Consider the following 57,671-nt stretch of genomic DNA (forward strand, 5'->3'; position numbering starts at 1 on the left):
TCTGTAATGTACTCCTTTTGAGCCCATTTCAAGCTCTCGACTGGCGGCATAAAATAGCTTCTTGAATATTTTTCCACATTTTTCATTCAAATCCACCCTTTCCCTTGATCCGTTTTTTAACCCTTGTTCTTAGGCTATAAAAATAAAAAGCCCATCATCCCATAAGAGACGACAGACTTTAACCGACGTGGTACCACTCTTTTTGATCGTTCACTGAACCGATCCACTTTAAGGACTGATTACGGATGCCATCCGTTAAGACCTGCTTGTTGCTCAGTCTTACCACTCCTGGGTGAGTTGGGGCGATTATTGACTGTCTTGCACCAACCGACAGCTCTCTAAACAATAATAGAACCTTAGTACTCCCAATCATCGTGTTTAATCATTTTAAATTTTCACTTATTATATGGTGTTTTTTTAATGCAGTCAACCCCATTTTTTTGTGAAAATTAATCATGAAAGCGTTTTTTATTAATTCCTGTAACGCATTAAAGCTTGGAAATTATTTTATTTTTTTAAGAATTAAATCTATCCAAAAAAAGAGCCTGGGACAATACTAAACGAACTGACTTAACTTACAAATGAAAAACCGAACCCATCACGTTAATCTGTGATAAGATCGGTTTTTTTTCGATTCGTCAACTACGTCTGTCCCAGCCTCAGCAGATGACTTTTTTTGATCAATAGGCTCGCTTGAAGAACAAAATCGCTAATGCCGCGACTCCCTTCTTCCCAAGTATAGATTTGACCTATGAGTTTTTCTCGGACACTGTTTTTATGTTTAAACACTTAACAAAAATGGGTGGTTGTCTAACCAATGTGGAAAATCGTCCCGTTTTAACATAAGAAGCGTAACTAGGCTACGTTACTGGTCAACTTCCTGGGTAAAATGGGCCGTTCCAAGTTAAATAGAGAATGCTCGTTACGCCTAACGACTCAAATGGGCAATTGAGAGAGGGAATAGCGTATTCTCGTTACGCTCAAACGAAATAGGCGTAACGGCATTCTCTTATTTCGGCATTTCAGCCCAGTTTAACGGAGGTTAGCGTAGCCTTGTTACGCTCAATCAAAATAGGCGTAACGGCATTCTCTTATTTCGGCATTTCAGCCCAGTTTAACGGAGGTTAGCGTAGCCTCGTTACGCTCAATCAAAATAGGCGTAACGGCAGTCCTTTATTTCCGCATTTCAGCCCAGTTTAGCGGACGATAGCGAATCCTTGTTACGCTCAATCAAAATAGGCGTAACGGCAGTCTCTTATTTCGGCATTTCAGCCCCGTTTAGCGGAGGTTAGCGTATTCTCGTTACGCTCATCTGATTTAGGCGTAACCTCAGTCCTTTATTTCGGCATTCCGGCCCATTTCGCGGAGGTTAGCGTAGCCTCGTTACGCTCAATCGAAATAGACGTAACGGCATTCTCTTATTTCGGCATTTCAGCCCCGTTTAGCGGAGGATAGCGTATTCTCGTTACGTTCAACCGAAATAGGCGTAACGGCAGTCCTTTATTTCGGCTTTCTGACCCATTTGGAGGCGGATAGCGTATTCTCGTTTCGCTCAACCGAAATAGGCGTAACACCATTCTCTTATTTCGGCATTTCAGCCCAGTTTAGCGGACGATAGCGTAGCCTCGTTACGCTCTACCGAAATAGGCGTAACGCCATTCTCTTATTTCGGCATTTCAGCCCAATTGCAGGCGGATAACGTATTCTGGTTACGCCTAATCGTTTTACGTGTACGACGATTGCCTCGCTTTGCGCGGACGTATTGCCGCGCCCGCGCAAAGCGAGGTTATTTTCGCACAAAAAACGACGTTTCAATGTCGATGTATCCACAAGTCAAGAATTTTATAATTTCCTAAACAACAAGAAGAACTTCATTAATTCAATGAAGCCTTTCCTTTGGCTTGAGCCCTCACTTAAAACAGAAGCAAACGTTAAGTTAGAAGGGTTTCGTTAACATAAGAATAATAATAAGAGTGAATAAGCCATTGAGCACCCATTCTCCCCTAAGAACGGCCTTATGCTGTTCATAGTACTCTTCTGGAATCTCAGGTCCTTTAGCATCCTTCAACAAAGCATGGATCGGCTTTACCTTAGGAGATAAGTAAAAGGGGCCTAATGCGAGTGCGGCTAGATAAATAATGAGACTTGTCACATACCAACCCTGATGAAACAAGGCGTGGTTAAAACTTCCCATAAGAAGCCCTGTAAGGAGAAGTAGAAAACCGCCAATCATAACAAATCGATGGAGCAGGCCGTTTGCCGCATACGCAAAGCGCAGCTGCTCGAGTGTTTTCGCCGATTGCTTAATCGGAATAAAGGCAAAACCCGGTCCGAGCCCAAAGATTGCTGATGCCACATGAATGAGAAGCAATAATTTAAATAACATAAATGAAACTCCTTAAACTTTGTTTCTACTATTATATCTAAATCATTAAGTTAAAACTGTGAGGAATCTCATAAAAGCATTAAGAAAAATAGATTTTAGTGCGCACCCCCAAGCGGTGTCACGCCATTGAAACACTTAAGAGGGGCCAATATATAGCGTCGACCATTAATCACTTTATAAATCGGGGCCTATCACTTATGATAAATGGAAGTAAAGGAAGGTGTCCGCATGTCGAATTGGCCATTATCAAGAACAGCAAGCTCATTTAAAACACTTATTTTTAGCGAGCTCGCTGACTATAAAGGAAAAAAAAGTCAAGAAGGCGCCTCACTGATTGATTTGAGTATCGGCAGTCCAGATCAGGGACCACCGCCTTTCTTGATGGAAACGTTGTCTAAGGCTTCATTGGATCCCGCTCAATACGGCTATACGCTTTCCGGAAGCCAAGAATTTAATGAAGCCGTTGCCGCCTACTACAAGAAATTCAATGTTGAATTGGATCCAAAGTCTGAAATACTGCAAGTTATGGGGTCTCAAGACGGTCTTGTCCACCTTCCTATGATCTATGCTGAGGAAGGGGATATCATCCTAGTCCCAGACCCCGGCTATACCGCTTATGAAGCAGGAGTCAAACTATCCGGCGCTGACTTGTACCCGCTACCTTTACAAGAACAAAATGGCTTTTTGCCCGATTTATCGACTATTCCAGAAGAGGTGGCTCAAAAGGCGAAGCTCATGATCCTTAACTTTCCTGGAAATCCTGTACCAGCTCTCGCTACAAAGGCCTTTTTTAAAGAAGCAGTCTCGTTTGCCAAGAACTATGAGCTAATTGTTGTCCATGATTTCGCATACTGTGAGCTCATTTTTGATGGGCACAAGCCAATCAGTTTCATGAGTGTTGAAGGAGCAAAAGAGGTAGGCGTTGAGTTCAATTCACTTTCCAAAAGCTTCAATTTGGCGGGAACACGGATTGGTTACGCAGTGGGGAATTCAGAAATCATTCAGGAACTTGAACGATTAAAATCCAATCTTGATTATGGTATTTTCTCTCCTATTCAGAGAACAGCCATTCAAGCTTTATTACATGGTGAAACGTTTACGAAAGCCAATCGACTGCTCTATGAAAAAAGACGTGACGTCTTAATCACCGGCCTAAATGAGGCGGGATGGAACGTAACATCACCTCCCGCCGCCATGTTTGTTTGGGCGAAGCTTCCAGCGGGTTATACGTCCGAATCCTTTACATATGAGTTAATCGATCGTACCGGTGTCGTTGTGACTCCTGGCAATGCCTTTGGAAAACAAGGAGAAGGGTATGTTCGGATGGCACTTGTACAGCCTGAAGCACTATTAAAAGAAGCAGCAGAGCGAATAAAAGACATGCTTCAATCTTAAAGCCTAGAGAGGCCGGGACAGACGTATCCTGACGAATCGAAAAAACCGAACTTATTCACAGATTAACGTGATAGGTTCGGTTTTTCATTTGTAAGTTAAGTCAGTTTGTTTAGTTTTGTCCGAGCCTCTTTATTTAACGCCTCCTTTTCAATCCAAAACTTTAAATTGTTACAAAACCTCACATCAACCTTTTCATTCCCCAAACTATTACGTTAAGTTTTATAACACGAATACAAAAAGTCACCTCAAACGTGTCTATTTCACTCTATATTCTTACAAAATATGTAAAAACACAACAAAATAAGTGTGTTAAACCCTTAATTTATTTGTGTGTTAACTTTTTTAACATAATTTTTCTGAAACGTATTGACTATTTCCCCTATTCCGCTTATTATACGTGTAACATGTTATAAAAACTTACATTAGGAGTGATTAAATGAAACCTGCAGAACTATCCTTCTCGCTAGATTCCCTTTGGGTCCTCTTAGCAGCCGTTCTTGTTATCTTCATGCAAGCAGGATTTGCTCTTCTGGAGGCCGGGTCGACTCGGATGAAGAACTCTGGCCACGTGGCTGGGAAGCAAATACTCAGCTTCGCGATCTCTTCCATTGCCTTTTGGGCATTTGGTTTTGCCATTACTTTTGGAGAAGGGAACAGCCTCTTCGGAACCCACGGCTGGTTCTTGAATAACCCCTCTCCCTCAACGTTCGATTCCCTTTCTTGGGCGAATGTTCCGGTCTCATTAAAATTCTTATTCCAACTCGCATTTGCAGGCGTCTCACTCGCTATTGCCTGGGGAGGATTTGCAGAACGCGCGAAGCTTTCCGTCTACTTTATATTCGGCACTCTTTTTACCATTCTAGTTTATCCTGTTATCGGTCACTGGGTTTGGGGTGGTGGCTGGCTCGCACAAATGGGAATGCAAGACTTTGCCGGGTCCACAGTCGTTCACTTACAAGGCGCTGTTGCAGCATTAGTTGGTACTCTGCTTCTTGGACCTCGTATCGGTAAGTTCAACGCCAACAAAACTCCTAATGCCATTCCGGGTCATAACCAAGTTTACTCTGTAATAGGCTGTATCATTTTATGGATTGGTTGGTTTGGCTTCAATCCAGGGAGTACAATGGGGACATCAGGTGCTTTCTTCGGTTATGTCGCTTTAACTACGAACCTAGCTGCAGCGGCTGGAGCTATTGCTGCCATTCTAACCGCTCAATTGTTAGTTGGAAAAGCAGATATTTCAGCAATGGTTAACGGTGTTCTCGCTGCGTTAGTTGCCATTACAGCTGCATGCGCGTTCGTCGAGCCATGGGCAGCTGTCGTTGTCGGTGCAGTTGCAGGTGCGGTTACATTCTGGACTTCCGTTTACTTTGAGAAAAAAGGACTGGATGATCCGATCTACGCATTTTCCGTACACGGTATTGCCGGGATCATCGGAACCGTTTCCACAGGATTCTTTGCTTCTCCAAGACTCGTCAAAATCACCGGTGTTGGTCAGCCGGGGCTATTCTATGGCGGCGGTTTCCACCAGCTCGGCGTTCAAATACTTGGAGTACTAGGTGCATTCGTCTACGTTGCGGCAGTTTCCTTCATCATTCTTTTCATTCTTAAGAAAACAATCGGTCTTCGCGTTACAGCTGAGCAAGAAGTCAGCGGTCTTGATATTAGTGAACATGGCGCTTACGGCTATCCTGAACACCTTGATCCGAAATACAAAGGACAGTCAGAAATGAGCTCAAGCGCAAATTAATGAAGAAGGAAAGGCTCTCCTTTTCTTCTTCATTTTGAAAGGAGACCTAACCACATGAACCTTCAGGCTGCCTTAAACAAGCTCAAAGCGTCAGAAAAATGGCCATCCTTGGAAGAATTGAAAGCTCTGCATGACGAGATGTTGAAACATGTCCTATCGATCGGTCCCAGTCATTATCCTGAACTCTTGGTTGATCCATTACTCAATCAGCTTCATGATGAAGTGATGAAACAGACATGGGCATTAGCTGAACAAGAGACTCTGCGCCAAGCTATTGGAGTGAGACCGAAGAAGATTTGTTGGGTTTTATTTGGGAGCGGAGCACGCATGGAACAAACCATTTGTACGGATCAAGATAATGGCGTTCTATACGAATGTCTTCCGAGTGAGAAAGAAGCTTGTCTCACCTTTATCAAGACGGCAGCTGAATTGGGTACGTACTATTTAAACGAAATTGGCTATCCCTTTTGCCCCGGAAATGTGATGGCGACAAATAAAAGGTGGTCAAACGATACAGATTCGTGGTTAGAAGCAATGGCTAGACATATAAAACGGGGACAGCCAGACGACATTAAATATTTGTTTATTGCTTCTGACATAAGAGGTTTTTATGGGGATTTGAGCTTGGCGCAAGAGACAAAGAGCCGCCTGATTCAAACCCTGCAGGCCTCTCCCTTTATTTTAAAAAGGATGCATGAGCACATCCGTGAGCCCAAAGTGTCATTGGGCTGGTTTGGTCATGTGTATACCGAACGTTTTGGTAAACAAAGCGGAAAAGTGAACATTAAAGTGGGTTTTTATGTCCCAATAGTCAATGCTCTTAAATTCTTAGCAATCAAGCACGGCATTTTCGCTCCTTCTTCTTTGGATCGTCTAGAAGCCCTCGAGCACCTTGGAGTTATCGTTAAAGAAGAAGCTGTGATTCTCAAACAAGCGCTACAGATTTGCTTATATTTTAGAGGCCTCGCCTCCTTGAACCCTTCTTCCCAAGAGCGTGACTATTTGGATTTAACTACTTTGTCAGAAAGCGATGTCGAACGATTAAAGGCAAGTCTTAAAGAGATCAAAGCCTTTCATTCTCATGTTATAAGGAAAGGTGGATCATTATGAGTGACGCACAGGACCGTTCGTGGATCACTCGCTTTTTATCAATAGGATTAAGACCCGATCAACTGTTTGGGACTGTTCGATCAGGCTCTTTGCAGCAGGAAGCTTACGTCAGACAATTGCTTAAAGAAACCCACCAAAAACGGTTGGCTCTCGAAACGCCACTTCAAAACGTCACCTTCATCCTACTCGATACTGAAACAACAGGCTTTAATGCTGATAGTGATGACATTTTTGCCTTCTCAGCCACCAAAACCAAAATGGGTAAACCTTATGAGTCTTATTCTACGCTTATAAAACCGAGTCAACCTATCCCGGACGCCATTCAAGCTCTGACAGGAATTAACCAAGAGGATGTTCGTTTCGCGCCTTCCATGGAAGACATCCTACCCAAGCTATTACAATTCTTAACGGACGGCATTATTCTTGGGTATCATATCGCTTTCGATCTCACTTTTTTAAATGCTTATCTCAAGGCGAATAACCAACGAAGGCTGCCCCATCAATCTTTCGAACTTAGGCAATTGATCGAAAAACTTTATCAACAATCCTTCCCGACTCTCGATGACGCTCTGGCCTTTTTCAACATCCCGTGTGAGAAAAGGCATACAGCTGAAGGAGATGTCAAGGCTATGGCTGATCTATGGAGCAAGCTCTATGATCGTTTTCAGGAACTCCATCTTGCCACTCTATATGACCTTTATGCTCTTGTTGGAAGATAAAAAAGGCGCTCACACGAGGGGTTTTCCGATCACGTGGAAAAACTCTAAACTCGCAGTATTGACTAATACTATAATGAGCAGACAAAAGCTTGGGATTTCTCCCAAGCTTTTGTCTTTAATCGTTTTTTCAAATTCATTAAACGCTGATGGGCAAACGTGTCTTGCCCACCATTTTTCTGGCCGCGGCCTCCGTTTTCGTGGGAAAGCTTGGCATGGACTCCACTCATGCCTCGTTTTGGCGAATTGGAGCCCCCATCCCATTACCTGGCTTTCGTAAAAAAACAACCTTGCAACTGGCATACCTGGTAACTCCGAACGGTAACACCAAACTATTTTTTGGACAAAATCCCCTTCTGATGAGCAACAGTATTGACTTCTTCTTCTTCTCCCTACAAAATAAAAATAGTTCTGATAATTATGAGTGATTAACCCACTTACCTAATTCCAAATTAAAAATAAGTTTTTTTAATTCAAGAATGATTTGCGTGACATTTACCTCAATGTAGCCGTGATGGCTTCCAACTCTGGCCTCCCAAACGGTCGGTTGATCCGTTGGGGAGACACGAATCGTGAACCGTGACAGCTTTGCGAGCTCTTTTTCAACTTGCCCGATTACATGAGCTAAGAGATCTCTGTAAACAAAGACAAACTGCAAGTCGCAGGAACCTAGCCTGTTATAATCTTTTTTCAATCCTTTTAACAAGCTTCTCCAGATAATATAAGCTTTCGACCATTCCACTTCTTTTTGTGTTAAAGGATATCCCATTGCGATCACCATTAATATTATACACAAACATTTGTTCGCAATCCATTTTTTTATTGTGACGCTTTTATGGTCATATTATAAGGTTTGAAAGCGGAACTTCTGTCTGCTAACCTGAAAACTAAGACCCATTTTCCTTCATCTGGCGCTAGCGCTGTAAAACGCGCAATGAGTGGCTGTCATGTCGTTCGATCGTTCAACTCGTGTATTAAAAAATTTATATAGTTGAGGTGTTAGGGTATGAAAATGAGGCATTTAGGAACAAATGGTCCAGAGGTATCAGCAATAGGTCTTGGCTGTATGGGTATGTCAGATTTTTACAGCGGTCGAGATGATGAGGAATCCATTCGCACGATACATGACGCTTTAGATTTAGGCATTAACTTTTTAGACACAGCAGATATGTATGGCGTAGGTGAGAATGAAAGACTTGTTGGAAAAGCTATAAAAGACCGTCGCGATCACGTTTTTTTGGCGACAAAATTTGGAAACGTCCGATCACCAGAAGGCGCTTTTCTTGGAATTAACGGACGCCCTGAATACGTTAAAGAAGCCGTAGATAAAAGTTTAAAAAATCTTGGAGTCGATCACATTGATCTCTATTACCAGCATCGTGTAGATCCGAATACGCCCATTGAAGAAACGGTAGGAGCCATGTCGGACCTGGTTAAAGCAGGAAAGGTGCGTTACCTTGGTCTTTCGGAAGCCGCCTCTGAAACGATTCGGCGTGCACACAAAGTTCATCCTATTACAGCACTCCAAACCGAATACTCTCTATGGAGCCGCGATGTGGAGGATGGGATCCTGGATACCGTTCGTGAACTCGGGATTGGTTTTGTTCCTTATAGCCCGCTCGGACGGGGATTCTTAACAGGCGCCTTTAAGACCATTGAGGATCTCCCAGCTGACGATTTCAGACGCACTGGCCCTCGTTTCCAAGGCGAAAACTTCCAAAAAAATCTTGACTTAGTGGATAAAATTAAAGCCCTCGCTAAGGTAAAAGAGTGCACACCTTCACAACTGGCGCTTGCCTGGCTGCTTGCGCAAGGCGAGGATATCGTTCCTATCCCTGGAACTAAACGACGAACCTATCTGAAAGAAAATGTCGCCTCCCTTGAAGTTACACTGACTGAAACCGAGTTAAAAGAAATTGATGAAATCGCGCCAAAAGGAATTGCAAGCGGAAATCGCTATCCCGATATGAGCAGCGTTAACCGTTAGACCGATAATTTCACGCATCGTCTACCTAAATCAAAACCACCCGTGATAACGGGTGGTTTGTTCTACGGCTGAAAGCCTCTGTTACTGGCCAGCCCTTCAAAGGGTACTGAAAGATTCCCCAACCGCACTACTTCTCCAGCTACCCTAAAGGGCTTCTTTTATTTTTTCTTGTTTTTATTCTTAATCTCTTCTCCTGTGAATGGATCTATATATTCAAACATGCTTAATTGTTCTGCAACTACGTCCTCTTGTAACTGGTTTCGAATGTATTCTTCAATTACTTTCTTATTTCTTCCTACTGTATCAACATAAAATCCTTTACACCAAAATTTTCGATTCCCATACCGATATTTTAAATTGGCATGTCGGTCAAAAATCATTAAACTACTTTTTCCTTTCAAATATCCAACAAAAGATGAAACACTTATTTTAGGTGGAATACTTACAAGCATATGTATGTGATCTTTACATGCTTCGGCTTCAATAATTTCTACACCTTTTCTTTCACATAATTGTCTTAAGATCATTCCTATATCCTTTTTAAGTTTCCCATATATAATTTGTCTTCTATACTTTGGTGCAAAAACAATGTGATACTTACAATTCCATTTGGTGTGTGCTAAACTGTTAACATCAGGTTTTGACATAAAGAGTCTCTCCTAGTTCGATAAATTTGGTTGGGGAACCAAAATTTATTGTAACACTAAGAGAGGCTTTTTTTGATACCTCGCTGAAAGCTTTTCTGAACCCTAGGCATAGCCTAGGGTTTTCTTTTTACAAAAAAAACAGCATGGAGCCATGTCCCCATGCTGTTTTTGCTGTTCTATATTTTTTTCCTTTGTTTCTCTTCATACATTCTAGCGTCTGCCTTCTCCAAGGCTTCAGTGAGGTCATCGGCAGGATGAATCTCTGTCATACCGAAGCTAGCTGTAACAGGCAGGCCTTGACTGGACCAATCTCTATTTAATTGGTACAGTGTATTCCGAATTTGTTCTTGAATAAAAACCTTTTGTTCAGTTGGATGGGGAATAAAAAGGACAAACTCATCTCCCCCATATCGAAACAGGCGATGACTTGAAGGAATCCGCACTTTTATCTCGCCGACAAATTTTTTGAGAACGTCATCCCCCTTTGTATGGCCATAGTTATCATTCACCTCTTTAAAATCATCAAGGTCAATCATAACAAGAGTCCCGGATTGATCATTTTCTTTCAATTCATCCTTATAAATCTCCCAGCCCGCGCGATTTTCTGCTTGAGTTAATCCATCGAAAAAGACGGTTTTGGCGATCATTCGGTATTTCTGATAATAGCTTACCGATTTAAATAAAGAGAAAAGCACAACGAGTGCCACGAGGATGCCAATATAACTATAGACTTCATTTACCATCACTAGTATTAAAGACAAACTGTATATACATAAATAAGACCAATTGATGTCTAGAACAACCGCTTTCAAATTAGTTAGAAAAGCATTATTTTTTCGATAAGTCAAAATAACAGTACTTAAGAGACGATTGATTACAAAGTGAAGGATAAGGGCCATTGTCATGGCTAAAAGGGCTCCGTCTGAGTGAAAATGGTAGGATTTTAAAGCATAATGAAGCAGTAAGGAACCAGATGTAATTCCTGATGATAGATGGCCAATTGTGATGAAAAAATCCCAGATAACCCTATTTTTTCGTAATGAGGAAAAGAGAATTCCCGGAATCACGACAACAAGTGAAAGCGAAATGGGAAAGCTCAACATACTGAAGAGCACAAATACAATAGACGGCTTCCATTTGGCACCGCTTGGCAAGGTAACCGACCAATCATATGTAATGAGAAAGAGTGCTAAATAAAAAAGAACCTTGAAAAGAATGTTTTTTTCGGTATAAGTGTTCACATGAAGCGTTAGATCACTAATTAAATAAATGATTGAAGCTATACCAATTATACCAACCAAATAAAACAGCACTTCTGTGACTAATCCTTTAGTCTGAATACTGATCCTGATTCGTTTCACTTCAATCTCCCTTTCTCTCCCAATTCTATCATAAATTAATAGAAAGAGGCTCGTAAAGAAAGTGATTTTCTATATACTATCAGAAAGTATAAAAGTTCGCTAAAGCGATTATGGATGATAGCATAAGAAAAACTTCGACTTTCGCCATTAAGACTCGGCGATAAGCCGAGTTTCTCTAAAAATATCACACCATGCAATAAAACAACAAAAGACCAAGGCAGGTCCCTTAGTCTTTTTATATTACCATTATTCTTTATTTTTAATAACCCGAATGGCCACGATCGGCCGCAAGTTTTACTTTCAATAAAATCGCGACATTTCCGAGAACCACACTTATGCCAACTGCAATCAAAAGAAGTGTATTCGAGAATGCCACAAAACAATGGGCAATAAAGGCGACTGCTAAAAGTAACAAAGCTAATTGAATGAAGAGAGCCGGTTTCATATTGCCACCACCCTGCTAAAAGTTAAAGGTTCACAACCTTCTGTACTATTAGTTTAGCACGTGGCATGCTAAGGTTAATCTCCTAATTGTCACACCTTGGTGACAATTTTCTTAATAAAATTTGACAACATCTAATAAATTGCAGATGACGGGTTGGCGCGCCCTTTTACTTTTTATTTGAAGCAAACCGAAGCGGCAAATTAAGAATGGTCTGTGCCTCCTCCTGAGTAATAACTCCCATCTCCACCATGTTCATGACAACCACTTTCTGCCTCTTTATGGAAAGCTTCAAATTCTTAAAAGGGTCATAATTATTTGGCGAATTTGGAATCCCTGCCAATAAAGCCAATTCTCCTGCATTCAATTGGTCAGGTGTTTTATCAAAGTATGTTTTTGATGCATTATACAACCCATAGGCACCATGCCCGAAATAAATAATATTCGTATACATAGTGAAAACTTTAGTTTTTGATACGGTATCATAAATGCCTATCGCATAAAGACTCTGCTTCAATTTGTAATCAAATGATTTGGAGCGCTTTAAAAAAGTATTATCGACCAATTGTTGCGTGATGGTTGAACCACCTTGAACCAATTGATGCTTTGTTAGATCAACTTGAACTGAGCGAAGGATCCCAATTGGGTCAATCCCTGGATCCCAGGCAAAACGCCTGTCTTCAGTCGCAATGACCGCTTTTTTGTACATTTCCGGGATTTGATCATTTTTTAAAGGATGGTCGACATTTAACGCCTTTTCCACCTCTGCAACCTTTGCTTCTAGCTGAGGCTTTATAGGATGAACGTGTGTGAAATAGAGTTTAATCCCATAAAAGAATAACCCTAGAACGATCAAGAACCCGATTCCCCATCTTATGAGCTTCCTTCTTATCTTCTTCATAACACGGCCACCGTTCCTAAGAGACTGCCTTTTCACAATTACTTTCAAATAAGGTTTCGTTGTTTCGATTTTAATCCATTAAATACAGACATACATTTTATGGGCAAAAAGGCTTATTTTTTTCCCCGCTCCATTATAGCATATCCTACAAATTCAGCTGAAAACAGTCTAAAAACCCTTTTGTTAGACACTTGGAGGCCCGCTGCGATCGATCTTTTTTTAGGCTGTTTTCGTAACCTTTGTTGTTTTTTTAGGCTCCAACAAGCTCGCTTTCCGAGGGCAATCCGAGCCTCCTCGGCAAAATACGTCTGCGGGGTCTCACCTGGCTTGCTATTCCCGCAGGAGTCTCACCTATTTCCACCTATTTTTTATCAACTAGCAACAATCTTTTAGAAAAGAGCCTTTTTTTAAAAAGAAGCCAGACATTCGAACTATTTTCGTCACACACCTCTCAGACAGTTAATACATTAAATTAAACTGACAATCTCGGGAGGTGGACAACATCATGAAACTCCCCTTTTTATTATCGGGTCCCATTCTCCGTCGTGCTTATTCTAAGAGTGTCGTCATTTGGCTCGCAATGAGTGAAGCGGTCACCATACAAGCGGCTCTTTTCCCTATTCAACCGAGTACACACCGCCAGTCAAAACCTAAGCAGGTCGAGGAACAGATTAGCTATGAACCGCTTTCTATTAATACGACCCAGCATACTTGCCGCCTTGGCGATCACCTCTATATCTATTTAATTGAGCTCACTCCTAACCGAGGAGAGTCGTTTCCAGTAGACTGTTTTCTTGGCTATAATTTATCTTTTATCCGAAATTCAGAAACCGTTGATTTAGGTGACCTTGGTTTGTTAACCCCTGACAATCCTGATTCCATTGTTTATGAACCTTTTTCTTTTCCAACTTTTATTTTAAAAGAGAAGGAGACAACTAATTTTTTGTATGGCTCCTGTCGGAAATTTCATGGGAAAGGACAGGACCTCCTGCCAAAATCAGATGACCTTATGGCCAAGAAGGCTGCCAACTTAGAAGAACGGCCTCATACTTTGTTTCTCTTAGGTGACCAAATCTATGCCGATGATGTCGCAAGCGCTATTTTGCCCTTTCTATCAGAGCTAGGTACAGCCCTTCATGGAGGAAAACAAGAGGATTTATCTAAACTCGACCAGCGCCTATTAATTCACCCTTTTCCAAAGGCGCTCAAACAAGCCAAAGGCCGTCAATTCATCATGAATGAGTTTGCAGGCTTTACTTCTACGCATGCCGCTAACCATCTCATGACATTTGGCGAATACGCGGCTATGTATCTAATGAATTGGAGCCCGACATTATGGAAAGTGCTAACTGATCAAGGAGGCCTTCCCTCTTTTAAAGATTTAATTGATAAGGGTTTATTTTACCAGAAATTCCCTGACAAAGACCCTGCCTTTAGAAAACAACATAAGACTGAACTTAAACAAGCGGCCAAAGACTATCGGGCTGAGCGTGAACTCGTCTCACAATTTGCAAGCGGGCTGCCTGCTGTTCGCCGGTTATTAGCCAATATCCCAACCTATATGATCTTCGATGACCACGACATCACAGATGATTGGAATCTCTCGCATTCTTGGAAAACCCATGTTTCTGAATCCGCTCTAGGCTCACATATTATTGGTAATGCTTTAACCGCTTATTGGGCCTTTCAGGGCTGGGGAAATGAGCCTGAAGCGTTTTCCCCAGCATTTATTGAAACGATCGAACAGTACTTAACTACCTTAAAGCTGAAAAGTTATGAGCATGACAAGTGGCTGAAATCTATTATGACTTTTAATAAGTGGTCCTATGTTTCGCCCACTCATCCAAAAGCTCTATTTCTCGATACACGGACGATGAGAGGCTATGACCCGGTCCCTCAACCTGTACAAATTGGCAGAACCGTAAGAGAGACACCCATGAGTTCTGAGCTGATAAGTCAAAAAGGCTTGGCACACACCGAACAAATCCTGAAAGAAAGCGGGTGGAAAAAAGAAACGCCGCTTCTCATCATTTCGGCCACACCGCTTTACGGGATTCAGCTCATTGAGAATTTCGTCTTAAAATATATTTATCCATTTCGGTCATTTGGACTGCCGGTCGATGATTCTTTTGATATTGAAGCATGGAAAGATAACGGAAAGGGCTTTACTCAATTTATCAATCATCTCAAAAAGTGGGAGCCGAGCCCTTGCATTATTTTATCAGGAGATGTTCACTATGGCTTTCAGGCCGAATCTAAAATTCGCTTCCAATCAGAGAAATCCAAAGAACAAACGATTTATCAATTGACAAGCAGTCCTATTAACAACATGAGTTTTTATGGATGGGTCGGCCTTCTACTAAGATGTGTGACACGTCTCCATGCCCCGTTAAAGAAGCGAAAGGAAATCCACCATTACTGTGATAAGAGCTATCGGCTTATCGCCAAGAAACAACTGATTAATGATCCAACCACCATTAATTGGCATGAAAAAATCTATTATAACCGTAATCAAAAAGGGCAAATCATGGAGACTCACAACAATATCGGCCTTTTAACCATCAAGACCATTAAGCTTGAGGATAAGGACGGGGGCCATCACTTACAATGGACCAATCAGCTTTTATCTGAATAATTTTTCAGCGTACAGGAAAAAGCCGGCTCACAAACGAACCCGTGAGCCGGCTTTCATACCTTCTAAGGTAAATGTCTAAATGAACCTGGCACGCTTTCAAAGAGCAATAAACTTACTCCTCCGAGGAAGACTCCCTCTTATGAGTCAACCACTGATCAATGTGTGCTTCTGTTCGTGATATTATTTTTTGCTTCGTTTCTTCATTGATCTTTCCATCTTTAACAGCCTGAGTCAATCGGGCCTTTTGAGCCTCTAATAATTTCGCTTTTAGATCAGCTTGACTCATTCCCTTTTCTTTGGCAATATCAGCAAGGGACTGGCCTGAGCGCAGCTTTTCAATTAATGTCTTTTTGTCCACATTTAGGATTTTAGATGCTTCATCCAACCAGAAACCACCATGTTTTCCATGCCAGTGAGGCAATCCTTTATGCTGAATCCATTCATCCATATGCTGACTCGCTTTTAGAAGGATTGCATCTCGCTGCTGGGTAGTAAGTCTACCTGCTTTTACCGCTTCTTCAAGACGGCTGCTCAAAGCGCTCTGTAAACCACTCTTCAGCTTCTGATTAGAAATCCCCTTTTCTTTGGCAATATCCGCTAATGATTTGCCGGACTTTAGCTCATTAAACAAGGTTGTTTTGTCCATATTAAGAACTTGTGCGGCATCCTCTAGCCACACCATATGATGATGGCCATCACCTTTTTGTTGGTGCAGCATCTCTTGACCATTTTCACTTTTGACTGCAGACGATGGAACTTGTTCTTGGGCGGCCGAAGCAGCATGTGCGATAGACCCAAGCCCAATCGAAGCCATAAATACGGCTGCTGCCATGACTTTCATGACTTTCAAGTGTAACGCCTCCTTAAAATTTTGAACTTACCTGTTTTTGAACAACAGTTTTAATATGTACAGATTTCCAAAAAACCCATCAAATATGAAAAACTTTTTAAAAATGAATGTGCCGGTGTAAAAAAAACACCCCCTTCTGACGAGGTCAGAAGGGGGTGTTAATGATCAATTTGGCCCGGCGCGAAAGGACGCCAAGAGCCCAAGGCGCTCAAGAAGCTTAAGATAAAGTCCGATAACAAGGCGGGCGAATAAAAGGGATAAAGGAAAGTAAAAGAAAGTCCAATCCCCATTCTGCCAAACCAGTTTCATACCAAGAGCTTGCATAAAGATACTTCGGATAATCGTATAAAGAAAGGCTGCAAGCCACGGTACGACCAAAGCGAAACACACACTGCTGAACCAAATAACCTTGCTGCTAAGAACTCTCTGACGTACTAAAACATGACCAGCCGCCGGAATGGCTAGACAACATGGCACCAGGATCGCGATAAATAGATACAGTGAGACGATGACAGAGTGGACCTCTCCTCGTCCCCATTGAATAAGTAAAGTGATCCCCCAACTAATGAGGGCAAGGCTGATGCCATATATAAGACTAATCACAAATGCTTTGAATTTTTCCATATCTGCCGCCTTCTATGTTGATTCAAAAGGGGCTCTAATTCACCCCTAAAAGATCCATTAATTCATAAGTAAGAATCGTCTTTTCCTGTTCCCAAGTTAATTTACAAATTCGGGCGTGCGCATAAGGCGTTCCCTCTTTTGTCGTCCTCACTTCAATTGGGATATCTATTGGATATAACCGATACCCCTCTTTAACAAGCTCATACACATTTTCCGTTTCCGTCTTAATTTCCTTCTGTTTTGTGACAATCATCGTATTTAATTCAAGTGGCATTCCCATTGTTAACGCCCCTCCCTCCGAGTTTTTATCCTATTATCAGTATAACGCTTTACAGAGCTTTCATCATCTTTAACCGTAGAAAGAAAGCGCTCATTTTTTGTTTAAATACTTTTTAGTCTCTCATTTGTACAAGTTGCGCTATAATTAAACCATTATTTTTTATTTTAGTTTAAACAATGGTTCTGAGCTAGACTTTGAATAGAGAAGCTCAGGGGGAAACCTCTCTCGACTATCCCATATCAATAAAAGGAGCATGATCATTTGAAGCTAATTTCATGGAATGTAAATGGCATTCGAGCCTGTGTCAATAAAGGATTCTTAGACTATTTTCAAAAGATGGATGCTGATCTCTTCTGCATTCAAGAAACTAAATGTCAAAAAGGGCAAATTGAACTCGAATTAGAAGGCTACTATCAATACTGGAATGACGCGGAGCGCAAAGGCTATTCGGGAACCGCCATTTTCACAAAACAAAAGCCGGTTTCAGTAAGCTATGGATTAGGTGATTTATTTGAAGACCGTGAAGGACGTGTCATCACACTAGAATTCCAAGATTATTTTATGGTCACGGTCTATACGCCAAATGCTAAGCGCGACTTATCCCGTTTAGAAGAACGATTAGTTTGGGAAGACCAATTTTTAAACTATCTGCAAGCACTCGATAGCAAAAAGCCCGTTATCGTATGCGGTGACTTAAATGTGGCTCACCAGGAAATTGACCTAAAAAACGCCAAGACAAATGTAGGTAATTCAGGTTTTACCGATGAAGAACGCAGCAAGATGACCACACTGCTCTCAGCAGGCTTTGTCGATTCTTTCCGTCATCTTTACCCCGACAGAACCGATGTTTATAGCTGGTGGTCTTATATGAATAAGGTCAGAGAGCGGAACATCGGGTGGCGGATCGACTACTTCTTAGTTTCCGAAAGAGTTAGCCCTTATATTAAAGAAGCAGAAATCCATTGCAACGTGCTAGGCAGTGATCATTGTCCCATCCAGTTAGAAATGGATTTCCAATCATATTTAACAAGTTTTTCACAAAAATGATACAAATACAGATTGAATTTTCGAAACATTTTATTTATACTTAGATAATTATCTCCTAGTCATTCTCTTTTTTTAAGCAGGCCTGTATCCGATTGATCGACCTGACTTAAGTGATTATTTTTTAATTGATATCTAGGAAAAAAGAAAAATTAGAGGTGTTGAAAATGGATCACTCCATTCAATTTGTTGAAGCAACGTCATTAAAGCAAAAACCTTCTTCTGAGGAATTAGGCTTTGGCAGATTTTTTAGCGACTATATGTTTGAGATGGATTATTCCGCAGAGGCCGGTTGGCATGACCCGCGGATTGTCCCTTATCATCCTCTAACATTAGAGCCCTCCTCTATGGTCTTCCATTATGGGCAAGCCATCTTTGAAGGTCTGAAAGCTTATAAAACGAAGGATGGGCACATTCAATTATTCCGCCCTACCAAAAATATAACTCGTCTCAATAAATCCTGTGAGCGCTTATGCATTCCAAAAGTAGATGAGGAACTGATGCTAAAAGCATTCAAGGAGCTTATCTCCATTGAAAAGGATTGGGTGCCTAACGGTGATGGAACCTCCCTCTACCTCCGTCCTTTTATTATTGCAACAGAGCCTTATCTTGGTGTCAGACCGGCCAGGGAGTACAAATTACTTATCATCCTGTCACCAGTCGGGGCTTACTATGGGGATCAACTAGCACCTGTCAAAATCTATGTTGAAGAGCATTATGTCAGAGCCGTCCTTGGCGGTGTTGGACATGTTAAAACGGCGGGAAACTATGCGGCCAGCTTAAAAGCTCAGGAAGACGCAAGCGCTAAAGGGTATGCTCAAATCCTTTGGCTCGATGCCAAAGAAAACAAATACGTTGAAGAAGTCGGCAGCATGAATATCTTCTTTAAGATTAACGGGGAAGTCGTCACCCCTCAATTAAATGGAAGTATTTTAGATGGCGTGACACGGGATTCTGTCATTGATTTGCTAAAGCATTGGAACGTACCCGTACGTGAGACACGCATTTCGATCAAAGAAGTTTTCGAAGCTCATGCTCGCGGTGAATTGGAGGAGGTTTTCGGTTCCGGGACCGCTGCTGTCATCTCTCCTGTGGGTGAATTGAATTGGAACGGGGACATTATTACGGTAGGTGACCAGAAAATTGGCCCGCTCTCCCAGCGCTTATATGATGCGATTACAGGGATTCAAACAGGTAAAGTTGCCGACCCATTTGATTGGACATTAGACGTTACGAGCGTAAAGGTTTATTAAGCCAATCCAAACATGCAGGTGTCCAAAGAGACACCTGCACTTTTTAAATTCTTTTAATTGAATAGCCTTTTTAACTGTTCAGGGACTGGACGGCTTTTTCGCGTCGCTTCATCCATTGTCACACTTGTTACAAGGGCATCCGCACAAAGTTCGTCAGCCTGATTCCAAATCTCTTGACGAAGGACATAGCTTGTACAGCCCACTTTTTCAGGAATCGTCGTCACCACGAGAACATCCCCTTGCCGGCATTCCTTCCTATAATTGATGTTAATATTAACAGTAACCGTCTGGATTCCCATTTCAAGGAAGGTTTGGTAGGACAAACCTGCTTTCTCATACCACTCTTCTCTTCCCCACTCAAGATATTCAAGATATTTAGCATTGTTAACATGGCCGTTCACATCGATCTCTGTGGATCTAACAATGAGTTCCAGTGAGACTTTCATTCTTCCTCTCCTCTCTATTTAGAAAAATCAAAACACTTGAAGCCAACATTTTTTTAGTTTAAAGTTAAAAAGTAAATGATTAGAGGACTTTCTATTATCCATCTGATTTTATTCTACTATAAATGAACTTAAGAAAGGCGGGAGTAAAATGACCCATTCCAATACAGCGAACAGCCTTATTAGAACGATTGCGCCATTTCGCGCTGACCAAGTTGGAAGTTTGCTTCGTCCGCAGGCTATTAAAGAAGCACGCTTAAAGAAGGCATCAGGCGAGATCTCTCTTCAAGACCTTCGTGAGATTGAAAATCGTGAAATTAAACGCGTTATTGAAAAACAAAAAGAGATTGGTTTAAAAGCGGTGACAGACGGTGAATTTCGCCGTGCCTATTGGCATTTTGATTTTCTTGAAAATTTAGTCGGCTGTGAGGGTTATGAGCCGGATGAAGGCCTCAAATTTCACGGAACCGAAAGCAAGCCTCACGGAGTTAAGATTACCGGCAAGCTTGATTTTGGCAACCATCCGATGCTTGATGATTTCCGCTTTGTTCAGGATCATGCAGGTGAGCATACAGCCAAAATGACGATTCCAAGCCCTAATATGCTTCACGCACGAGCTAAAATAGAATATGAGCCTTACCAAGATACTGCCCTCTTATTAAACGACTTGGCCATTGCCTATCAAAAAGGTATACAAGCCTTTTATGAGGCAGGCTGCCGCTATCTCCAATTAGATGACACTTCCTGGGCGATTTTCTTCTCAGAGAGTGGACTTGAGAAAATCCGTTCAATGGGACAAGAACCAGCTGAGCTCCGTGCTCTCTACGCAAAAGCAATCAATGACGCAATCGCTAAGAAGCCGGATGACATGGTTATAACCATGCACATCTGCCGCGGGAATTTCCAATCGACCTTTATGAGCTCAGGCGGTTACGAAGGGGCAAGTGAAACAATTTTTAGTGAGCTTAATGTTGACGGCTTATTCCTTGAATTTGATGATGAGCGCTCAGGTGGTTTTGAACCACTTCGCTTTGTCAATCGCCCAAGTCTTCAGGTTGTTCTCGGCCTGATTACGTCTAAGTTCGGTGAGTTAGAGAACCCTGACGACATTAAGCGTCGTATTGAAGCCGCCTCTAAATATGTGGGTCTTGACCAGCTCTGTCTCAGCCCTCAATGCGGTTTTGCCTCAACAGAAGAAGGAAACCGTCTAACCGAAGAGCAACAGTGGGCTAAGCTAAGCCACGTTATCAACATTGCTCAAGACGTTTGGAAATAATCAAAAGTCTCTAGCAAAAAAGACTGAACCTTAATGGCTCAGTCTTTTTTTACTCGTATTAAACTTAATAGGGCCTTCAGCTACCCGATTACGATTACACAGGTATCCAGTTATTTTTAAGTGCCATAACAGCCGCACTTGTGCGATCTTTTACTTGCAGTTTTGTTAAAATACTGCTCACATGATTTTTTACCGTCTTATCCGTTATGTATAGACGTGATGCAATCTCATGATTACTGCAACCCTGAGAGATCAGCTCTAATACATCCCACTCTCTTAAAGTAAGGACGTCCACCGGTTTATCGGTTTCGCAGCCGATCAAGCCTACATAACTGTTAAGGAGAATCTCACCAATGGTTGGACTGATATAAATGCCATCGTTCTTCAGAATGACTTCTAAAGCGTATAATAATTCTTCTTTGTCCATTCCATTATAGAAATAGCCACTTAATTTCTTCTTAAACGCTTCTCTTAATAACTCATTCTGTCGATTGGCTGCCCAAACAACGGCTTTGACATTAAAGTTTTTACACATATTTAATATCTCAAGGATATCGACATGTGTCTGCAAATCAACGATAACTAGACTAGCATGAATAATTCGCTCAGACAGTATCACATGCCTCTGACTGGAACTGTGCGTCACAACAGTATAACCAGCATCTTCAAGAGTCCCGACAATACCATCCGTTAATATACTTTCTTCTTTCACCAATACAATATGCTTTTTCATCTTCATCACCCGAATATAAGAATTTGGCAACCCGGCTACCATAACTTCTGTTTTAGGCCCGTGGTTTTGCGTCCTTGTCTTTCGATCAAGTTTGCTATTTACAAATTATTCGTGACAATTTAACTTTAACTTATTCGTTAACTTAATTCAAGCAAACTCTTACAATTGTAATAAAATAACTCGTTTTTGTAAACTTTTGATCTTATCAAATTCCTATATAACATTGGTCGAAAAAGCAACCATCCAGCAGGAAACCTCTTAAAAGTTAAAACTCTTTACTTTATACCCTAATATTACTAAGACAAAACCTTCTTTTTCTATAAAAGTAGGTTTTTTTCTATAAATTTAATGATAGCTATTAGTAGGCATGACTCGCAACTATTTTGGCTCGATTTTGTTGCCATTTTGAAATCTTATTGTAACTCTTCTACCCCTATGTTGAGAAAACGAGAAACGAATACTATTAATAGACAATAGAGACAGAAGGAGTACTCAATGATTACAGCACACATAAAACCAATAATTGATGAAGACTTAAAAGAAAATCCATTATTCCATACACTTGAAATCCACATGCAGCGTCTAGGCTTTCTGGTTCCTTTTCGCGAGCAGTTAAATTGGACAAAACCCATCGATTCGATTGAATTAGGTGAGGAAAAAGACCTAAAAGGGTTAAAAAAATTAGCGGCAAAAAATGACGGCTCACTCCCTTTTATTCTTAAATTCACGAAAAAAACAACCTTTCAGCAGCTCATCTTACATCCTAATATCAACGGCTTGTATCTTCCATTTCGCTTTGACGAACCTTTTATGATCCAAGCCAATCATCAAACCTTATGGATTGGCTCCTTGATCAGGCTTGCCGATGAGTTAAAGTGGTTGGAGATCTCTATAAATAAAGACAGTTCTCCAGAAGTCAAAGACTATTGGCTGCGATTTCGAGAAACATGTGAAGCCGCGAAGGAAGCGTTTAGCCCTTTCATTTTATCCAATCAAACGAGTTCGCCAAGCCCTGACAAGACGACCTGATCATTCGTCCCTATCGAAGTTCTTAAGGGGCTTCCAACTGTCAAATTAGAGGATGGAATTCTAACCATAAGTCGTTCCGATAATGTGAGAGAAAATCTATAATTAACAGACAAAAGCTTGGGATTTTTCCCAAGCTTTTGTCTTTAATAGGAGACGCTAAAGCGGAGTTGATAAACGAGTGGAAAAATTTCCCCTTAATTAGGAAATTGCACTAAAATAGCTTAAAAGTGGGGAGTGAGTCTGCGATTTTCGGCTGCCCTTTTGTAATTTTTGGACCAACCTTCTCGGATTTCGCGCTCCTGCATGAGGCCGGGGTGGGAGCTTCTCGGATTTTTGGTAGACCTTTTAGGATTTTTGACAAACCTTCTTGGATTTTTTTGCGACCTTCTCGGATATATGGGCAACCTTCTCGGATTTTGCGCTCCTGCATGAGGCCGGGGTGGGAGCTTCTCAGATTTTTGGTAGACCTTTTAGGATTTTTGACAAACCTTCTTGGATTTTTTTGCGACCTTCTCGGATAAATGGGCAACCTTCTCGGATTTCGCGCTCCTGCATGAGGCCGGGGTGGGAGCTTCTCAGATTTTTGGTAGACCTTTTAGGATTTTTGACAAACCTTCTTGGATTTTTTTTCGACCTTCTGGGATAAATGGGCGACCTTCTCGGATTTTGCGCTCCTGCATGAGGCCGGGGTGGGAGCTTCTCAGATTTTTGGTAGACCTTTTAGGATTTTTGACAAACCTTCTTGGATTTTTTTTCGACCTTCTAGGATATATGGGCAACCTTCTCGGATTTTGCGCTCCTGCATGAGGCCGGGGTGGGAGCTTCTCAGATTTTTGGTAAACCTTTTAGGATTTTTGACAAACCTTCTTGGATTTTTTTGCGACCTTCTCGGATAAATGGGCAACCTTCTCGGATTTCACGCTCCTGCTTGAGTCGGGGTGGGAGCTTCTCGGATTTTTGGTAGACCTTTTAGGATTTTTGACAAACCTTCTTGGATTTTTTTGCGACCTTCTGGGATAAATGGGCAACCTTCTCGGATTTCACGCTCCTGCTTGAGTCGGGGTGGGAGCTTCTCAGATTTTTTTGCGACCTTCTGGGATAAATGGGCGAGCTTCCTCGAGACAAGCCAGCACGGAGTCGGTCAAAGAGGTAAAATCACGTGGTTGATTCAAGCTGTAGGCTGGCAAATTTCCGAACCTCTAATAAGAACTTTTTACTGAAGCTTCAGGTAAAGCACGTTACTTAATTTCCATTTATTTCTTATCCATTATGGATATTACCTTTGGAAGTAACGGCTATGATTTAGTAACAGGTATTGGCAGCCTGCAAGCTAAAACCCTTGTTTCAACTCTCGCAACGAAATAAGCCAACAACCAAAAGCGCGCCCCATATAGAGCGCGCTCTTTTAACAATTTAAATGTTTAACTATTAGTCTGTACATTTCCCTGACCTTTGGCACCCTTTTTACTAGGGGTATGGGTTTCGAACAAGAAGCTGACCTTTCCGTTTTCGAGCTGCAAACACGCATCAAAAGTTTTAGATTTGCTCTTAAACCCTTTAATTTTCCCAGTTTTGCCATTGGTAAGAAGCAGCTCAATCTGCTTAGGTGTTAATCGTTTACCTAAGATCGTTTTCGGAAGGGTAAAAGGACAATTGGTTTTCTTAAAATTGGCACAGCCGTAGAGCTTGCCTTTATCGACCAGATCACCGCCGCAGAGCGTGCAATGCCCCACCTTCTTACCCAATGTAAACTTAGATCGTTCCCGTTGAATCGTCTCTGTTTTCAGACCCGAAAAATCCCAATCCGAGACTTGACCTTGTGTTTCTTGTACAAGTTTTGTCACCAGTTTCTTCGTTTGCTCCATAAAATAGGCAGCAGAGGCCGTCCCTTCCCCTACTTGGGCAAGGCGTTCTTCCCATTTTGCCGTTAGCTCAGGTGAAGCAAGCAGCGCATCGCCGACTGCTTCAATCAATACCTTTCCTTTATCGGTGGCATAAACTTGATTCTTCTTAACCTCTATATACTGACGATCCTTAAGCATCGTAATAATACCAGCCCGCGTTGCCTCTGTTCCTAAGCCCTCCACTTTATTCAGCACTTTTTCTAACTCTTCGTTCTCCAAAAATTTCCCCGCTGTCTTCATTAGAGTAATGAGCTGTCCTTCTGTATACCGCTTTGGTGCCTGCGTCTTTCCTTCCTTGACGCGAACCTCCACCACCTTCCCCTTTTCTCCTTCATGAACAACTGGAAGAATCGTGTCGTTATCGTGCTCCTCTTGAAAGATAACTCGGCGCCAGCCCTCTTGAATAAGTTGTTTTCCCTTTGAACGAAACTGCGCTCTTCCATCAACAAGAGTGGTTAAAGTTGTGTAATCAAAAATGGCGGGATCGTGATGAGCCGTCTCACGACTAGGTCATAGAGCTTCCGTTCATCAGCAGGCAATCGCTCAGGGTCCGTCACTTGCTCGGTCGGAATAATCGCATAGTGATCACTGACTTTGCTTTCATTCACAAATCTTTTATTTTGATGCAAAGAGGTATGGACGAGCGGAAAGAACGCCTTGTAAGCTTCAAACTGACTGAGCTTCTTCAAAATCTCAGGAAATTGATCCGCCTCTCCTTTTGTTACATAATTCGAATCCGATCGAGGATAGGAGAGAAATCCTTTTTGATATAGGGATTGAGCGAGATCCAAAGTCTTTTTGGGAGAGAATTGAAAAAGTTTATTAGCAGTTGCCTGCAACGAGGAAAGATTAAAAAGAAGCGGTGGAGGATATACCTTTCGCTCTGTTTTGAGATTCATAATTTCGGAGGGTTTCCCTTTACAAAAATCAGCTATCTTACGGGCTAATTCAGGATCATTAAGACGCGTTTCGTCGTCCTTCAGCCAAGTTCCCTCATACTCTCTTCCATCAAAATTAAAACGGGCGATAACCTCCCAAAAAGGTTCAGGCTTAAAGGCTTCAATTTCCTTCTCTCTTTTTACAATAAGGGCGAGTGTTGGGGTTTGAACCCGTCCTACTGAGAAGACATCATTGATCCCCTTCTTCTTTAACAAGAGTGTATAAAGCCTTGAAGCATTCATGCCAACCAGCCAATCCGAGCAAGCTCTAGTATAAGCTTCATAATACAAGTTGATTTTTTCAGAGGCATCGCGGATTTCTTTAAATCCCTCATAGATCGCTTTTTTAGTCAAAGATGAGATCCACAAACGCTTCATCGGCTTTCTGGAACCGCAGAGATTGACAATATTACGAATGATTAACTCCCCTTCTCGCCCTGCGTCTCCAGCATGGATGATCTCGGTGACGTCTTCACGCTTTATGAGGCTCTTGACAAGATTGAACTGCTTGGCCTTAGACCTTGTGACTTCATAATGAAAGTGATCAGGAATCATGGGAAGGGTCTTAAGGGACCAGCGTTTCCATTCCCCCTGATAAAATTCGGGGCTAGACAATTCCGTGAGATGCCCCACTGCCCAGGTACAGTAGGCGCCACCTGGGAAAAGCTCATTCGGAGAAATATCTAAGTAACCACTCTGCTTTCGGAACTTAAAAGGCGCCGCAAGCGACAGCCCTTGATCCGGCTTTTCAGCTATGATTAAGACACGGCCCATTCTTTCAAATCCTCTCAAACAAATTAATCCAGTCATAAATGGCTTTAATCCAAGTGTAGACGAACGTGCGTTCCGGGTCAATCGCGAATTGCTTTTTTTTACGATTTTTATAACCAATGTCCTAATAGAAAAAGCTGACTCCAAAGAGAAATTTCCCCTTCAGAATCAGCCTCATTTCTTATACGCATTTACGTTCTATAAGTGGAACCTTGTCGAGGAACACTCTCGTTGCATGTCATCTCTCATTATGCGGCTATTTGGTTTTCCTTTACCTTTTTTGTAAAAGAACTGACGACAAAGGTTACCACGAGATTAAGAATCATCGCCACAATGCCGCTGTTGAGATCTTGGATTGGCTGCGGCATGAATGGCAAGAGAGTCCCTGTCGTTTGGTTGGTTACTGTCACATAAGCCACGACTAACTCACCTACTAGAATACCAGCAAAAGCCCCTGCTTTGGAGATCGGATTTCTTTTCATAAAACTGAAGACAATGGCTGGGAAGAATTGGGTCACCATGCTGTAACCCATTAATAAAAGGGCAACAATGGTCTGTCCGCCATTGAATGTAAAGTACAAGGCGATTAAAGAGACAACCGGAACCAGATACTTGGCAACCGACGCAACTTGTGACTCGCTTGCAGAAGGTTTGAATACTTTGAACAAGTTTTTGGAAATCATTGTTGAAGCGGTCATTAACAACATAGAGCCCGGCACTAGCGCACACAACAGACCGGCGGCGCCTATGAAACCAACAAACCAGTGAGGAAAAGTTTGTACGGAAAGAACGAGAAGCGCATTATCCCCATCTGAACCTTCCAATGCCGGTTTGACGGTCAATATGGCAGCAAAGCCAGCAAAGAAAACAAACAAAAGAATCAATTGATATAAAGGAAAAATGACGGCATTGCGGCGGAAAACTTTTTCATTTTTAGCCGTATAGACAGCACCAAATGAATGCGGCCACGTGTAGAAACCAAGGGCAGTGAGAATAACGGTTGAAATAAACCAATAGACACTCATCCCTTTATTAGGTAAGGCTAAAAAGCCTGGTTTGGCTTGGTCGATCGAATGAAACATATTGCTGAAACTTCCATAGTAATGAAGCGGAAAATAAATTCCTAGAATCACAACGATAACTAATACTAAAGCATCTTTCATCACGGATGTCCAAGCTGTCCCATGAACCCCTGAAATCGTGACATAAATCGTGATCGCAATGACCCCGATCCAAATTGCAGCAGTTGAAGAGATCGAGCCGTATGAAGCAATGCTCACAATGCTTCCGAGCCCCTTCAATTGTAAGACGAGGTAAGGAATCATCGCAACGATCCCAATAATTGAGACAAGGATTCCAAGAGCTGGGCTATCATATTTTTTTATAAAAAAGTCCGATTGAGATAATAGCTTATGTTTGTTAGAAAAACGCCAGATAGCCGGTAATAACCAATAAGAAATAACGTAAGCCAAGGCACCGTACCAAAGAATGTATAACGTCGGTCCCCCTTTTCCATAGGCCCAGCCGCTTCCGCCAAGAAAGGTGAAAGTGGTATAGATTTCCCCTGCGCTTAATAAGAAGACAAACAAGGTTCCAAAGCTGCGACCGCCTGTTGTCCACTGTTCAAGATCCATCTGCTTGCCTCTGCGTGCTTGAATGCCAAGGTATAAGGCAATTAACAAGAAGAATAGAATGATTAATAAGGCACTGTTCATTCTGAATCACCACCTTGATTGACGGGATCTGTCTTATACACAATCCACATGATAACAGTCGTTAAGACAACCCATAGAACGGTCCAAAACATAATGAATGGCATGCCAAGGACATAAGGCTCTGTTCGATTCACAAAAAACATTCCGATAATTAGTGCAAGAAACGGTAAAGCGGGTAAAATCAATTTCATGTCTGGTCCCCCTTTTTAAATAATGAGTATAAGATGACGTCCAAATCATCGGCTTGCGAGTATTAACTCGACGAAAGAACACCTCCTAACGCCAACCAAATCGCAATAATAAACTATATTCAGATTTTTCTATTTAATTAATCCCGTTAATCAAAAAACATCCACTTTACAAACAACTTTTTTCTCGCTGCAATCCGAGTCCCCGATCGACCTACATCCCTTTTTCAGGCTTAGGTTATGATGAAGTTCATGACACTTTCACGATTTCTGTTAAGTGTAACGATCTAACTCGATTGACTGTTACCGTGATCCCTTGAGCAATCGGGTCACTCAGCATTTAATTTGAAAACGGCTTGAACAAAGGCTTTGACGCCGATTGGAAGTGACTCCTCATCAATGGTAAAGCGCGGATGATGGTGGGGGTAAACAATCCCTTTTTCCTCATTCCCTGCCCCTACCATAAAGAAGGATCCTGGTGCTTTTTGTTGAAATCCCGAAAAATCCTCCCCGCCCATTGTAGGGACTCCGTCTTTAATTGCCTCTTCGCCAAACGTCTCTACGAATGCCTCACGGAGTTTCGTTGTGACTTCTTTATCATTGATCACAGGGCGATATCCTTTTTGATAACTAAATTCATAAGAGGCTCCATGCGCTTCCGTTACCCCTTTAACAATTCGTTCCATTAAAGCAGGCACTTCTTCTCTTAATTCTGGCTTGAAAGAACGCACGGTCCCATTGAGATAAACGGACCCCGGAATAACATTATGAGCAGTCCCCGCAATAAATTGAGTCACAGATAGAACAAGCGGATCCAGTGGATCAATATTCCTCGAGACAATATGTTGGAGATTGGTCACAACCTGTGCCCCTATAGCGATGCTGTCAATCGTGAAATGAGGCTGTGCCGCATGTCCCCCTTTTCCTTTTATCGTAATATGAAACTCGTCTGGGGAAGCCATCATGGGTCCTGAAACAACTTCAATTTTCCCAATTTCTATTGGCGCCCATAAATGAAGACCGATTACTTGATCCACACCGTCCATCACACCCGCTTGGACCATTTCTTCCGCTCCGCCCGGTGACAGTTCTTCGGCATGCTGAAAAATAAAATGAATGTCACCCGGAACCTCTTCTTTTAACTGCGATAAAATTTTCGCTGTCCCGAGCAAAATGCTGGTATGACCGTCATGACCACACGCATGCATGACCCCATCATTTTTTGAAACAAAATCGAACTGATTTTCTTCTTTAATCGGCAGGGCATCCATATCCGCCCGAATTGCTAAAGTGCGCCCTTTACGACTGCCTTTTAACTTTGCTACAACACTCGTTTTGGTCGGTCTTGACAACTCCAAACCGCCGAACGATTCAAGCGTGTCATAAATAAATTGGGAAGTTTGTTCCTCTTGAAAGGATAATTCAGGATGCTGATGCAAATATCTCCTCCACTTCACTATATCCTCTTTGACGCTCTCAACAAGTTCATTTACCTTATCCAAACTATTAATCAGATCTGACATAAAAATGGCCCCTCTCTTCTCTTACCTGCTAGTTTCTGTTCGTTTTTTTCTTCTGAATGGATTCCTTCTAAGCTTAGCTTCTTTCGGCGATCTTAAGGATGGCGTTGTACAATGCCTCAGCAGCAAGTCCACAATCCTCAAGGGAAGTGTACTCATCAGGGTGGTGACTAATGCCGTTCTTTGATCGAACAAAAATCATCCCAACTGGACATAAATCCTTGAACTGCATCCCATCATGACCTGCCCCGCTTATAAGCTCGATAGGCTCAAGCCCCATTTCGTTGAACACTTGCATCATGAATTGCTGGATGCTTTCATCGCATTTAACAGGCGCAATTCTTTGCAGGACATCCACTTGGCAGTGAACCCCTCGTTCTTTACAAATCTGCTCTGCCTGATTCAAAATACGTTTTTCAACTTCATCCCTTATTGTTTCATCGACATCTCGCAAATCGAGCGTGAATTCCACTTCTCCTGGAATGATGTTGACACCGCCCGGCTTTAGGCTCAATTGGCCGACCGTTCCAACTGTCCGCGGTTTTTGGGCAGCCTCTTCTTCTATAGCTTGGATGATGGCGGAAGCAGCCGTCAAAGCATCTCTTCGTAAATTCATTGGGGTGCTCCCTGCATGTCCGGCCTCTCCTGTGATCGTAAACTTCAGCCACAGTGGTCCAGCAATTCCGCTTACAATCCCAATTGGCAGATTCTTTGACTCAAGAATTTTACCTTGTTCAATATGTACCTCTAGATAGGCTTTGACGCTCCCCTGAGAACGCGCGGCCTCATGGAATCGATCAGGACTAAGCCCATACGCTTTCATGGCCTGCTCAACGCTGACCCCATCCTGATCAACATAGTGTAAATCCGATTTTTCAAGCGTGCCAGCAAGCCCTCGACTGCCAATCATCCCGAAACGAAACCGTGCCCCTTCTTCATCTGTAAAAGCAATCACTTCTACTGGAGACTTTAATTTTATTTGCTTTTCTCCCAAGGTCTGCAAGGCTTCCACCGCAGCAAGAACACCTAATGGGCCATCAAAGTCCCCGCCATGCGGAACCGAATCCAAATGCGAACCTACCAGTAAAACAGGGGAATCAGGATTCATTCCCTCGAGTCGGCCAATTAAATTTCCTACCGCATCTTCGCGGACAGAAAGCCCTGCTTCACGCATGAAAGCCGCAACCCTGTCCTTGGCCTCTCGTTCTTCTTTTGTAAACGATAAGCGTGTAACGCCACCGCTTCCGTCCGAGTGATGGCCAATAGAGCTCAGGCTCATCAAACGGTTCCAGAGTCGTTCTTGTTGTACATTCATAGATTCTATAAAACCCTCCTTCGTAATATTTCAACAATATTAAAATTTTGTGTTAGTATAACATTAATCTTTATTGTGTTGCTAGAGTTAATTTTTTGAAAATGCTTCCATTTACAAGACAGTTAAACCATGATAAACGGTTTCAGTCTATTGTTTAGAGCGCGCACGCCTTCGCTTTAGCTCAAGTAATACGAAAATTAATAGGACAACAAGAGGACACGCCATAAGCATTCTTATCATCGATTTCCCAATAACGCTAAACTCTATTAAAAAGGTAACCGCCTCCAAATAGAAGGGGTCACCTTAATTCATGATCATTAGGTCTTTTCCTCAATTTCACTTAAATAAGTTCCATACCACTTGTCCACCCCATAGTATAATCATGTAACATCACAAGGGGGTGTTTACAGATGGGTAACGGATTTGCTTTAATCGTTGTGCTGTTTATCCTTCTTATTATTGTCGGTACCGCATATGTTTACTAAGAAGTAACTAATAAATAAAGGACTGAGCCTCTGCTCAGTCCTTTTAATTCCTTAGAATAGGGACAACCCCTATTCACCAACCATAAGCTTACTTAAATGGAATCGATTTTAAATGTGGTCATGCAGGTGATCATTTCTCCAGGCTTTAAACTGTTCATACCCGTTTCTTCCTCAGGTAATGAAAGATTAGGGGCATTCGTTACCCAAGTATAAGGTTCAATGGCAACAAAGTCGGATTCGCCATCTGACGTAAAGACCACCCATTGAGTGAACGGGCCGTCCGCTGTGTACTTAATCTCAAGTCCGTTATCAGGAATAGACAAGGTTGCTGTTTTATTGTTCGTCATTTTATAAATATTGTCTAACACTTTTCCAAATAAACGAGCCCCTTTCTTTAGCTCATCCGCAAAAAGATCCTTGATGAATCGTTCGGTTGGCATATGGCGGTCATTCAGCTCCCACTGATCACCAAGCTCGATTTGAAGAGTTGATGATTGAATCGGAAAATGGAAGGTTGTATGGTAACCAAGACCGACAGGCATAGCTAAATCGCCTCTATTTTTGATCACCAAAGATTGCGTGACTTCGTTTTCCGATAATTGAATCGTCATTTGCATAATAAACTCATGCGGAAATTGCTTCATGATAGAAGGATGATCCTCTGATCTTAATTCAAGGACTAGACAGTTATGAGCTGGATCAATATTTTTGACTTGCCAAGGCTTATCATTAACAAATCCGTGAATATGGCAATCTTCTTTAGCACGGTTCATTTCAAGGTGATAAGTCCGTCCATCAAATTCAAATTGAGCGTGATCAATTCGGTTAGGCGGAAACAAAACAGGCGTGCCATAAAGCGTTTTTCTGGCATCCCTTTCTTCTTTCGATGACGGCGTCCGCAAAATTTCAACATTCTTTCCTTTATGATAAATGGATATAAGATTAGCGCCCTCAGAAGGCATAACGATAACAGATAACCAATCATTTTCAATTTTATAGGCCTGTTCTTCCAAAAATGTCATCTTTTTAATACTCATCCAAAAAACTCCTTTAATAATCAGTAGGGACAAACCCTTTCGAGAAGTTAGTCTTTCATTAGTGGGGGACAGACCTCTTCAAGCAGTCATTCTTTCAGTTGAGGTCTGTCCCCCAAAAAAAGAGGATCTAATTCTTTGTGTGAATTAGTATCCCTTTTTAGTCGTTATTTAGTTAAACCCCGCGCTTATTGCCCCAAATGAGAGTATGGACCTGTGGCAGCACCCTTACGTCCTTAAGCTCGGTGCTTTGAATCGCTTTTTCAATCAGCCATTCATATTTGCCTAGAAGGTGATGGATTAACCCCTCTTTATCTCCGGTCTCAATATCGTCATTGCCGACCTGTAAGAAGAAAGCAACATCTGGGTAACGCTCACGTACCTTTACCGCATATTCAAAATCAGCCTCATCAAAAATAACAATTTTTAAACTGACCTGCTGTGTGGCCTTTGGCGATTGACGAAGCGAACCCAAAATATCATCAAGTACGTTAAAATTAGTTTTCATTCCCGAGCTTGGCGGCTTAGGGGATATCGTTAAATCATTAATTTTGTGCATCCACGGCTGCCATTTGGAGCCCTGTGTCTCAAGAGCAACGGCTATGCCCTTTTCCTGAAGCAGATCAATTAAAGCATCTAAAGAAGCAAGAAGCGCTGGGTTCCCGCCTGAAATCGTGACATGATCAAAGCGCTCTCCGCCTAGGGACACGAGCTCTTCCCAGATCGACTCTGGGGTCATTTGCACAATATCGGCCTTTGCACTGCCATCCCATGTAAATGGAGAGTCACACCAACTGCAGCGATAGTCACAGCCTGCCGTTCGGACAAACATCGTTTTACGGCCAACAACCATGCCTTCTCCTTGTATGGTCGGTCCAAAAATCTCTAATACAGGGATGGTTGTTTTTTTCTTTGATTCATTCATCACCGTTTGAGTCACGCCATCCACTCCCTTTTGGCTTCAGCATAGCTCGTTGGTGTTTCATAAAGACGAACAAATTCCATGCGCAGACTGCGTTCTGCCCAATCCTTCTGCCCACCTAACTGAGCCGCAAATGTCTCATAGATCCATACGACCATGTTTTCAGCCGTTGTATTCATCTTAGGCAAGGTTTCATTTAAATAACGATGGTCTAAATAAACGTCAACATGAGTTTTCCAGATCGCTTTAATGTCCGCAAAATCCATAACTAGACCCGTATCATCTGTATACCCGCTGATTCCAATAATCACTTTATACGTATGACCATGGAGATTTTTGCACTTTCCTTCATAGCAATGCAAGTGATGGGAAGCATCGAAGGTAAATTCTTTGCTGATTAAGACCCGTTTCGCGTGATATTTAAGCTCCTCACGCTTAATATCACGATCAAACTTTTGCAGGCCTTCGACAATGCGGAATTCCATCAACGACCGCCTCCTTGTTTACGAGAAAGGTAGGTATCAAGCCCTGCTTGACGCAGCTTGCAGGACGGACATTCCCCGCACCCATCCCCGATCACACCATTATAACAAGTCAATGTTTTTTCACGAATATAATCCAATTTCCCTAATTGGTCGGCAAGCTCCCATGTTTCAGCCTTATCAATCCACATGAGAGGTGTGTGAATAGCAAAGGTATCATCCATCGAGAGATTCAGCGTCACATTCAACGACTTTACAAACATGTCACGGCAATCCGGATATCCGCTAAAATCCGTCTCACAAACACCCGTTATGATGTGCTTGGCACCAATTTGCTTGGCAAGAATACCTGCAAAGGAGAGAAAGATTAAATTGCGTCCGGGAACAAATGTGTTAGGAAGTCCTCCTTCTTCGCCTGACTGCACCTCTACATCACTTCTCGTTAAAGCGCTTGGTGCAAGTTGATTAAGTAAGGACATATTTAAGACATGATGACGGACACCCGCCTCTTTAGCTATTGCCTCTGCACATTCTATTTCAAGGCGGTGACGCTGATTATAATCAAAGGTCACAGCCTCTACTTCTTCAAAACGATCAAGCGCCCAGAATAGGCAAGTGGTACTATCTTGACCGCCGCTAAACACGACAAGTGCTTTATCTTTTTTCATCATTAACACTCCTAATTAATAAGAAAAGGCACCACACCTAAGAAAAGGCATGCTGCATTTTCCTAGTTTTTTAAAGAGGGTAGCTAGAACCTCTGCCGCCTAATGCGGACTTCTCAATTCAAATCACTATTTTTTATCATAACATGTTCTTGCTAAAACTAAAAGAAAAAAACTTGCCATTCACAACCATCCCTGAATAGTTGTGAGGTCTCTAGCGGATACTTTAAAAAAATGGAAAAGTTGGAGGGCAAGGCTTTGAGCGATCAAGATAAATCATTACACCCGTTACCCTTTAAAACGGAATCGCTATGGCGTGACGAGATGACAGTTCCCAAGTTTGATGCCTTAAAAGAGGACCTAAATGTCGATGTCTGCATTGTCGGTGGAGGGATTGTCGGTATTACGGCCGCTTATCTTTTGGCTAAAGAGGACGTGAGCGTTGCTTTAATTGAAGCAAGCCGCCTGCTCGGCGGAACCACCGGACATACGACCGCCAAGCTGACCACCCAGCACGGCTTGATCTACGATGAATTAATTGAGCATATAGGACTGACCAACACACGCTTATATTTAGAGGCCAATATTGAAGCTATCTCATTTATAAGAGAAAAAATCAACCAATATAAAATTGATTGTGATTTAAGTGAAGAAGACGCCTATCTTTACAGCACGTCAGATCACTATGCCAAAAAGTTAGAAAAAGAATTCAAAGCCTATCAAAAGCTAGATATTCGCAGTGACTTACTTGACGACATTCCACTTGGCATTAAGGTACATAATGCTCTAAAATGGCCGCACCAATATCAATTTCATCCACTACGTTATCTAAAGACTCTTTTAGATGAGTTTATAAAGGATGGCGGGAAGGTTTTCGAGGAAACAACCGCTGTGGATATAAAAGAAGGGAAAACCAAAACCGAAGTCCTAACACGAAATGGCGTAAGCATTCACTGCCAATCGGTGCTTTGCTGTTCCCATTTTCCTTTTTATGAAGGCAGAGGGTTCTATTTCTCCCGCCTGCATGCCGACCGTACCTATCTCATGGCAGTGACAACGGACTATCACTATCCAGGCGGGCATTACTTGAATGTCGATCCGCCTAAGCGTACGATTCGTTCTGCTCAGCATAACGGTAGGCCTATCCTCATCATAGGCGGGGAGTCCCATAAAACAGGGCAAGGGAAAAACACCATTGAACACTATAAAGCCATCGAAGCCTTCGGGAAAGAACATTTCAATATTAAGGACATTTTGTTCAGATGGTCAGCTCAGGATTTGACCTCTCTTGATAAAATTCCTTACATAGGCTCAATCACCAAGGGACAGCGCCATATTTTAGTGGCCACCGGTTTTCGCAAATGGGGGATGTCCAATGGAACAGCCGCCGCTCTCCTGCTCAAAGACTTGGTGCTGAAAAAGGACAATCGATTCAAGGACGTTTTTACGCCATCAAGATTTTATGCCGACCCAAGTCTCAAAAAATTCCTTATCCAAAACGCTGATGTAGCCAAACACCTTATAAAAGGAAAAATGGGCACCCCGAGCATGCAGCTTGAAGACCTTTCTAAGGATGAAGGCGGAGTTGTGACAGTAAATGGAAAACGAAGAGGGGCCTACCGAGATAAGGAAGGAAACGTCTACATTGTTGATACAACCTGCACACATATGGGCTGCGAATGCAATTGGAATCAAGGCGACCGCACCTGGGACTGCCCTTGCCACGGCTCACGCTACTCCTACAAAGGAGAGGTTATCGAAGGCCCTGCAGAAAAACCATTAAAACAGGATGAAGACTTTACAATCGGAGACGTCCTCACCTCCGACGACTCCGGCTACTAACCGACACCAAAGTCCGTTAGACCTTGCCGGGGACTGGTACTCGAGTGTAACGGACACAAACGCAAAAAGGAGAACTGCTTAATCGCAATTCTCCTTTTTTCAGTTGCCCGGCGGCGTTCTACTCTTGCAAATCTACTCGCTTGGAATACTTCGTGGGTCCCCTTCTTCGATTGACGCCTTGTTGATTTGCGCATGACCTCATTCTTTTAAACCAAGGTTAGGCGCAGGGGCCCGGCCACTATCAATAATTAATGATCCAATGTAAAAAAGGAATCGTCATTTAAACGATTCCTTTATCGATTGCCCGGCGACGTTCTACTCTTGCAAATCTACTCGCTTGGAATACTTCGTGGGTCCCCTCTTCGATTGACACCTTGTTGATTTGCGCATGACCTCATTCTTTTAATCCAAGGTTAGGCGCAGGGGCACAGCCACTATCAATAATTAATGATCTTATGTAAAAAAGGAATCGTCATTTAAACGATTCCTTTATCGATTGCCCGGCGGCGTTCTACTCTTGCAGGGGGAAGCCCCCAACTACCATCGACGCTGAAGAGCTTAACGGCCGTGTTCGGGATGGGAACGGGTGTGACCTCTTCGCCATAACCACCGGACAAAGTATTCAATTGAAGGATCATACCTTCAAAACTAGATAGGAAGTCAAACAAACACTAATTTAAGGTTAAGCCCTCGATCGATTAGTATCCGTCAGCTCCATGCGTTGCCGCACTTCCACCTCGGACCTATCTACCTCATCATCTCTAAGGGATCTTACTGACTTAAAGTCATGGGAAATCTCATCTTGAGGGGGGCTTCATGCTTAGATGCTTTCAGCACTTATCCCGTCCACACATAGCTACCCAGCGGTGCTCCTGGCGGAACAACTGGGACACCAGCGGTGTGTCCATCCCGGTCCTCTCGTACTAAGGACAGCTCCTCTCAAATTTCCAACGCCCGCGACGGATAGGGACCGAACTGTCTCACGACGTTCTGAACCCAGCTCGCGTACCGCTTTAATGGGCGAACAGCCCAACCCTTGGGACCCACTTCAGCCCCAGGATGCGATGAGCCGACATCGAGGTGCCAAACCTCCCCGTCGATGTGGACTCTTGGGGGAGATAAGCCTGTTATCCCCAGGGTAGCTTTTATCCGTTGAGCGATGGCCCTTCCATGCGGCGCCACCGGATCACTAAGCCCGACTTTCGTCCCTGCTCGACTTGTAGGTCTCGCAGTCAAGCTCCCTTGTGCCTTTACACTCTGCGAATGATTTCCAACCATTCTGAGGGAACCTTTGGGCGCCTCCGTTACTCTTTAGGAGGCGACCGCCCCAGTCAAACTGCCCACCTGACACTGTCTCCGAACCGGATTACGGTCCCGGGTTAGAATGTCCATACCGAAAGGGTAGTATTCCACCGACGCCTCCACTGAACCTGGCGGTCCGGCTTCAAAGGCTCCTACCTATCCTATACAATCGATACAGACATCCAATATCAAGCTGCAGTAAAGCTCCATGGGGTCTTTCCGTCCTGTCGCGGGTAACCTGCATCTTCACAGGTACTATAATTTCACCGGGTCTCTCGTTGAGACAGTATCCAAGTCGTTGCACCTTTCGTGCGGGTCGGAACTTACCCGACAAGGAATTTCGCTACCTTAGGACCGTTATAGTTACGGCCGCCGTTTACTGGGGCTTCAATTCAGAGCTTCTCCTAAAAGGATAACCCCTCCTCTTAACCTTCCAGCACCGGGCAGGTGTCAGCCCCTATACATCACCTTTCGGTTTAGCAGAGACCTGTGTTTTTGCTAAACAGTCGCTTGGATCTTTTCACTGCGGCTCAGCAGGGCTATTCACCCCGCCAAGCACCCCTTCTCCCGAAGTTACGGGGTCATTTTGCCGAGTTCCTTAACGAGAGTTCTCCCGAGCGTCTTAGGATTCTCTCCTCGCCTACCTGTGTCGGTTTGGGGTACGGGCACCTTGAGACTCGCTAGAGGCTTTTCTTGGCAGTGTAAGCACGGGCACTTCGGTACTAAAATTCCCTCCCCATCACAGCTCAGCCTTATGAAGGCGGGATTTGCCTCACCTTCAGCCTTACTGCTTGGACGCGCATATCCATCAGCGCGCTTGCCTTGCCTTCCTGCGTCCCCCCATTGCTCAAACGTCTCCTGGTGGTACAGGAATATCAACCTGTTGTCCATCGCCTACGCCTTCCGGCCTCGGCTTAGGTCCCGACTAACCCTGAGCGGACGAACCTTCCTCAGGAACCCTTAGGCTTTCGACGGAGGGGATTCTCACCCCTCTTTTCGTTACTCATACCGGCATTCTCACTTCTAAGCGCTCCAGCAAACCTTCCAGTTTACCTTCTCTGCCCTTAGAACGCTCCCCTACCATCCCATTGGGATCCATAGCTTCGGTGATACGTTTAGCCCCGTTACATTTTCGGCGCAGCGCCACTCGACCAGTGAGCTATTACGCACTCTTTAAATGGTGGCTGCTTCTAAGCCAACATCCTGGTTGTCTGGGCAACGCCACATCCTTTGCCACTTAACGTATACTTGGGGACCTTAGCTGATGGTCTGGGCTGTTTCCCTCTCGACGACGGATCTTATCACTCGCCGTCTGACTCCCGAGGATGAGTCCTTGGCATTCGGAGTTTGACTGAACTCGGTAACCCTGTGGGGGCCCCTCACTCAATCAGTGCTCTACCTCCAAGTCTCTTCCCTCGAGGCTAGCCCTAAAGCTATTTCGGGGAGAACCAGCTATCTCCGAGTTCGATTGGCATTTCACCCCTACCCACACCTCATCCCCGCACTTTTCAACGTGCGTGGGTTCGGGCCTCCATTCAGTGTTACCTGAACTTCACCCTGGACATGGGTAGATCACACGGTTTCGGGTCTACAACCTTAAACTATCGCCCTATTCAGACTCGCTTTCGCTCTGGCTCCGTCTCTTCAACTTAACCTTGCTTAAGATCGTAACTCGCCGGTCCATTCTACAAAAGGTACGCCGTCATCCCCCCGGGTCCCCGCAAAAGCCTGCTTTTGTGGGTGGGGAGGACTTCGACTACTTGTAAGCACACGGTTTCAGGATCTCTTTCACTCCCCTTCCGGGGTGCTTTTCACCTTTCCCTCACGGTACTGGTTCACTATCGGTCACTAGGGAGTATTTAGCCTTGGGAGATGGTCCTCCCGGATTCCGACGGGGTTTCACGTGTCCCGCCGTACTCAGGATCCACTCAGGTTGGGGGTCTGTTTCGACTACAGGGCTGTTACCTTCTCTGGCCGGCCTTTCCAAACCGGTTCGTCTACAGCTCCCCTTCCGGGATGAGTGTCCTACAACCCCAAGAGGCAAGCCTCTTGGTTTGGGCTGTTCCCGTTTCGCTCGCCACTACTAAGGGAATCGCATTTGCTTTCTCTTCCTCTGGGTACTTAGATGTTTCAGTTCCCCAGGTCTGCCTTCCATACCCTATGTATTCAGGTAAGGATACTGCCCGTTCAGGGCAGTGGGTTTCCCCATTCGGAAATCTCCGGATCAAAGCCTACTTACAGCTCCCCGAAGCATATCGGTGTTCGTTCCGTCCTTCATCGGCTCCTAGTGCCAAGGCATCCACCGTGCGCTCTTATTCGCTTAACCTTGTTACAATTAATGTCTTGTTTGCACTTCATTATCCAGTTTTCAAGGGGCGATTTCGAGTGTTCACACACTCAAAACCAAACAAATAACCAAAAGCACCTAACGCTAAGAATCGTTTCCTTAGAAAGGAGGTGATCCAGCCGCACCTTCCGATACGGCTACCTTGTTACGACTTCACCCCAATCATCTGTCCCACCTTCGGCGGCTGGTTCCTTACGGTTACCTCACCGACTTCGGGTGTTACAAACTCTCGTGGTGTGACGGGCGGTGTGTACAAGGCCCGGGAACGTATTCACCGCGGCATGCTGATCCGCGATTACTAGCAATTCCGGCTTCATGCAGGCGAGTTGCAGCCTGCAATCCGAACTGAGAGTGGCTTTATGGGATTCGCTCGACCTCGCGGTTTCGCTGCCCTTTGTACCACCCATTGTAGCACGTGTGTAGCCCAGGTCATAAGGGGCATGATGATTTGACGTCATCCCCACCTTCCTCCGGTTTGTCACCGGCAGTCACCTTAGAGTGCCCAACTGAATGCTGGCAACTAAGATCAAGGGTTGCGCTCGTTGCGGGACTTAACCCAACATCTCACGACACGAGCTGACGACAACCATGCACCACCTGTCACTCTGTCCCCCGAAGGGGAAAGCCCTATCTCTAGGGTGGTCAGAGGATGTCAAGACCTGGTAAGGTTCTTCGCGTTGCTTCGAATTAAACCACATGCTCCACTGCTTGTGCGGGCCCCCGTCAATTCCTTTGAGTTTCAGCCTTGCGGCCGTACTCCCCAGGCGGAGTGCTTAATGTGTTAACGTCAGCACTGAAGGGTGGCCCCTCCAACACCTAGCACTCATCGTTTACGGCGTGGACTACCAGGGTATCTAATCCTGTTTGCTCCCCACGCTTTCGCGCCTCAGCGTCAGTTACAGACCAGAGAGCCGCTTTCGCCACTGGTGTTCCTCCACATATCTACGCATTTCACCGCTACACGTGGAATTCCACTCTCCTCTTCTGCACTCAAGCTCCCCAGTTTCCAATGACCCTCCACGGTTGAGCCGTGGGCTTTCACATCAGACTTAAGAAGCCGCCTGCGCGCGCTTTACGCCCAATAATTCCGGACAACGCTTGCCCCCTACGTATTACCGCGGCTGCTGGCACGTAGTTAGCCGGGGCTTTCTGGTCAGATACCGTCAAGGCGATAGCATTTCCTCTATCACTTGTTCTTCTCTGACAACAGAGCTTTACGATCCGAAGACCTTCATCGCTCACGCGGCGTTGCTCGGTCAGACTTTCGTCCATTGCCGAAGATTCCCTACTGCTGCCTCCCGTAGGAGTCTGGGCCGTGTCTCAGTCCCAGTGTGGCCGATCACCCTCTCAGGTCGGCTACGCATCGTCGCCTTGGTAGGCTATTACCCCACCAACTAGCTAATGCGCCGCGGGCCCATCTGTAAGTGATGGCAGAACCATCTTTTACATTGACACCATGCAGTGTCAATGATTATCCGGTATTAGCTCCGGTTTCCCGAAGTTATCCCAGTCTTACAGGCAGGTTGCCCACGTGTTACTCACCCGTCCGCCGCTCGATCCACAACCATCACCCCGAAGGGATCTGGAAGTTTCACGCGCTCGACTTGCATGTATTAGGCACGCCGCCAGCGTTCGTCCTGAGCCAGGATCAAACTCTCAAAATAGTGCAGTTAAAGCACTGCTGGCTTTTGCCGAGAACAGATCTCTTCTAAATAAAAAGAGGTCTGTTCTCCTTAAAAAAATATGTTCGTTTGATTCCTAGCGTTAAACTCAAAGTATGACTTTGACTGGCGCTTTTGGTTTTTGTTTAGTTTTCAATGTACGAAACAATCTACTAATCTTTCACTATCAATCGCCGTCTCTCAGAGGCGACTTTATTATCTTATCACGCCAACAAGATGAAGTCAACAAGTTATTTCTTTGTTAAAACCATCCGTCAGAAGCGACGTTTAATAATATATCATCTTAAACGAATTGCGTCAACACTTTATTCTAATTAATTCATGTTCACTCTATAATAGCTTATACCTTCCTATACATTTAGTAATTCAGCACTATCAATAGATCTATCAAATAAGCTACTCTATGCGGCCGAACACTTGATAAAAGATCCTATCGTTTCACATCATTGGGACAATGTACTAGGCTTCTCAGCCGAACTTGTCTTGCCTATTCCATGGTTAAGGCTGTCATTCTCGGGTCTATGCAAAACTAAAGGATAATGCACCTACCTTTATTTTTAGGGATTTTAGACAAGCCAACACGGAGAATGTCATCGGGGTAAATTCATGACGTTCTTCAAGCAGAAGACTCCTTGCCTCTACGAAGAATGTCTGCCTTGTTTATTCATGTTCTATTTTTAAGAGCTTGTTATTGTTCTTGCGTCTATAAGTACACACTTTGTAGTTGGCTTCCTCAGGCACTAACCAATACGAAAAATTTCACCGAAGTAAATTCTTGAGGGGACTTCAAGAAAGAGGTTTGTTCGTCACCATCTTAGTTTTATGTAAACTCAATCGGTTATTTACTTTTACCTCTTAATAATGACGAAAAGGTTTGGGAAACATAAAAACACCCCCTATTACGATAAAAGGAGCTACACCCATGTCCTTTTTTATCTACTTATTGGCCTTTTTGTTTCTTAGCCCCTTTCCGAGTGCTTGGGCGGCATATAGAACAGAACCTATTTTTATTGCTTATCAAACGGTTCGTTGGATTCTTGGAATCATTTATTTATATCTAGTCAGCTATGTTTTCCTTATCGACTTAACAGCAGGAGGGATTATTTCTGCTTTTCTCCCTATGTTCCTTATCGGAGTCATAATAGACGGTTTCGTTCTGAGGCGATGGGTCGTTGAAGCATGGCGAGGCATAATCGGCGGGGCTATTCTTTTAATTGGTTATGGGGGCTTTCTGTGTATTTATCAAACAACCCTTGCCTCTGATAAATATAAAATGGCAAATGCTGTTCGTTCAAATACAGTGGCAGCACCCATAAATATAAATCACATACCCGTTGTCCCAGAGGCTTACGCCCGTTATAAGAGTGAGAAGCTGCTTGGCCATATTCCAAACTACGCTTACTATCAGCTTGGTGATTCAACGATTCAAACAATCAATAATCAACTGTATTGGGTTACTCCGATCGAATACACCGGATATGTGGCTTTTACAAAAGCTGGGGTGATTCCAGGCTATATTAAAATGAGTGCTGAGGATGAAAATGCGGAGCCAAGTTTTATCAAAGCACCTATGACCATTGTTCCTTCTGCCTATTTTTCTCAAAAATTGCAACGGCAAATTCGGCGCACCTTTCCACATCTTATATTACTAGGCACTTCTTTTGAGCCGGACGACCAGGGCAGGCCTTTTTATGTCGTGAGTATTGGTCATTATACACATTACCGTTCCGTTCCTCAGGTGGATGGCATTCTTCTCTTCGACCCCAAGACAGGTCTGATAAAAAGATACGGGATACACCAGCTGCCTACCTTCGTGGATCAAGTCATTCCTAAATCAATAGCAATAGAACGGAATAAATGGTTTGGCAAATTTCGTTATGGATGGTTAAACAGTCTAATAGGAAGAAACGATGTGCACGAGCCCACTCAGAAGGATGAAAATAATGAAGTCATTGCGATTTTTGACCAAAAACTACAAATGAATTGGTTTACAGACCATACCATTAATGCCGACTCAGGTTCTATGGTTGGTTATACCTTAATGGACGCAAGGACCGGAAAGCTCACCTTTTACACCAAAGCAAATGGTTTAATAAACAGTCGGGCGGCACTAAATAGTGTCAATAAGATGTTCAAAATCCAAGGTTTTAAAGGAACGTCCCCCGTTCTCTACAATCTTTATGGACAGTATTCATGGGTAGTACCCGTAGTAGATGGAAATGGTGTGTTTCGAGATCTCGCTATCGCTAATGCTCAAAATGAAAAAATGGTTGGTTATAACGAGTCCAAGCATGTTGCTTTTGATGACTATAAAACTAAATTGGCTCTAAGCTTGGCCGATACTGCTGCACCAAGCCAAATCACGGACCAAACAAAACTTTCAGGTACTGTGACTCATGTTTTCAAAGCAATGGACCCCAATCATCTCGTCACCGTTGAATTTATGCTGAGCGGAAGTCATCATATCTTCACAGTCAGCTCAGCGACTGATCCTTATGCCCCCTTTATTGAAACAGGGCACCGCCTCACCATTTCCTATATTGAGACTAATCAAGTCCGAGCCTCCGCCCTTTCCATCACTGATAGCTCGATAAATAAGTTAAAAGCCCCCCCTCTCAGGGGAATTCATGAGAGGGGGTAGCCGTATTTTAAAAGTATCGAATTTTAAGAAACCCCCACCGCTTCTTTTACAAAAGGGAGAGCAGCAGTTGGGAACGCCCGATCAAGAACAAGAATCTCCCATGTGGTGTTACTTGCTTCCTTTAGAACACCTATTAGACTCATCGAATCATGCATCAGTTCTGAAAGATGCGGAGAAAGGGCGATGACATATTCATTTCTCGTCAATAAGTGATGCGCAGTAATGGCTGACTCTGTTTTATCCTTTAGAACAAAGACACCTTCTGAGATCGGCGACCCAACCTCTTGCAATAAAGCTTCTCGTTCAATCTCAGCTATGCCCGTTGCAAAAGGCTGTTCAACTTTCTGATGATAACTGTCGAGCAATCTCACCGCATCAAGAACATCATTCTCTACCTTTTCGATAAAGTCTTCCACCAACCTATGCAGATCACGGCTATTTTGGTTATCTAAATAAACCGTGAATTGGCCGATGACTTGAAAGAAAGCCCGCACTTGTTCAGCGCTTTGTGAATAGCTCAAATCCAAGAAGGAAAAAGTAAACAGTTTCTCCCAGAACTTTTGATCACAAGCTTCCCAGGATGTTGCTCGCACCGTCTCTAGATACTCTAAGAAAAGCTTTAAACTCTGATTGAAAAACGGTTTTTCTTTTTCAGAAAGTCCCTGCTGTTTCTCCTGATAAAATTGAATAAGGGCAGGCACATAAAAACGCTCCCGAAGTCTAGGGCGAATGCCGAGTTGTTCATAAACCCAAGTGTCAGTCACCATGTTAAATTCCTCTTTTCTTTGTTGAATGAAAGGCATACGGTTCCACTAAAAAGTCACCATAGGACTCTGTCTCGGATCTTACTTCCCATTTTAACATGTCCACTGCACATTGGGTGAACCATGGCTTACAGTCGCCACTCTCCCCCCTGCCGAAATCCATATCAAGAGCCTGCTTTTTTTATAGGAGGCACATAAAATGATGACTAATAAAGGAAAAACACCAGTTCACTCATACTAACGGGTTCACTTCAGAGGTGCAAACAATTAACTATCAAGGTAAATCGCACGGCTTTTCACGTAGTCATTCACCGTGCGATTTTTATTGTAATATCAATGTTTATTGACCATTTCATCCGTAAATCACCGATCAAATCACAGTGTAATTTACATGGGTGGAAATAATTATTGGCGGTGTGTGAATTAACCGGTGATTGAGCAAGTGAAAGGTAGGGTGATTACTAAGTCATTTGGATCTATATGCTAAAATAAAAGTTAGATTATCGAATGGTTCTTAAAATAAAAAACGGACTGAACAAGAAATTTTAGAGTCACCTGTGATCGTTGAAATAAGCGGAGATTTTTCCGTTATCAACCAAAGTAGCGTTCAGTTCGTCGTAAATAAGCGGAGTTTTTCCGTTTAAACCAAAAGAAATGATCCATTTTCATATTTTTCGAGTCAATAGTCGGAATTTCTCCGTCTATTTTAGCTATTTTTAATGTCGATTTCTAAATAAGAGGAATTTCTCCGCTTATTTAGAAAGTTCGCTCTAGCCATTTAATGAAATAGGTAATCGATTGCCTTTTATGAAAATAAAACAACCGAATCTCAAAAGATTCGGTTGTTTTGACGTTTACTAGTCTTTTCTTTCTGTGATTTTATTATGAATAGTAGGGTGATTTAAGGTGATAATTAGCGTTTTGCATCTCACAAGTGAACCCGTTATCACTTATACACTGGTGTTTTAATAGAGGCTATTAATTGGAACTCGTTTAATCGGAGTTGGAAGTCCTGCATAACGATTGAACTCGTCGTCATTTAACCCCTCATCTGTCACTATCTCGTCGACCTCGCCTACCGAACAAATTTGCACAAAGGTCTTGATTGAGAACTTGGATGAGTCAACTAGTAAAATGGTTTTGTCTGACACCGTCAAAATCTCTTGTCTAAACAGCGCTTGGGATTCATTAGAGTCCGTAATGCCGCCAACCAAGTCGATCCCCTTACAAGAGATGAAGGCTTTGTGCACATGATACATTTTTAACGAGCGATTGGCTAAAGGACCTATATATGAAAGCGAAGGGACAGAGAGAATACCGCCTGTTGAGATGACGCTGATCTGGTCCTTTTGACTTAACTCTAAAGCGACTTGGATCGAATTCGTGACAACGGTTAACGGCTGATTAGGAAGCACTTTAGCCATATACCAAGCCGTTGTACTGGCATCCAATACAATCTTATCACCCGGTTGTATGAGTTTTACAGCTTCAACCGCAATCGCCTGTTTCTCTTCTGCATTTAAGATTTCGCGTTCCACATACGAACGTTCCCTCTCATCCTCTTGAATGCTGACAGCTCCGCCATGACTTCTTGCAAGCAGTTGTTCCTGCTCCAGTTTCTCTAAGTCACGCCGTATCGTTTCTTCTGTAACTGAAAAGAGTTGACTCAATTCACTCACTCTTACACTTTTTCTTTCATTAACTAGTTCGACTATTTTTCGATGGCGTTCCGCAACTAACATCCGGCTCACCCCTTTTTTTCTTCATGACCCTGCTAGTTGGCTTACTGCGTTCCTATATCCTTTTGTCTAAAGACAATGGTATCTCGATTATAAGCCGGTATCCTTCTAACTGCAAAGTTTTTTTTAGAAAAACTTTGCTTATCGCCAAGTCCTGGCGGAAGCCTTAGTTTTACTTATCCTATTATCCTTAAACCGCAGCTGCGAAAGTTTATACTTTCTGATTTAGAACATACCTTTTCTTTATATAACCGAAGTTGAGCGATAGGATCCTTAAATTAAATAAAAGCAACAAAAGTCGCTTTGTCTATTAGGGAAATTATAAGTTGGTCGTCTGTTCCAGAGGGGGGAGCTTCACCCTTCTTTAAAATGAGGCACTACGCGAGGTCCATCCCAATGGAGGAAGATAGGAGATGGAAGAAGAAGGAAGAATGGGTGAAGCGGGGAAAACTTGCCTTTTATTAAAATTCAACATATAACGATCAAATCCTCTTTATTTCAACATTTTTTTACAAAAAAAAATGGTCAGGCACTATTTTTTTAGTTCCAATCATTCAAAAATCCCAATGAGACCATGCACTCATTGGGATTTTCAATCAACTATTTAAGCGGCAAAATAATCCTCTTCTGCTGTTTCATCTTTACCATTTCGAAGTCCCAATGCATTAAATATCCAGGTGAAGACAATTGAAACCACGAAGTTCAAGATAACTGCATAAATGGCGGCATAGCCAGCAAATGTGGTACTGCCAAGGTGAAGCGGGAAGGTGGAGTTCATGCCTTGAGATACGGCCATCCAAGTCCCCATTCCCATCCCGACTAACCAGCCAAGAAGGAGTGCCCATTTATTAAACCAACCTGTGTAAATCCCTACAATAATAGAAGGGAAGGTTTGCAGAATCCATATTCCTCCGAACAATTGAAGGTTGATGGCATACGCTTTTGGGAAAAACAAAATAAAGACAATTGCTCCAACTTTAACAAGTAAGGAGACAAGCTTTGCCACGCTCGATTCTTGTTTCGGCGTACAATTGGGATTAAAGTACTCTTTATAAATATTTCGGGTAAACAAGTTAGCTGAAGCAATCGACATGATCGCTGCAGGAACAAGGGCGCCGATCGCGATGGCAGCAAAAGCAAAGCCGCTGAACCAATCTGGGAACATATTTAAGAATAACGCTGGAATCGCATCATTCGGGGTTGCTGCCTTCACATGTGCCGCTAAAGCCATAAATCCCAATAACGTAATAAATCCTAAGACAAGTGAATAAGCCGGTAATAAGGCCGCATTCTTTCGTACCGTATTGCGTGAATTGGAGCTGAGTACCCCCGTTAACGAATGCGGATAAAGGAACAAGGCGAGAGCCGATCCAAGCGCCAGTGACCCATAAGCTAAAAAGGAACTTGGCTGTAAAATTAAGGATCCAGGAGGATTTTGAGCCGAAAGCTGCTTTCCTGCTTCATTAAAGATATGACCAAAGCCGCCTAACTTCATAGGAACCACAATAATAACGGCTATGATGGTAATATAAATCATTAAGTCTTTGACAATGGCGATTGAGGCAGGTGCTCTTAACCCGCTGGAATACGTATAAATAGCCAAGATAGCAAAGGCAATAATCAGGGGTATTTCACCTGCGAAGCCGGTCCCCTTAAAGCCCATCGCGGCAATCACCGTTTGCATCCCGACAAGCTGAAGCGCAATATAAGGCATCGTTGCTAGAATACCCGTAACAGCAACTGCCAGAGCCATCCAGCTGCTATTATAACGGCCCTTAATAAAGTCTGATGCGGTTACATATCCGTGCTTACGAGAAACGGACCAAAGCCGAGGCATGACCATAAAAATAAACGGATAAACAACAATCGTATAAGGGACGGCATACATCGCCATAGCCCCTTTTCCATAGTTCAAAGCAGGTACCGCAATAAATGTATAAGCCGTATATAAATCCCCGCCAAGCAAGAACCAAGTAATCAAGGTTCCAAAGCGCCGGCCGCCAAGCCCCCACTCATCCAGTTGGGTCAAGTCACCTTTACGCCAATTGGCCGCAAAAAAACCTAGAACGGTTACAAAAATAAAAAAGATGATAAAGACTGTAAGCGCCGTCCAATTCAAGATGTTCACTCCTCATATAAAAAGATAATGGGTTAATTTCTTTCCTTCGTTGCAAAGTACACAATTCCAGTGAGCACCGATGAAATAATGACCGCCACTAATTGGTACCAGTAAAAGAAAGGGAAACCGAATAATCTTGGGGCATCAAAAGCATACATGCCTGGGAAAAGCGTAATGATAAACGGAACAATTAATAAAAGATACCAGGCATTGAACTTCCCTTTTTGACTTTTTTCACCCTTCATGAAAACGCCTCCTTTCCGATCTTTTAAAGAAATATTCGCATAATATCGAATAGGCTGTCAAACATTTTTTGGTATTTATAGAAAGTTTTTTAGAGGGGACCTACTCAGGGACATGCGTAACATTCACGCTATGAAAATTTAGACATAAGAAAAGCCAATTTTTAAAAGGCCCATTTGGAAGACAAATTGAATTTTTCCTATTTAAATGTAATAAAGTGGTCCGCATTCATTAGATCACCTTGTTCCTCCACTACTAAATAAATGATTGCTCTTATCTGCAAGCCTTCGATTGTGAGTTTGCCGACTCTCTCCCCCCTAATTTGAATGAAGTCAATATGCTATATCCAAAAATTTACAGTGCTTTCAATTAAGAGACATGCTATAATCAATTTACAAGCTGCGATGTGCGTTGCGTATTGATGTTTCAACCGATGCATTTAATAAGGGAGCTCTACATGTCGAGAATGGCCATCATGCCTTAATTGGACGATGAAAGTTCTCATGCGGGCACCCACCTGTTTCGAGCAGGTTCTGAAACACAAGCGTGACGGCATAGGCGGCCGTTTACTACATATTAACGCATTAAAGAACTGCTTAAGGCAGTTCTTTTTTATTTATATTTAACCCTCATTAAATTTCCAATTAATTGTTCTTCGTAAAAGCACTTAAAAGCTTGATTTAACGTATTTTTCTATTAAACTTAATTTATACTAAAATTCTGGTAGGGTTTCTTTTTATAAGACGGGAGGCTGTTTGGACATGACATCAATCTGTTTAATTCGCCATGGTGAGACTGATTGGAACGCCTTAGGAAAGCTACAAGGACAAACCGATGTGCCTCTTAATAAAAATGGCCGTTTGCAAGCTGAAGCCTGTGGTCAATTCTTAAAAAATTTCCACTGGGATGTGTTAATCACAAGTCCCCTCCAAAGAGCGTTAGAAACGGGGACTATTATTAATAAAAAGTTGGATCTCCCTCTTTTGGTCATGCCGCAATTTGCTGAACGTTTCTTTGGTGACGCGGAAGGCTTAACCATTGCAGAACGAGAGCAATTATTTCCAACGAAAAATTACCCCAATCAAGAGGACAACGCTTCGTTAAATGAACGATTGATGGCGGGCTTAGAGAGCATTACTCAAGACTACAAACACAAAAAAGTACTTCTTGTCACACATGGTGCGGTGATCCACACTCTTTTAAGGCACTTTTCTAATGGCGAGATTGGGAAGAAGAAAATCAGATTATTTAATGGCGGGCTCAATCACATTCAATTTGATCAAAGTGAATGGAAGATTAAATCCTACAATCAGGTCTCCCATCTTCCACAATTATAACGCCTTAGCCTCTTCCCCTTTACTGCTTTCTCAAGCAGACACGCAAAAGAACTTGGTTGGGCGAAGCACATAATTTTCTCAATATCCACATTGCGCCCTTCCACTTCTCTCACCTCCACATAAGATAAAGTATTGATGAATCAAGGAGGTGTTGCTAAATGGCTTACGGTGGCGTTGGATGTGGCACTGGCGGCGGCGGTTTCGGTGCTGGTTTTGCCTTAATCGTTGTATTGTTCATTCTCTTAATTATTGTTGGGACTGCTTACGTCTATTAATTTAGTAATGCCAAAAGAGATCACCACATAGGAGCGATTTCTTTTCATAGTCATTGTTCAACTAAAAATAACATGCGCTCAAGGCTTAATGAGCGCATGTTTTATTTTATGCAAGCATCCGTCGATGATCGGCGAGTACCATTAAAGTTTTTTTCTATTGGCTACACGCGATTTTCCTCTGAACGCCGAGACAAAAACGCCGAGACATGTTGCTAAGAGCAATGTGAGAAAAGCATAGCGAAAGCCTTGTGTTAAAAGATGGGTTTCCGTAAAACTTAACTTTTGAGAACTCCCGCCCGTTACGACATCCTTTAATTGCGGGGGGAGAACAGCTGACACAATCGTCAGACTGATCGCGGTGCTCAACACTTGTCCCATATTCTGAAGCATTGAGCGAAGTCCGTTTGCGAACCCGCGTCTCTCAGAAGGAACGGATGTTAAAATCTCTTTCGTATTAGGCGTCATAAACAACCCGGACCCTAATCCCACAAGAAACATGCCGGCACCGCTTATCCAATAGGAAAGGTCCGGAACCTCCCCTATAATTAACACAATAACCCCTAATCCACTTATCGATAATCCTGTAGTCGCTAGAAGCCTTGCACTGAAACGGTCGCTTAAATTCCCGGTTATCGGTGAAGCAATAAGCATTCCAATTGTGACGGGAAGCACCCCGATTCCGGCCCATGATGCCTTATAATTCAGAACCGATTGCATATAGAGACTAGAAAGCAAAACAACAGATACCCTAGTAAAAGCATTTAAAAACGTCGAGACGTTTCCCATAGTATAAGCCCTGTCACGAAACAGTTGAAAGTCAACCATTGGTGAAGGATGATGCCTTTCATACCAGATGAAAAGCGGCAGACAGATTATAAAAAGGATCCAGCCTATAAGGACTAAATAAGAGGTCCAACCAAGCGTGCTACCTTCAGAAAGAGACAGAATAAGTCCGCTTAAACCAATAAAAATCAGGATTCCTCCAAAATAATCCACTTTCTTCCCTGACCCGAACGACGGCAGCCCTCGCAACACCGGAATACCCCAAATGAGTCCGGCTAGTCCTACCGGCACACCTGCCCAGAACACCCATTTCCATCCAAATGCTGAAGCCAAGACTCCTCCTATAACTGGACCTAATAACTGTGCAGCGGAAGCAACCAACACATTCATCCCAAGCCCTTTTGCTAGTTTTTCTTTAGGAAAAGCATCGGAGATTAAAGCTGTGTTATTCGAAATGATTAGAGCCCCTCCTCCCGCCTGAATGACACGCCAAGCAATGAACATCCATATATTTGGAGAAAACCCAATCAAAAAGCTGGATAATGTAAATATGGCAGTCCCAATTAGAAAGAATACCTTTCGTCCAAAGACATCGGATAATTGTCCAAATACTAATATGAGTATCGTATTCACAAGCATGTAGGACAATAAAATCCAGCTTGATAAAGAGGAACTGACATGAAAATGCCTTGTGATCGCTGGAAGGGCTACATTTAAAGCGCCAAGATTCAACATCACGAGAACAGCACTTAAACTGGTTGCCGAAAAAACAAGCCACGGGTTAATCCGGCCTTCTTTACTTCCTCTTTGAATGCGGTTCTCCATCGATCCCACCTGCCTAACATTTCTGTAGTGGTATTAAACAAAAACAAGGGGATTCCCTTATACAGGTTCCCCCTCATAGCCCTCTTTAGAACGGCACTTAACACGCCGCTTTTTAAGAATGGGCTCGTTTTTTTAACTCAACTTAAACTTAAAAAATAAACAGTCCTATCAAATGCTAGCATATATTACTTGAGAGGCAAAACAACTTGCACTGACCCTTGCCACTCTAGGTAAGAGGAATTTTCAAAAGGACAGTGTTTATACTAATAGTTATGCATCTGGATTTTTTGAAAATTTATCTTCTTAATGCCTGAGGAGGGATAAAAACATGGAAACCGCAACCGTCCAGCATTACTGTGAGCAGTGCCAGCAGTTAACCGAGCATGCAGTGGAAGAGAGCGCCTTTGAAATTGTCTATGTATGTGAGGTGTGCGGCGAAGAAGAGCAAAGTTATAAAACCTTTTTCTAAAAAGGCTGTTTCCCTTATCTTTTTCTCGGGTTTTTCCAAACAAAATCCTTGAAAGGAACCCTTATTATCTCTAAAATGAGACTGTTCATTTATTTTCAGATTAACGGGGAGGGAAATCGATGGAGACACAAGAAAAAAATGACCAGGTACTCGGAGGACTTGCTGCAGCAGGTTCTTATATAATATGGGGCATCATGCCGATTTATTGGAAATTAATTATTGGGGCTACACCCACAGAAGTATTAGCGCATCGAATGATTTGGTCATTCGTCTTTATGATTCTCGTTTTACTTGTTACGCGCAAGATGGGGAGCATGTTTACAGATATCAAAGCATTACTACTTGCTCCAAAACGTTTAGTCATTATCATGAGTGCCTCTATCTTTATTACGATCAATTGGTACACCTTTATTTGGGCAGTTAATAATGGACACATCATCCAATCTAGCCTTGGTTACTACATCAACCCACTTGTAAGTGTGTTGCTTGGAATTCTCTTTTTGAAAGAACGCTTATCTTTGTGGCAGATTGTCTCCTGTATTCTTGCTTTAGTCGGCGTTGTCTTCTTAGCATTAGAGGCCGGCACTTTTCCGTGGATTTCACTGACACTTGCTTTTAGCTTTGGCATTTATGGGCTCTTAAAGAAAATCGTCAAGCTGCCGGCCATGTCAGGGTTAACGATCGAGACGCTTATCATTACGCCATTTGCTCTCATTTATTTACTTGGCTTCGACCCAACAGCAGGCCAATCGTTTAACTTCCAACATCTTAGTCTTGCCTTATATCTTATGGGGGCAGGCGTCGTGACGGCTATACCATTGCTGCTCTTTGCAGCAGGGGCTAATCGTATCTCCCTTGCTATGATCGGCTTCTTTCAATATATTGCACCAACGCTCATGTTAATTTTAGGTACCTTGCTTTACCATGAGCCCTTTGATTCTGAACATCTCTTTTCATTCATTTTAATTTGGGTCGCCTTAGTAATCTTTACCCTTGCCAGAACATCACTCTTTAAGAAGGCAGAGGCCAAGCTTCTACACCGCCCTATACAAAAGGTTAGTTAATTAGGCCACATAAGAATACCTTAAATAGAAAAAGCCTTGCTCCTCTACTTGCAACAGTTAGAAGCAAGGCTTTTTTTCACAAGTTATTGCAGTAAACAGGCAAGTTCAGGAATAACAGAGGGAGGTGTCCCTTTCTCTAAAAAAGCCTTTACGTTTTGAACGGCTAAAGCGGCCATATCAAAACGGGTCTGAACAACAGCGGATCCGATATGAGGCGTTAATGTGACATTCCGAAGCCTTAACAATGGGTGATCGGGCCGAACTGGTTCCTTATCGTATACATCTAAAGCCGCCCCGCTTATTTCCCCTGATTCTAATGCCTGGAGCAAGGCATCTTCATCCACCGTTTGTCCCCTTGAAACATTTATGAAATAAGCCGTTGATTTCATCTTTTGAAAAGCCGCTCGGTCGAAAAGGTGATACGTCTCATCCGTTAAAGGCGTTACAACGACAACGAAATCCGACTGGGAGAGCACCTCATCAAAAGAAGCATAATGGACCCCGAGCCGTTCTTCCGTTTCTGGCTTTTGACTTCGGTTATAATATAGAACATTCATGCCAAAGCCAAAAATAGCTCGTTTTGCAATTTTTTCACCGATTCTGCCCATTCCAATGATACCGAGCGTTTTGTGATGGACATCTGTTCCATAGAATGCCAGATCATCTCCGACCGTCCATCCTCCCTCGCGAATGACTTGATCTAACTCGGCAATTCGACGAGCAGAGGATAAAATAAGGCCAAAGGTTAAATCAGCCACGGTTTCATCAAGAACTCCTGGTGTATGGGTACCTATGACTTGCGCTTGCTTCATTGCCTCGACATCAAAATTATCATAACCGACCGAGATCGTGCTGACGATTCTAAGATCGGGTGCCTCTTCAAGTAAGTCCTTATTAATTTTTACCTTTGTTGAGATTAGAGCGGTTGCGTCCTTTAACTCTCTATTCAAATCTGCAGAGAAAGATTCCCCCGTGTCCGGAACGACGACAACCTCATGTTCGCCCTCACCTTTCAGAACTTCCAGCAGCTCTTCTGGAAGTTCTTTTGTTAAAACAACCTTCGCCATTTTCTTCTCCCCCTTAGTTTCAAAAGATTCAATTACCTTGAAACAGAAGAAAAAGGGCAGTGTTAACCACCCCTTCTCTATTCGAAATCCACTCAGATTACCCAAAGTCCATTTCTCATCAATGGTTCGACCGTTCCATCTTCCAGTTCGCCATCGATGGAAAGCTCAGCGGAACCGATCATAAAGTCTTCATGGGTCAAGCTGTCATTCACGCCATGGGCTTTAAGCTCTTCCTCTGACATCGCATCCCCGCCTTCAAGCGTTGTTGGATAGCCTTTTCCGATCGCTAAATGGCAAGATGCATTCTCATCGTACAATGTGTTAAGGAACAAAAGACCCGATTGAGAGATAGGAGAATTATGAGGAACTAGTGCAACCTCCCCTAAATAATGGGAGCCTTCGTCTGTCCCGATTAAATTCTTTAAAATATCATAGCCTTTTTCAGCGGAGTAATCGACAATTTTTCCGTTCTCAAAGGTGAGGGAAAAACCTTCAATTAAATTTCCGCTATAATTTAAAGGCATCGTCGCTGTTACCGTTCCATTTACTCCCGTTTTAAGCGGTACCGTATACACTTCTTCTGTAGGAATGTTCTTGATGAATTCCACCCCATCTGTAACATTCGCTGCCGTGTTCCAAAGATGCTTCGGATGAAATTCAATGGAAAGATCGGTGCCGGGCGCTTTATAGTGCAATTTCTTATATTTTTTGTTATTGAGATAAGTCGCTTTTTCAGTCAAATTATTTTTGTGAGCTTCCCAAGCCGCAACCGGATTCTCTTGATCCGCACGCGTCATCTTAAAGATCGTTTCCCAAAGCTTATCCATCGCTTCTTCTTTACCCAGTTCAGGATAAAGCTTGCTTGCCCATAACTCAGAAGGAACAGAAACGAGCGACCATCTGACTTTGTCGGCCATCATGAATTCCGAGAATGGCTTCATCGCTTGACCAGAGGTTTTATTGTTCTTCGCAATGCGTTCCGGATCAACATCCTTCAGCAATTCCGGATTTGGCGTATAAATGCTTAGAAAGGCAGTCCCCGCTTCTGCCTGCATAACCATCCCTTTCGCTTCCCATTCAGGAAATTCTTCAAAGGATTCTTCCGGTGCATATTGATAGCGAATTAAAGTGAGATCATCATCTGTCCAGCGATAGCTGACTCGTTTAGCTCCCGCTTCATAGGCTTTCTTCGTAACCATTCTTACAAAATCGACGGCAAAAATAGGGGCCGCAATATTAAGATATTGCCCTTTTTGAATGTTAACCCCATTTTTTACAACGAGCTCCGCATAGCGCTCTAATTTCTCTTCAAAGTTAGCCAATATGATCTCTCCTCTTTTTTTGTCTTTGTCCTTAAAATCAACAGAAACGCATTAGATCACCCAAAGTCCCTCTCTCATAAGCGGTTCCTTGGTACCGTCTGCAAGCTCTCCGTCAATGGAAAGTTCAGCTGAGCCAATCATAAAATCAACATGATTTAAGCTGTCATTCACGCCGTTAGCATCCAGTTCCTCTTGACTCATCTTAGCGCCACCCTCTAACGTTGTTGGATAGGCTTTACCAATGGCTAAGTGACAGGAGGCATTTTCATCATAAAGTGTATTATAGAAAATTAACCCGGATTGCGAGATCGGCGAGTTATGCGGCACAAGTGCCACCTCCCCTAAATAGTGGGAACCTTCATCAGTTTCAATCAAACGTTTAAGTGTCTCTTCCCCATTTTCGGCCGAGAAGGAGACAATGCGCCCTTCCTTAAACGTAAGAGACAATTTTTCAATAAGTGTCCCACTGTAATTGAGCGGCATGGTGCTTGTTACGGTTCCGTTCACGCCCGTCTTAAGTGGAAGTGTATAAACTTCCTCTGTTGGAATGTTGGCGATAAATTCGGTTCCACTCTCATTATCACTTGCTGCCTGACACCAAAGCGCTTTTGGATGAAACTCAATGGAAAGATCGGTACCCGGCGCTTTATAATGCAGCTTCTTATACTTCTTTGTGTTAAGGTAATTGGCCTTTTCTCCAAGATTTGCTTTATGTAATTCCCATGCCGCAACAGGATCTTCTTGGTCTGCCCGGGTCATCTTAAAAATGGTCTCCCAAAGTTTTTGGACCCCTTCCTCAGGACCTAGATCAGGGAAAACGCGTTTCGCCCAAGTGATATTTGGAACTGAAATAATGCACCAACTCACTTTATCGTTCATTCGAGCTTGTCGATAAGGTTTTAGTGCTGTTGCTGTTGCTTTATTATAGGAAGAAATTCGCTCTGGATCAATCCCGGCTAATAAATCAGGATTAGGAATTCGGATATCAAGAAATCCCGCCCCTCGATTGGCTAATGTTTCAAGAGCGTCCGCATCCCACTGTGGATACT

45 protein-coding genes, 3 rRNA genes, 1 other RNA gene, 1 pseudogene, 2 riboswitches and 1 other annotated feature (2 of these 53 cut by a window edge) are annotated in these 57,671 nt (G+C 43.1%); of the genes and pseudogenes, 18 read left to right on the forward strand and 32 right to left on the reverse strand.

The features are described 5' to 3' along the window. Together PU629_RS16835 and PU629_RS16840 are read right to left on the reverse strand one after the other, a co-directional pair. Positions 1-86, reverse strand: the 5' end (the start) of a protein-coding gene (locus tag PU629_RS16835; protein ID WP_275281206.1) for a 2-isopropylmalate synthase. Its footprint begins 1,618 nt before the window's first position; 86 of the gene's 1,704 nt are visible here — the first part of the coding sequence; it begins with the start codon at positions 84-86; its stop codon lies off the left edge, out of view. A gap of 75 nt (positions 87-161) precedes the next feature. Then, positions 162-382, reverse strand: a binding site (T-box leader). Between the two features lie 1,554 nt (positions 383-1,936). Beyond that, the gene (locus tag PU629_RS16840) at positions 1,937-2,386 is read right to left on the reverse strand and encodes a DUF2269 family protein (protein ID WP_275281207.1); all 450 of its coding nucleotides are present in this window, start codon (positions 2,384-2,386) and stop codon (positions 1,937-1,939) included. Positions 2,387-2,614: 228 nt separating this feature from the next. Between PU629_RS16840 and PU629_RS16845 the strand changes: the two genes are divergently transcribed. The 4 genes from PU629_RS16845 to PU629_RS16860 all read left to right on the forward strand — a co-directional run bounded on the left by PU629_RS16845 (position 2,615) and on the right by PU629_RS16860 (position 7,360). Continuing rightward, on the forward strand, positions 2,615-3,781 hold the full coding sequence (locus PU629_RS16845; RefSeq protein WP_275281209.1) for an LL-diaminopimelate aminotransferase: 1,167 nt from the start codon (positions 2,615-2,617) through the stop codon (positions 3,779-3,781). Between the two features lie 436 nt (positions 3,782-4,217). Beyond that, positions 4,218-5,531, forward strand: a complete 1,314-nt coding sequence (locus tag PU629_RS16850) for an ammonium transporter (RefSeq protein WP_275281210.1) — start codon at positions 4,218-4,220, stop codon at positions 5,529-5,531. Between the two features lie 54 nt (positions 5,532-5,585). Continuing rightward, the gene (locus PU629_RS16855) at positions 5,586-6,641 is read left to right on the forward strand and encodes a DUF294 nucleotidyltransferase-like domain-containing protein (protein ID WP_275281211.1); all 1,056 of its coding nucleotides are present in this window, start codon (positions 5,586-5,588) and stop codon (positions 6,639-6,641) included. Then, positions 6,638-7,360, forward strand: a complete 723-nt coding sequence (locus tag PU629_RS16860) for an exonuclease domain-containing protein (RefSeq protein ID WP_275281212.1) — start codon at positions 6,638-6,640, stop codon at positions 7,358-7,360. Before PU629_RS16855 ends, PU629_RS16860 begins: the two co-directional genes overlap by 4 nt. A 415-nt stretch (positions 7,361-7,775) precedes the next feature. On the opposite strand, the gene PU629_RS16865 is transcribed toward PU629_RS16860, so the two are convergent. Beyond that, the gene (locus PU629_RS16865; RefSeq protein WP_275281213.1) at positions 7,776-8,126 is read right to left on the reverse strand and encodes a hypothetical protein; all 351 of its coding nucleotides are present in this window, start codon (positions 8,124-8,126) and stop codon (positions 7,776-7,778) included. A gap of 237 nt (positions 8,127-8,363) precedes the next feature. Between PU629_RS16865 and PU629_RS16870 the strand changes: the two genes are divergently transcribed. Beyond that, positions 8,364-9,344, forward strand: coding sequence for an aldo/keto reductase (locus PU629_RS16870; protein ID WP_275281214.1), 981 nt, complete (start codon positions 8,364-8,366; stop codon positions 9,342-9,344). Positions 9,345-9,502: 158 nt separating this feature from the next. Here PU629_RS16870 and tnpA read toward each other — a convergent pair whose 3' ends face one another. The 4 genes from tnpA to PU629_RS16890 form a co-directional block, all read right to left on the reverse strand. Continuing rightward, positions 9,503-9,991, reverse strand: a complete 489-nt coding sequence (tnpA, locus tag PU629_RS16875; protein ID WP_275281090.1) for an IS200/IS605 family transposase — start codon at positions 9,989-9,991, stop codon at positions 9,503-9,505. 176 nt (positions 9,992-10,167) lie between these two features. Further along, positions 10,168-11,352, reverse strand: a complete 1,185-nt coding sequence (locus PU629_RS16880) for a GGDEF domain-containing protein (RefSeq protein WP_275281215.1) — start codon at positions 11,350-11,352, stop codon at positions 10,168-10,170. 259 nt (positions 11,353-11,611) lie between these two features. Then, a complete protein-coding gene (locus PU629_RS16885) occupies positions 11,612-11,797 on the reverse strand; it encodes a hypothetical protein (RefSeq protein WP_275281216.1) in 186 nt (61 codons plus the stop codon). A 166-nt stretch (positions 11,798-11,963) separates the two neighbouring features. Then, complete coding sequence (locus tag PU629_RS16890; protein WP_275281217.1) at positions 11,964-12,695, reverse strand: biosynthetic peptidoglycan transglycosylase; 732 nt, start codon at positions 12,693-12,695, stop codon at positions 11,964-11,966. 505 nt (positions 12,696-13,200) lie between these two features. Between PU629_RS16890 and PU629_RS16895 the strand changes: the two genes are divergently transcribed. Further along, a complete protein-coding gene (locus PU629_RS16895) occupies positions 13,201-15,330 on the forward strand; it encodes a metallophosphoesterase family protein (protein WP_275281218.1) in 2,130 nt (709 codons plus the stop codon). Positions 15,331-15,442: 112 nt separating this feature from the next. Here PU629_RS16895 and PU629_RS16900 read toward each other — a convergent pair whose 3' ends face one another. The 3 genes from PU629_RS16900 to PU629_RS16910 form a co-directional block, all read right to left on the reverse strand. Continuing rightward, the gene (locus PU629_RS16900) at positions 15,443-16,180 is read right to left on the reverse strand and encodes a hypothetical protein (protein ID WP_275281219.1); all 738 of its coding nucleotides are present in this window, start codon (positions 16,178-16,180) and stop codon (positions 15,443-15,445) included. Positions 16,181-16,345: 165 nt separating this feature from the next. Further along, positions 16,346-16,804 (reverse strand): hypothetical protein, encoded by a 459-nt coding sequence (locus PU629_RS16905; protein ID WP_275281220.1) that lies wholly within the window; start codon positions 16,802-16,804, stop codon positions 16,346-16,348. Positions 16,805-16,838: 34 nt separating this feature from the next. Continuing rightward, on the reverse strand, positions 16,839-17,084 hold the full coding sequence (locus tag PU629_RS16910) for a DUF2584 family protein (protein WP_275281221.1): 246 nt from the start codon (positions 17,082-17,084) through the stop codon (positions 16,839-16,841). A 261-nt stretch (positions 17,085-17,345) separates the two neighbouring features. Between PU629_RS16910 and PU629_RS16915 the strand changes: the two genes are divergently transcribed. Together PU629_RS16915 and PU629_RS16920 are read left to right on the forward strand one after the other, a co-directional pair. Continuing rightward, positions 17,346-18,131, forward strand: a complete 786-nt coding sequence (locus tag PU629_RS16915; protein WP_275281222.1) for an exodeoxyribonuclease III — start codon at positions 17,346-17,348, stop codon at positions 18,129-18,131. Positions 18,132-18,295: 164 nt separating this feature from the next. Further along, positions 18,296-19,381 (forward strand): branched-chain amino acid aminotransferase, encoded by a 1,086-nt coding sequence (locus PU629_RS16920; RefSeq protein WP_275281223.1) that lies wholly within the window; start codon positions 18,296-18,298, stop codon positions 19,379-19,381. A gap of 53 nt (positions 19,382-19,434) precedes the next feature. Here PU629_RS16920 and PU629_RS16925 read toward each other — a convergent pair whose 3' ends face one another. Further along, complete coding sequence (locus PU629_RS16925; RefSeq protein ID WP_275281224.1) at positions 19,435-19,827, reverse strand: acyl-CoA thioesterase; 393 nt, start codon at positions 19,825-19,827, stop codon at positions 19,435-19,437. 148 nt (positions 19,828-19,975) lie between these two features. Between PU629_RS16925 and PU629_RS16930 the strand changes: the two genes are divergently transcribed. After that, a complete protein-coding gene (locus PU629_RS16930) occupies positions 19,976-21,100 on the forward strand; it encodes a 5-methyltetrahydropteroyltriglutamate--homocysteine S-methyltransferase (protein ID WP_275281225.1) in 1,125 nt (374 codons plus the stop codon). A 94-nt stretch (positions 21,101-21,194) separates the two neighbouring features. Here the strand turns inward: PU629_RS16930 and PU629_RS16935 are convergent, their stop codons facing one another. Beyond that, positions 21,195-21,833 (reverse strand): response regulator transcription factor, encoded by a 639-nt coding sequence (locus PU629_RS16935; protein ID WP_275281226.1) that lies wholly within the window; start codon positions 21,831-21,833, stop codon positions 21,195-21,197. Positions 21,834-21,855: 22 nt separating this feature from the next. Next, positions 21,856-21,939, reverse strand: a riboswitch (cyclic di-GMP riboswitch). A 389-nt stretch (positions 21,940-22,328) separates the two neighbouring features. Between PU629_RS16935 and PU629_RS16940 the strand changes: the two genes are divergently transcribed. Then, positions 22,329-22,862, forward strand: a complete 534-nt coding sequence (locus tag PU629_RS16940) for a hypothetical protein (protein WP_275281227.1) — start codon at positions 22,329-22,331, stop codon at positions 22,860-22,862. 1,421 nt (positions 22,863-24,283) lie between these two features. Here the strand turns inward: PU629_RS16940 and PU629_RS16945 are convergent. The 5 genes and pseudogenes from PU629_RS16945 to PU629_RS16965 all read right to left on the reverse strand — a co-directional run bounded on the left by PU629_RS16945 (position 24,284) and on the right by PU629_RS16965 (position 31,213). Next, a pseudogene (locus PU629_RS16945) lies at positions 24,284-26,478 on the reverse strand (DNA topoisomerase III). Positions 26,479-26,723: 245 nt separating this feature from the next. Further along, positions 26,724-28,190, reverse strand: a complete 1,467-nt coding sequence (locus tag PU629_RS16950; protein WP_275281228.1) for a sodium:solute symporter family protein — start codon at positions 28,188-28,190, stop codon at positions 26,724-26,726. Beyond that, the gene (locus PU629_RS16955) at positions 28,187-28,381 is read right to left on the reverse strand and encodes a DUF3311 domain-containing protein (RefSeq protein WP_275281229.1); all 195 of its coding nucleotides are present in this window, start codon (positions 28,379-28,381) and stop codon (positions 28,187-28,189) included. The genes PU629_RS16950 and PU629_RS16955 overlap by 4 nt, the downstream gene beginning before the upstream one ends. A 326-nt stretch (positions 28,382-28,707) precedes the next feature. Continuing rightward, the gene (locus PU629_RS16960) at positions 28,708-29,901 is read right to left on the reverse strand and encodes a M20 family metallopeptidase (protein ID WP_275281230.1); all 1,194 of its coding nucleotides are present in this window, start codon (positions 29,899-29,901) and stop codon (positions 28,708-28,710) included. A gap of 73 nt (positions 29,902-29,974) precedes the next feature. Then, positions 29,975-31,213, reverse strand: coding sequence for an allantoate amidohydrolase (locus PU629_RS16965; protein WP_275281231.1), 1,239 nt, complete (start codon positions 31,211-31,213; stop codon positions 29,975-29,977). A gap of 410 nt (positions 31,214-31,623) precedes the next feature. Between PU629_RS16965 and PU629_RS16970 the strand changes: the two genes are divergently transcribed. Next, the gene (locus PU629_RS16970; protein ID WP_275284474.1) at positions 31,624-31,698 is read left to right on the forward strand and encodes a YjcZ family sporulation protein; all 75 of its coding nucleotides are present in this window, start codon (positions 31,624-31,626) and stop codon (positions 31,696-31,698) included. A 92-nt stretch (positions 31,699-31,790) separates the two neighbouring features. Here the strand turns inward: PU629_RS16970 and PU629_RS16975 are convergent, their stop codons facing one another. The 4 genes from PU629_RS16975 to queC all read right to left on the reverse strand — a co-directional run bounded on the left by PU629_RS16975 (position 31,791) and on the right by queC (position 34,804). Next, positions 31,791-32,735, reverse strand: coding sequence for an aldose 1-epimerase (locus PU629_RS16975; protein WP_275281232.1), 945 nt, complete (start codon positions 32,733-32,735; stop codon positions 31,791-31,793). A gap of 172 nt (positions 32,736-32,907) precedes the next feature. Beyond that, positions 32,908-33,657, reverse strand: coding sequence for a 7-carboxy-7-deazaguanine synthase QueE (queE, locus tag PU629_RS16980; protein ID WP_275284475.1), 750 nt, complete (start codon positions 33,655-33,657; stop codon positions 32,908-32,910). 11 nt (positions 33,658-33,668) lie between these two features. After that, entirely contained in the window at positions 33,669-34,139 is a 471-nt protein-coding gene (queD, locus tag PU629_RS16985) for a 6-carboxytetrahydropterin synthase QueD (RefSeq protein WP_275281233.1), read from the reverse strand. Further along, complete coding sequence (gene queC, locus PU629_RS16990) at positions 34,139-34,804, reverse strand: 7-cyano-7-deazaguanine synthase QueC (protein ID WP_275281234.1); 666 nt, start codon at positions 34,802-34,804, stop codon at positions 34,139-34,141. The genes queD and queC overlap by 1 nt, the downstream gene beginning before the upstream one ends. Positions 34,805-34,860: 56 nt before the next feature. After that, a riboswitch (PreQ1 riboswitch) is annotated at positions 34,861-34,903 on the reverse strand. 156 nt (positions 34,904-35,059) lie between these two features. On the opposite strand from queC, the gene PU629_RS16995 reads away from it, so the two are divergent. Then, positions 35,060-36,643, forward strand: a complete 1,584-nt coding sequence (locus PU629_RS16995; protein ID WP_343076291.1) for an FAD-dependent oxidoreductase — start codon at positions 35,060-35,062, stop codon at positions 36,641-36,643. A gap of 498 nt (positions 36,644-37,141) precedes the next feature. Here PU629_RS16995 and rrf read toward each other — a convergent pair. From rrf to PU629_RS17010, 3 genes are all read right to left on the reverse strand, one after another. Then, positions 37,142-37,257: ribosomal RNA gene (gene rrf / locus PU629_RS17000) — 5S ribosomal RNA — on the reverse strand. Between the two features lie 64 nt (positions 37,258-37,321). Then, positions 37,322-40,271, reverse strand: a 23S ribosomal RNA gene (locus PU629_RS17005). A gap of 124 nt (positions 40,272-40,395) precedes the next feature. Next, positions 40,396-41,956: ribosomal RNA gene (locus tag PU629_RS17010) — 16S ribosomal RNA — on the reverse strand. The 16S, 23S and 5S rRNA genes sit together here, the layout of an rRNA operon. Positions 41,957-42,896: 940 nt before the next feature. Between PU629_RS17010 and PU629_RS17015 the strand changes: the two genes are divergently transcribed. Next, positions 42,897-44,615, forward strand: coding sequence for a hypothetical protein (locus PU629_RS17015; protein WP_275281235.1), 1,719 nt, complete (start codon positions 42,897-42,899; stop codon positions 44,613-44,615). Between the two features lie 23 nt (positions 44,616-44,638). Here PU629_RS17015 and PU629_RS17020 read toward each other — a convergent pair whose 3' ends face one another. The 4 genes from PU629_RS17020 to PU629_RS17035 all read right to left on the reverse strand — a co-directional run bounded on the left by PU629_RS17020 (position 44,639) and on the right by PU629_RS17035 (position 49,482). Then, positions 44,639-45,382: a hypothetical protein gene (locus PU629_RS17020; RefSeq protein WP_275281236.1), complete on the reverse strand. Its 744-nt coding sequence runs from the start codon at positions 45,380-45,382 to the stop codon at positions 44,639-44,641. A gap of 962 nt (positions 45,383-46,344) precedes the next feature. Then, a complete protein-coding gene (locus PU629_RS17025; RefSeq protein WP_275281237.1) occupies positions 46,345-47,121 on the reverse strand; it encodes a DeoR/GlpR family DNA-binding transcription regulator in 777 nt (258 codons plus the stop codon). Positions 47,122-47,722: 601 nt separating this feature from the next. Then, complete coding sequence (gene mctP, locus PU629_RS17030; protein WP_275281238.1) at positions 47,723-49,237, reverse strand: monocarboxylate uptake permease MctP; 1,515 nt, start codon at positions 49,235-49,237, stop codon at positions 47,723-47,725. A gap of 32 nt (positions 49,238-49,269) precedes the next feature. Next, the gene (locus PU629_RS17035; protein ID WP_275281239.1) at positions 49,270-49,482 is read right to left on the reverse strand and encodes a DUF3311 domain-containing protein; all 213 of its coding nucleotides are present in this window, start codon (positions 49,480-49,482) and stop codon (positions 49,270-49,272) included. Between the two features lie 391 nt (positions 49,483-49,873). Between PU629_RS17035 and ssrS the strand changes: the two genes are divergently transcribed. The 3 genes from ssrS (at position 49,874) to PU629_RS17050 (ending at position 51,092) form a co-directional block, all read left to right on the forward strand. After that, positions 49,874-50,049: non-coding RNA, 6S RNA (gene ssrS / locus PU629_RS17040), on the forward strand. A gap of 192 nt (positions 50,050-50,241) precedes the next feature. Further along, positions 50,242-50,817, forward strand: coding sequence for a histidine phosphatase family protein (locus tag PU629_RS17045; protein ID WP_275281240.1), 576 nt, complete (start codon positions 50,242-50,244; stop codon positions 50,815-50,817). Positions 50,818-50,975: 158 nt separating this feature from the next. Then, positions 50,976-51,092, forward strand: a complete 117-nt coding sequence (locus PU629_RS17050) for a YjcZ family sporulation protein (RefSeq protein WP_275281241.1) — start codon at positions 50,976-50,978, stop codon at positions 51,090-51,092. Between the two features lie 141 nt (positions 51,093-51,233). On the opposite strand, the gene PU629_RS17055 is transcribed toward PU629_RS17050, so the two are convergent. Next, positions 51,234-52,700 carry an MFS transporter gene (locus PU629_RS17055; protein ID WP_275281242.1) on the reverse strand — a complete coding sequence of 489 codons (1,467 nt, stop codon included), beginning with the start codon at positions 52,698-52,700 and terminating at the stop codon, positions 51,234-51,236. Between the two features lie 328 nt (positions 52,701-53,028). On the opposite strand from PU629_RS17055, the gene PU629_RS17060 reads away from it, so the two are divergent. After that, positions 53,029-53,169: a hypothetical protein gene (locus PU629_RS17060; protein ID WP_275281243.1), complete on the forward strand. Its 141-nt coding sequence runs from the start codon at positions 53,029-53,031 to the stop codon at positions 53,167-53,169. 119 nt (positions 53,170-53,288) lie between these two features. Then, positions 53,289-54,233: an EamA family transporter RarD gene (gene rarD / locus PU629_RS17065; RefSeq protein ID WP_275281244.1), complete on the forward strand. Its 945-nt coding sequence runs from the start codon at positions 53,289-53,291 to the stop codon at positions 54,231-54,233. 83 nt (positions 54,234-54,316) lie between these two features. On the opposite strand, the gene PU629_RS17070 is transcribed toward rarD, so the two are convergent. The 3 genes from PU629_RS17070 to PU629_RS17080 form a co-directional block, all read right to left on the reverse strand. Then, positions 54,317-55,300, reverse strand: coding sequence for a 2-hydroxyacid dehydrogenase (locus PU629_RS17070; RefSeq protein ID WP_275281245.1), 984 nt, complete (start codon positions 55,298-55,300; stop codon positions 54,317-54,319). A 92-nt stretch (positions 55,301-55,392) separates the two neighbouring features. Continuing rightward, on the reverse strand, positions 55,393-56,622 hold the full coding sequence (locus PU629_RS17075; protein WP_275281246.1) for an aminopeptidase: 1,230 nt from the start codon (positions 56,620-56,622) through the stop codon (positions 55,393-55,395). Positions 56,623-56,673: 51 nt separating this feature from the next. After that, positions 56,674-57,671: the 3' portion of an aminopeptidase gene (locus tag PU629_RS17080; protein ID WP_481900451.1), read on the reverse strand. The gene runs 247 nt beyond the window's last position; 998 of the gene's 1,245 nt are visible here — the last part of the coding sequence; the start codon falls outside the window, past its right edge; it ends in the stop codon at positions 56,674-56,676.

Origin of the sequence: Pullulanibacillus sp. KACC 23026, assembly GCF_029094525.1 — a bacterium.
Lineage (GTDB): Bacteria > Bacillota > Bacilli > Bacillales > Sporolactobacillaceae > KACC-23026.

Coding starts and splice junctions, on each gene's coding strand:
- PU629_RS17060 (WP_275281243.1), top strand. CDS start 53,029: ATGGAAACCGCAACCGTCCAGCATTACTGTGAGCAGTGCCAGCAGTTA.
- queD (WP_275281233.1), bottom strand. CDS start 34,139: ATGGAATTCCGCATTGTCGAAGGCCTGCAAAAGTTTGATCGTGATATT.
- PU629_RS17045 (WP_275281240.1), top strand. CDS start 50,242: ATGACATCAATCTGTTTAATTCGCCATGGTGAGACTGATTGGAACGCC.
- PU629_RS16960 (WP_275281230.1), bottom strand. CDS start 29,901: ATGTCAGATCTGATTAATAGTTTGGATAAGGTAAATGAACTTGTTGAG.
- PU629_RS17035 (WP_275281239.1), bottom strand. CDS start 49,482: ATGAAGGGTGAAAAAAGTCAAAAAGGGAAGTTCAATGCCTGGTATCTT.
- PU629_RS16855 (WP_275281211.1), top strand. CDS start 5,586: ATGAACCTTCAGGCTGCCTTAAACAAGCTCAAAGCGTCAGAAAAATGG.
- PU629_RS17025 (WP_275281237.1), bottom strand. CDS start 47,121: ATGTTAGTTGCGGAACGCCATCGAAAAATAGTCGAACTAGTTAATGAA.
- PU629_RS16885 (WP_275281216.1), bottom strand. CDS start 11,797: ATGAAACCGGCTCTCTTCATTCAATTAGCTTTGTTACTTTTAGCAGTC.
- PU629_RS16840 (WP_275281207.1), bottom strand. CDS start 2,386: ATGTTATTTAAATTATTGCTTCTCATTCATGTGGCATCAGCAATCTTT.
- tnpA (WP_275281090.1), bottom strand. CDS start 9,991: ATGTCAAAACCTGATGTTAACAGTTTAGCACACACCAAATGGAATTGT.
- PU629_RS16925 (WP_275281224.1), bottom strand. CDS start 19,827: ATGAAAGTCTCACTGGAACTCATTGTTAGATCCACAGAGATCGATGTG.
- PU629_RS16940 (WP_275281227.1), top strand. CDS start 22,329: ATGATTACAGCACACATAAAACCAATAATTGATGAAGACTTAAAAGAA.
- PU629_RS16950 (WP_275281228.1), bottom strand. CDS start 28,190: ATGAACAGTGCCTTATTAATCATTCTATTCTTCTTGTTAATTGCCTTA.
- rarD (WP_275281244.1), top strand. CDS start 53,289: ATGGAGACACAAGAAAAAAATGACCAGGTACTCGGAGGACTTGCTGCA.
- PU629_RS16930 (WP_275281225.1), top strand. CDS start 19,976: ATGACCCATTCCAATACAGCGAACAGCCTTATTAGAACGATTGCGCCA.
- PU629_RS16850 (WP_275281210.1), top strand. CDS start 4,218: ATGAAACCTGCAGAACTATCCTTCTCGCTAGATTCCCTTTGGGTCCTC.
- PU629_RS16920 (WP_275281223.1), top strand. CDS start 18,296: ATGGATCACTCCATTCAATTTGTTGAAGCAACGTCATTAAAGCAAAAA.
- PU629_RS16895 (WP_275281218.1), top strand. CDS start 13,201: ATGAAACTCCCCTTTTTATTATCGGGTCCCATTCTCCGTCGTGCTTAT.
- PU629_RS17020 (WP_275281236.1), bottom strand. CDS start 45,382: ATGGTGACTGACACTTGGGTTTATGAACAACTCGGCATTCGCCCTAGA.
- PU629_RS16905 (WP_275281220.1), bottom strand. CDS start 16,804: ATGGAAAAATTCAAAGCATTTGTGATTAGTCTTATATATGGCATCAGC.
- PU629_RS16890 (WP_275281217.1), bottom strand. CDS start 12,695: ATGAAGAAGATAAGAAGGAAGCTCATAAGATGGGGAATCGGGTTCTTG.
- PU629_RS17015 (WP_275281235.1), top strand. CDS start 42,897: ATGTCCTTTTTTATCTACTTATTGGCCTTTTTGTTTCTTAGCCCCTTT.
- PU629_RS16870 (WP_275281214.1), top strand. CDS start 8,364: ATGAAAATGAGGCATTTAGGAACAAATGGTCCAGAGGTATCAGCAATA.
- PU629_RS17050 (WP_275281241.1), top strand. CDS start 50,976: ATGGCTTACGGTGGCGTTGGATGTGGCACTGGCGGCGGCGGTTTCGGT.
- PU629_RS16910 (WP_275281221.1), bottom strand. CDS start 17,084: ATGGGAATGCCACTTGAATTAAATACGATGATTGTCACAAAACAGAAG.
- PU629_RS16865 (WP_275281213.1), bottom strand. CDS start 8,126: ATGGGATATCCTTTAACACAAAAAGAAGTGGAATGGTCGAAAGCTTAT.
- PU629_RS17070 (WP_275281245.1), bottom strand. CDS start 55,300: ATGGCGAAGGTTGTTTTAACAAAAGAACTTCCAGAAGAGCTGCTGGAA.
- PU629_RS16845 (WP_275281209.1), top strand. CDS start 2,615: ATGTCGAATTGGCCATTATCAAGAACAGCAAGCTCATTTAAAACACTT.
- PU629_RS16935 (WP_275281226.1), bottom strand. CDS start 21,833: ATGAAAAAGCATATTGTATTGGTGAAAGAAGAAAGTATATTAACGGAT.
- queC (WP_275281234.1), bottom strand. CDS start 34,804: ATGAAAAAAGATAAAGCACTTGTCGTGTTTAGCGGCGGTCAAGATAGT.
- PU629_RS16860 (WP_275281212.1), top strand. CDS start 6,638: ATGAGTGACGCACAGGACCGTTCGTGGATCACTCGCTTTTTATCAATA.
- PU629_RS16975 (WP_275281232.1), bottom strand. CDS start 32,735: ATGAGTATTAAAAAGATGACATTTTTGGAAGAACAGGCCTATAAAATT.
- queE (WP_275284475.1), bottom strand. CDS start 33,657: ATGAATGAATCAAAGAAAAAAACAACCATCCCTGTATTAGAGATTTTT.
- PU629_RS17055 (WP_275281242.1), bottom strand. CDS start 52,700: ATGGAGAACCGCATTCAAAGAGGAAGTAAAGAAGGCCGGATTAACCCG.
- PU629_RS16965 (WP_275281231.1), bottom strand. CDS start 31,213: ATGAATGTACAACAAGAACGACTCTGGAACCGTTTGATGAGCCTGAGC.
- PU629_RS16955 (WP_275281229.1), bottom strand. CDS start 28,381: ATGAAATTGATTTTACCCGCTTTACCGTTTCTTGCACTAATTATCGGA.